The organism is Chitinimonas lacunae, from assembly GCF_042650885.1.
Lineage (GTDB): Bacteria > Pseudomonadota > Gammaproteobacteria > Burkholderiales > Chitinimonadaceae > Chitinimonas_A > Chitinimonas_A lacunae.
On the sequence record NZ_JBHSBU010000001.1, the window covers coordinates 797,425 to 852,846 of the forward strand.

57 protein-coding genes (2 of these 57 cut by a window edge) are annotated in these 55,422 nt (G+C 58.5%); 15 read left to right on the forward strand and 42 right to left on the reverse strand.

Annotated elements, in window-relative coordinates:
- The 4 genes from ACFOW7_RS03560 to ACFOW7_RS03575 form a co-directional block, all read right to left on the reverse strand.
- A protein-coding gene (locus ACFOW7_RS03560) for a YnfA family protein (RefSeq protein WP_449252212.1) crosses the window boundary here: on the reverse strand, positions 1-82 show its 5' end (the start). 287 nt of this gene lie to the left of the window's left edge; the window shows 82 of its 369 coding nt (coding positions 1-82); it begins with the start codon at positions 80-82; its stop codon lies beyond the left edge, outside the window.
- 272 nt (positions 83-354) lie between these two features.
- Positions 355-732 (reverse strand): hypothetical protein, encoded by a 378-nt coding sequence (locus ACFOW7_RS03565; protein WP_378161097.1) that lies wholly within the window; start codon positions 730-732, stop codon positions 355-357.
- Between the two features lie 9 nt (positions 733-741).
- On the reverse strand, positions 742-1,032 hold the full coding sequence (locus tag ACFOW7_RS03570; protein WP_378161099.1) for a hypothetical protein: 291 nt from the start codon (positions 1,030-1,032) through the stop codon (positions 742-744).
- A gap of 90 nt (positions 1,033-1,122) precedes the next feature.
- A complete protein-coding gene (locus ACFOW7_RS03575; protein WP_378161101.1) occupies positions 1,123-3,228 on the reverse strand; it encodes a bacterial transcriptional activator domain-containing protein in 2,106 nt (701 codons plus the stop codon).
- A 295-nt stretch (positions 3,229-3,523) separates the two neighbouring features.
- Between ACFOW7_RS03575 and chrA the strand changes: the two genes are divergently transcribed.
- Positions 3,524-4,729 (forward strand): chromate efflux transporter, encoded by a 1,206-nt coding sequence (chrA, locus tag ACFOW7_RS03580; RefSeq protein ID WP_378161103.1) that lies wholly within the window; start codon positions 3,524-3,526, stop codon positions 4,727-4,729.
- A gap of 274 nt (positions 4,730-5,003) precedes the next feature.
- Here chrA and ACFOW7_RS03585 read toward each other — a convergent pair whose 3' ends face one another.
- From ACFOW7_RS03585 to ACFOW7_RS03595, 3 genes are all read right to left on the reverse strand, one after another.
- Entirely contained in the window at positions 5,004-6,629 is a 1,626-nt protein-coding gene (locus tag ACFOW7_RS03585; protein WP_378161105.1) for a hypothetical protein, read from the reverse strand.
- Between the two features lie 398 nt (positions 6,630-7,027).
- The gene (locus ACFOW7_RS03590; protein WP_378161107.1) at positions 7,028-8,827 is read right to left on the reverse strand and encodes a vWA domain-containing protein; all 1,800 of its coding nucleotides are present in this window, start codon (positions 8,825-8,827) and stop codon (positions 7,028-7,030) included.
- Positions 8,824-9,894 carry an AAA family ATPase gene (locus ACFOW7_RS03595; protein WP_378161109.1) on the reverse strand — a complete coding sequence of 357 codons (1,071 nt, stop codon included), beginning with the start codon at positions 9,892-9,894 and terminating at the stop codon, positions 8,824-8,826. The genes ACFOW7_RS03590 and ACFOW7_RS03595 overlap by 4 nt, the downstream gene beginning before the upstream one ends.
- A 179-nt stretch (positions 9,895-10,073) precedes the next feature.
- On the opposite strand from ACFOW7_RS03595, the gene ACFOW7_RS03600 reads away from it, so the two are divergent.
- Positions 10,074-10,805, forward strand: a complete 732-nt coding sequence (locus ACFOW7_RS03600) for a substrate-binding periplasmic protein (RefSeq protein ID WP_378161112.1) — start codon at positions 10,074-10,076, stop codon at positions 10,803-10,805.
- 347 nt (positions 10,806-11,152) lie between these two features.
- Here the strand turns inward: ACFOW7_RS03600 and ACFOW7_RS03605 are convergent, their stop codons facing one another.
- From ACFOW7_RS03605 to ACFOW7_RS03615, 3 genes are all read right to left on the reverse strand, one after another.
- Entirely contained in the window at positions 11,153-13,345 is a 2,193-nt protein-coding gene (locus ACFOW7_RS03605) for an ATP-binding protein (RefSeq protein ID WP_378161114.1), read from the reverse strand.
- Positions 13,342-13,902, reverse strand: a complete 561-nt coding sequence (locus tag ACFOW7_RS03610) for a biliverdin-producing heme oxygenase (RefSeq protein WP_378161115.1) — start codon at positions 13,900-13,902, stop codon at positions 13,342-13,344. The genes ACFOW7_RS03605 and ACFOW7_RS03610 overlap by 4 nt, the downstream gene beginning before the upstream one ends.
- Before the next feature lie 240 nt (positions 13,903-14,142).
- Positions 14,143-15,249 (reverse strand): anhydro-N-acetylmuramic acid kinase, encoded by a 1,107-nt coding sequence (locus tag ACFOW7_RS03615; RefSeq protein WP_378161117.1) that lies wholly within the window; start codon positions 15,247-15,249, stop codon positions 14,143-14,145.
- Positions 15,250-15,428: 179 nt separating this feature from the next.
- Here ACFOW7_RS03615 and tyrS point away from each other — a divergent pair, with 179 nt between their 5' ends.
- The 3 genes from tyrS to ACFOW7_RS03630 all read left to right on the forward strand — a co-directional run bounded on the left by tyrS (position 15,429) and on the right by ACFOW7_RS03630 (position 17,567).
- Positions 15,429-16,655: a tyrosine--tRNA ligase gene (tyrS, locus tag ACFOW7_RS03620; protein WP_378161119.1), complete on the forward strand. Its 1,227-nt coding sequence runs from the start codon at positions 15,429-15,431 to the stop codon at positions 16,653-16,655.
- 103 nt (positions 16,656-16,758) lie between these two features.
- Positions 16,759-17,106, forward strand: coding sequence for a hypothetical protein (locus ACFOW7_RS03625; RefSeq protein ID WP_378161121.1), 348 nt, complete (start codon positions 16,759-16,761; stop codon positions 17,104-17,106).
- A gap of 107 nt (positions 17,107-17,213) precedes the next feature.
- Complete coding sequence (locus ACFOW7_RS03630; protein WP_378161122.1) at positions 17,214-17,567, forward strand: helix-turn-helix domain-containing protein; 354 nt, start codon at positions 17,214-17,216, stop codon at positions 17,565-17,567.
- A 2-nt stretch (positions 17,568-17,569) separates the two neighbouring features.
- On the opposite strand, the gene ACFOW7_RS03635 is transcribed toward ACFOW7_RS03630, so the two are convergent.
- From ACFOW7_RS03635 to ACFOW7_RS03665, 7 genes are all read right to left on the reverse strand, one after another.
- Positions 17,570-17,815 (reverse strand): hypothetical protein, encoded by a 246-nt coding sequence (locus ACFOW7_RS03635; protein ID WP_378161124.1) that lies wholly within the window; start codon positions 17,813-17,815, stop codon positions 17,570-17,572.
- 191 nt (positions 17,816-18,006) lie between these two features.
- Complete coding sequence (locus ACFOW7_RS03640; RefSeq protein WP_378161126.1) at positions 18,007-19,113, reverse strand: zonular occludens toxin domain-containing protein; 1,107 nt, start codon at positions 19,111-19,113, stop codon at positions 18,007-18,009.
- A complete protein-coding gene (locus ACFOW7_RS03645; protein ID WP_378161128.1) occupies positions 19,110-19,421 on the reverse strand; it encodes a DUF2523 domain-containing protein in 312 nt (103 codons plus the stop codon). Before ACFOW7_RS03645 ends, ACFOW7_RS03640 begins: the two co-directional genes overlap by 4 nt.
- The gene (locus ACFOW7_RS03650; RefSeq protein WP_378161130.1) at positions 19,421-20,728 is read right to left on the reverse strand and encodes a virulence factor TspB C-terminal domain-related protein; all 1,308 of its coding nucleotides are present in this window, start codon (positions 20,726-20,728) and stop codon (positions 19,421-19,423) included. The genes ACFOW7_RS03645 and ACFOW7_RS03650 overlap by 1 nt, the downstream gene beginning before the upstream one ends.
- 93 nt (positions 20,729-20,821) lie before the next feature.
- The gene (locus ACFOW7_RS03655) at positions 20,822-21,022 is read right to left on the reverse strand and encodes a major capsid protein (protein ID WP_378161133.1); all 201 of its coding nucleotides are present in this window, start codon (positions 21,020-21,022) and stop codon (positions 20,822-20,824) included.
- Between the two features lie 334 nt (positions 21,023-21,356).
- On the reverse strand, positions 21,357-22,400 hold the full coding sequence (locus tag ACFOW7_RS03660) for a phage/plasmid replication protein, II/X family (protein ID WP_378161136.1): 1,044 nt from the start codon (positions 22,398-22,400) through the stop codon (positions 21,357-21,359).
- Between the two features lie 197 nt (positions 22,401-22,597).
- Positions 22,598-22,993: a hypothetical protein gene (locus ACFOW7_RS03665; protein WP_378161138.1), complete on the reverse strand. Its 396-nt coding sequence runs from the start codon at positions 22,991-22,993 to the stop codon at positions 22,598-22,600.
- A 168-nt stretch (positions 22,994-23,161) separates the two neighbouring features.
- On the opposite strand from ACFOW7_RS03665, the gene ACFOW7_RS03670 reads away from it, so the two are divergent.
- Together ACFOW7_RS03670 and ACFOW7_RS03675 are read left to right on the forward strand one after the other, a co-directional pair.
- The gene (locus ACFOW7_RS03670) at positions 23,162-23,617 is read left to right on the forward strand and encodes a hypothetical protein (protein ID WP_378161140.1); all 456 of its coding nucleotides are present in this window, start codon (positions 23,162-23,164) and stop codon (positions 23,615-23,617) included.
- Positions 23,618-23,724: 107 nt separating this feature from the next.
- Positions 23,725-24,000, forward strand: coding sequence for a helix-turn-helix domain-containing protein (locus ACFOW7_RS03675; RefSeq protein WP_378161142.1), 276 nt, complete (start codon positions 23,725-23,727; stop codon positions 23,998-24,000).
- On the opposite strand, the gene ACFOW7_RS03680 is transcribed toward ACFOW7_RS03675, so the two are convergent.
- The 8 genes from ACFOW7_RS03680 to ACFOW7_RS03715 form a co-directional block, all read right to left on the reverse strand.
- Complete coding sequence (locus tag ACFOW7_RS03680) at positions 23,903-24,241, reverse strand: hypothetical protein (protein ID WP_378161144.1); 339 nt, start codon at positions 24,239-24,241, stop codon at positions 23,903-23,905. The two genes, ACFOW7_RS03675 and ACFOW7_RS03680, sit on opposite strands and share 98 nt — an antisense overlap.
- A 412-nt stretch (positions 24,242-24,653) precedes the next feature.
- Positions 24,654-25,745, reverse strand: coding sequence for a zonular occludens toxin domain-containing protein (locus ACFOW7_RS03685; protein ID WP_378161146.1), 1,092 nt, complete (start codon positions 25,743-25,745; stop codon positions 24,654-24,656).
- Entirely contained in the window at positions 25,742-26,053 is a 312-nt protein-coding gene (locus tag ACFOW7_RS03690) for a DUF2523 domain-containing protein (protein WP_378161148.1), read from the reverse strand. Before ACFOW7_RS03690 ends, ACFOW7_RS03685 begins: the two co-directional genes overlap by 4 nt.
- Entirely contained in the window at positions 26,053-27,342 is a 1,290-nt protein-coding gene (locus ACFOW7_RS03695; protein ID WP_378161150.1) for a virulence factor TspB C-terminal domain-related protein, read from the reverse strand. Before ACFOW7_RS03695 ends, ACFOW7_RS03690 begins: the two co-directional genes overlap by 1 nt.
- A 95-nt stretch (positions 27,343-27,437) precedes the next feature.
- Positions 27,438-27,641: a major capsid protein gene (locus ACFOW7_RS03700; RefSeq protein WP_378161152.1), complete on the reverse strand. Its 204-nt coding sequence runs from the start codon at positions 27,639-27,641 to the stop codon at positions 27,438-27,440.
- A gap of 293 nt (positions 27,642-27,934) precedes the next feature.
- Complete coding sequence (locus ACFOW7_RS03705; RefSeq protein WP_378161154.1) at positions 27,935-29,074, reverse strand: phage/plasmid replication domain-containing protein; 1,140 nt, start codon at positions 29,072-29,074, stop codon at positions 27,935-27,937.
- Positions 29,075-29,339: 265 nt separating this feature from the next.
- Positions 29,340-29,741 (reverse strand): hypothetical protein, encoded by a 402-nt coding sequence (locus ACFOW7_RS03710; protein WP_378161156.1) that lies wholly within the window; start codon positions 29,739-29,741, stop codon positions 29,340-29,342.
- Positions 29,742-29,743: 2 nt separating this feature from the next.
- Positions 29,744-30,016 carry a hypothetical protein gene (locus ACFOW7_RS03715; protein ID WP_378161158.1) on the reverse strand — a complete coding sequence of 91 codons (273 nt, stop codon included), beginning with the start codon at positions 30,014-30,016 and terminating at the stop codon, positions 29,744-29,746.
- 336 nt (positions 30,017-30,352) lie between these two features.
- On the opposite strand from ACFOW7_RS03715, the gene ACFOW7_RS03720 reads away from it, so the two are divergent.
- Entirely contained in the window at positions 30,353-30,781 is a 429-nt protein-coding gene (locus ACFOW7_RS03720) for a helix-turn-helix domain-containing protein (protein WP_378161161.1), read from the forward strand.
- 517 nt (positions 30,782-31,298) lie between these two features.
- A complete protein-coding gene (locus ACFOW7_RS03725) occupies positions 31,299-32,390 on the forward strand; it encodes a hypothetical protein (protein ID WP_378161163.1) in 1,092 nt (363 codons plus the stop codon).
- A 103-nt stretch (positions 32,391-32,493) separates the two neighbouring features.
- On the opposite strand, the gene ACFOW7_RS03730 is transcribed toward ACFOW7_RS03725, so the two are convergent.
- The 7 genes from ACFOW7_RS03730 to ACFOW7_RS03760 form a co-directional block, all read right to left on the reverse strand.
- On the reverse strand, positions 32,494-33,699 hold the full coding sequence (locus ACFOW7_RS03730) for a peptidoglycan DD-metalloendopeptidase family protein (protein ID WP_378161165.1): 1,206 nt from the start codon (positions 33,697-33,699) through the stop codon (positions 32,494-32,496).
- A 434-nt stretch (positions 33,700-34,133) separates the two neighbouring features.
- On the reverse strand, positions 34,134-34,625 hold the full coding sequence (locus tag ACFOW7_RS03735) for an RES family NAD+ phosphorylase (protein ID WP_378161167.1): 492 nt from the start codon (positions 34,623-34,625) through the stop codon (positions 34,134-34,136).
- Positions 34,625-35,089, reverse strand: coding sequence for a type II RES/Xre toxin-antitoxin system antitoxin (gene parS, locus ACFOW7_RS03740; protein WP_378161170.1), 465 nt, complete (start codon positions 35,087-35,089; stop codon positions 34,625-34,627). The genes ACFOW7_RS03735 and parS overlap by 1 nt, the downstream gene beginning before the upstream one ends.
- 184 nt (positions 35,090-35,273) lie before the next feature.
- Positions 35,274-35,669 carry a response regulator gene (locus tag ACFOW7_RS03745; protein WP_378161173.1) on the reverse strand — a complete coding sequence of 132 codons (396 nt, stop codon included), beginning with the start codon at positions 35,667-35,669 and terminating at the stop codon, positions 35,274-35,276.
- A 232-nt stretch (positions 35,670-35,901) separates the two neighbouring features.
- Entirely contained in the window at positions 35,902-36,990 is a 1,089-nt protein-coding gene (locus ACFOW7_RS03750; protein WP_378161175.1) for a sigma-54 interaction domain-containing protein, read from the reverse strand.
- Positions 36,991-37,354: 364 nt separating this feature from the next.
- On the reverse strand, positions 37,355-38,386 hold the full coding sequence (gene tdh / locus ACFOW7_RS03755) for an L-threonine 3-dehydrogenase (protein ID WP_378161177.1): 1,032 nt from the start codon (positions 38,384-38,386) through the stop codon (positions 37,355-37,357).
- 96 nt (positions 38,387-38,482) lie between these two features.
- Complete coding sequence (locus ACFOW7_RS03760) at positions 38,483-39,679, reverse strand: glycine C-acetyltransferase (RefSeq protein WP_378161179.1); 1,197 nt, start codon at positions 39,677-39,679, stop codon at positions 38,483-38,485.
- A gap of 179 nt (positions 39,680-39,858) precedes the next feature.
- Here ACFOW7_RS03760 and ACFOW7_RS03765 point away from each other — a divergent pair, with 179 nt between their 5' ends.
- The 4 genes from ACFOW7_RS03765 to ACFOW7_RS03780 are packed head-to-tail and all read left to right on the forward strand — an operon-like array spanning position 39,859 to position 44,691.
- On the forward strand, positions 39,859-40,281 hold the full coding sequence (locus tag ACFOW7_RS03765; RefSeq protein WP_378161181.1) for a hypothetical protein: 423 nt from the start codon (positions 39,859-39,861) through the stop codon (positions 40,279-40,281).
- Positions 40,278-41,045, forward strand: coding sequence for a DUF2145 domain-containing protein (locus ACFOW7_RS03770; RefSeq protein ID WP_378161183.1), 768 nt, complete (start codon positions 40,278-40,280; stop codon positions 41,043-41,045). The genes ACFOW7_RS03765 and ACFOW7_RS03770 overlap by 4 nt, the downstream gene beginning before the upstream one ends.
- A gap of 24 nt (positions 41,046-41,069) precedes the next feature.
- Positions 41,070-42,953 (forward strand): MFS transporter, encoded by a 1,884-nt coding sequence (locus ACFOW7_RS03775; RefSeq protein ID WP_378161185.1) that lies wholly within the window; start codon positions 41,070-41,072, stop codon positions 42,951-42,953.
- A gap of 1 nt (position 42,954) precedes the next feature.
- Positions 42,955-44,691 (forward strand): ABC transporter transmembrane domain-containing protein, encoded by a 1,737-nt coding sequence (locus tag ACFOW7_RS03780; protein ID WP_378161187.1) that lies wholly within the window; start codon positions 42,955-42,957, stop codon positions 44,689-44,691.
- 1 nt (position 44,692) lies between these two features.
- Here ACFOW7_RS03780 and ACFOW7_RS03785 read toward each other — a convergent pair whose 3' ends face one another.
- Positions 44,693-45,202 carry a DUF4240 domain-containing protein gene (locus ACFOW7_RS03785; RefSeq protein ID WP_378161190.1) on the reverse strand — a complete coding sequence of 170 codons (510 nt, stop codon included), beginning with the start codon at positions 45,200-45,202 and terminating at the stop codon, positions 44,693-44,695.
- Between the two features lie 188 nt (positions 45,203-45,390).
- Between ACFOW7_RS03785 and ACFOW7_RS03790 the strand changes: the two genes are divergently transcribed.
- Entirely contained in the window at positions 45,391-45,951 is a 561-nt protein-coding gene (locus tag ACFOW7_RS03790) for an isochorismatase family protein (RefSeq protein ID WP_378161192.1), read from the forward strand.
- A gap of 207 nt (positions 45,952-46,158) precedes the next feature.
- Positions 46,159-47,103, forward strand: a complete 945-nt coding sequence (locus ACFOW7_RS03795; protein ID WP_378161194.1) for a GlxA family transcriptional regulator — start codon at positions 46,159-46,161, stop codon at positions 47,101-47,103.
- Between the two features lie 340 nt (positions 47,104-47,443).
- Here ACFOW7_RS03795 and ACFOW7_RS03800 read toward each other — a convergent pair whose 3' ends face one another.
- The 9 genes from ACFOW7_RS03800 to lpdA form a co-directional block, all read right to left on the reverse strand.
- A complete protein-coding gene (locus tag ACFOW7_RS03800) occupies positions 47,444-49,252 on the reverse strand; it encodes a GGDEF domain-containing protein (RefSeq protein ID WP_378161197.1) in 1,809 nt (602 codons plus the stop codon).
- 191 nt (positions 49,253-49,443) lie between these two features.
- The gene (gene rplI / locus ACFOW7_RS03805; RefSeq protein ID WP_378161199.1) at positions 49,444-49,893 is read right to left on the reverse strand and encodes a 50S ribosomal protein L9; all 450 of its coding nucleotides are present in this window, start codon (positions 49,891-49,893) and stop codon (positions 49,444-49,446) included.
- A 20-nt stretch (positions 49,894-49,913) separates the two neighbouring features.
- Entirely contained in the window at positions 49,914-50,141 is a 228-nt protein-coding gene (rpsR, locus tag ACFOW7_RS03810) for a 30S ribosomal protein S18 (RefSeq protein ID WP_378161201.1), read from the reverse strand.
- A 31-nt stretch (positions 50,142-50,172) separates the two neighbouring features.
- Positions 50,173-50,475 carry a primosomal replication protein N gene (gene priB / locus ACFOW7_RS03815; protein WP_378161203.1) on the reverse strand — a complete coding sequence of 101 codons (303 nt, stop codon included), beginning with the start codon at positions 50,473-50,475 and terminating at the stop codon, positions 50,173-50,175.
- Between the two features lie 17 nt (positions 50,476-50,492).
- Positions 50,493-50,870, reverse strand: a complete 378-nt coding sequence (gene rpsF / locus ACFOW7_RS03820; RefSeq protein WP_378161205.1) for a 30S ribosomal protein S6 — start codon at positions 50,868-50,870, stop codon at positions 50,493-50,495.
- A gap of 150 nt (positions 50,871-51,020) precedes the next feature.
- Positions 51,021-51,503 carry a thioredoxin family protein gene (locus ACFOW7_RS03825; protein ID WP_378161207.1) on the reverse strand — a complete coding sequence of 161 codons (483 nt, stop codon included), beginning with the start codon at positions 51,501-51,503 and terminating at the stop codon, positions 51,021-51,023.
- 573 nt (positions 51,504-52,076) lie between these two features.
- Positions 52,077-52,964 carry a succinate--CoA ligase subunit alpha gene (sucD, locus tag ACFOW7_RS03830; RefSeq protein WP_378161209.1) on the reverse strand — a complete coding sequence of 296 codons (888 nt, stop codon included), beginning with the start codon at positions 52,962-52,964 and terminating at the stop codon, positions 52,077-52,079.
- Between the two features lie 30 nt (positions 52,965-52,994).
- Positions 52,995-54,164, reverse strand: a complete 1,170-nt coding sequence (sucC, locus tag ACFOW7_RS03835) for an ADP-forming succinate--CoA ligase subunit beta (protein WP_378161211.1) — start codon at positions 54,162-54,164, stop codon at positions 52,995-52,997.
- Between the two features lie 314 nt (positions 54,165-54,478).
- On the reverse strand, positions 54,479-55,422 hold the 3' portion of the coding sequence (gene lpdA / locus ACFOW7_RS03840; protein ID WP_378161213.1) for a dihydrolipoyl dehydrogenase. The gene runs 493 nt beyond the window's last position; only the last 944 of its 1,437 coding nucleotides appear in the window; the start codon falls outside the window, past its right edge; it ends in the stop codon at positions 54,479-54,481.

A 55,422-nucleotide genomic window follows, 5' to 3' on the forward strand; every position in this document is an offset into this window, starting at 1 on the left:
CGGCCAGGGCGGTGGCGCAGAACAGGCCGGTGGTCTTGCCGAGCGTCAGCCAGGTTTCGGGAGAGGCGGGAAGTTTGAGCACGATCAAGACCAGTCAGGAAAAGAAATGCCGCCCGTCGTATCCGATCAGGCGGCGTCTTGCCTGGCGCATTGCCAGGCAATCCGGAGTCGGCGTGTCCGGGCCGCAAGGCCCAGGCTCGCGGCACTCAACGAGTGGCTAAGGCATTGCCATTTAAATCCAAGTCGCCGCTAAGCCTGGTGGAGCGCTGTGCGCTGGTGCTTTGAGGTCTGGACACGCTGACTCCACGTGGGCTGGATATGCTCCAGTAGCGACTCCGCTTCGAACGGAACGCGTCAACCCTTGGGTTTGGCCGAAATGGGCAGCGGGGCCTTGAATTCTGCCTTGCACGATTCCCCGCCCTTGGGCAGCGGCGTCCGGTAGCCGGTCTCGCTGCGCAGCGATTGCAGAACCGCGGCGGTCAGATGCTTCTCGACCTCATAGACGCTGCCATTCAGCATCACCTTGAGCAGCAGCAGATTGGTGGTCTGGCCGTTGGTATACGGTGCCGTCACCTGGGCCATGACCCCGCCTGCGTCGCTTGGCAGGATTTTGCAGTCGAGCTGCATATAGCGGACTTCGCCATCGGCAGGATTGCGGCCGGCCAGTGCCGGGGTGGTCAGCAGGGTGGCGCTCAGCAGGGCCAGCAGGGCGGGACGGACAGCATGCTTCATTACGTTCTCCTAGGTATGGATGCAAAGGGACCCGACCGGATCGTCATCGAGCAGCACATAGACCGTTGTCGGTTGGGCCAGCAGCGTCAGCAGGGGCAGCAGGCTGGTCTGCGGCAGGAAACCGACGCCATGGTCCAGGGCGGCTGATACCTGGGCGGCCGGCAGACGGCGGTCGGGGTCGAGAAAGCCGAGTTCGGCCACTTCCCGCTCACCGTCGCTCCACAGCTTGAGCCGCACCATGCCGCCACCGGCTTCGAACCAGACGCTATGACGGCGTATCGGGTAATGTCGAGAGGCCATGACGGAATCACTTTTCGGGCAAGGACACAGTCCGCGCCGGCCGGTCGGTCGTCTGCGCTGCGTCTGATCGGCAGAATAAGCGCCGTGGTCCTACTGATTTCCTACCGCAGCCGAAATTTCCCGCGCCAGCCGTTCCGTCTCGGCAGACGGGCGGATCCCCAGCAGGATCGACAACATATCGCGACAACGCCGATAGGTCCGCAACGCCTCGGCCTGCCGCCCGAGCCGCAGATAGACGCCCATCAGCCGCCGATACAGCGATTCGGCCAGCGGATCGGCATCGGTCGCCCGCTCATACAGCCGCACCGTTTCCTCGGCCAGACCCAACACTTCCAACCGTGCGCCCAGCCGGTCCACCGTGCCGACAAAGCGTTTGCGCAGCCGCTCACGGGCTTCGAGCGCCCAGGGGGCTTCCTCGTGTTCCAGAAACGGCGCCCGGTAAAGCGCAAGCAGGCGGGTGGCCTGGGTGTTGAGCCTTGGGGCGTCGGCCTCTTCGGAGCGGTCGATGGTTTCTGCCAGCGACAGGAAAGCATGGACGTCGCTCCATACCGAGTCGTCCTGCAAGCCCAGCTTGCCGCCATCGAGATTGACCACCGGAGCGTCATCGAGCAGGCGACGCAACCGCAGCAATGCCGCATCGAACGATTTACGCCGCGCCTCGCCTTCGGCTTCGGGCCACAGGCATTCCATCACCCGGGCCACGCCCAGCGGTCGGCCGCCGTTGGCCAGCAGCAGCTTCAGCAGTTCCAGCGGTTTGTTCTGTGCTTTGGCGCCAAAGGTCAGCGGCTCGCCGCGCAGCTGCAGCGAAAAGCTGCCGAAGGCGTGCAGATGGGCCTGACAGGGCCATTGCTCCAGCGTCGGGTCAGGGTTACGCAACTGCCGATAGCGGATCAGCCGCCGCACATAAGTGGGCTCCAGATCGAGCGCCAAGGCCCGCGCACAGCGCTCGGCCACCACATTGGGCAGCCACCAGGCCGAAGTGGTCAGATATTGCTCGTGGGCACCAAGCTTCAGTGCCGTGGCGAGCCGCGCATCGGCTTCGTCTTCGTATCCCATCCGCGCCAGACAGGCACTGCCGAGCAAGGCACAGGAAAAGCGCAGCAAACCCGCATCGATTCGCTCACCGATGGCCCCGGCGGCCTCGAACTGTTGCAGCGCCGGTTCAGCCTCGCCGCGTGCCAGCAGCACCAGGGCCAGACTGACGTGATGGACGGCCGTTCGGTAAGCACCGCCGATCTCGCCCGAGTTGATCAGGGTGGTGCGGGCGTATTCGAGCGCAGTCTTGAGTTCGCCGCGCAACAGGGTCAAACCGGTGCGCAGATTCCAATAATGGGTCTGATCCCCCGGCGTTGCCGTTTCGACAAACGGACGCATCGCTTCGAGATAGTGTTCGGCCCGGTCGGCATCGTGGGCGGACAGGGCAATCGAGACACCCTTGGAATTGAGGGCATAGGCCTGATGCGGCGCCGCCGCTTCCCGGCATAGCGGCAAGCCGGCTTCGACCGCCGCCAGGCCGCGTTCATGGTCGGCCACGAAGCGGCAATAGGTGGCGACGCTTTGATACCAGTGAATCGCCTCGATCGGCTTCAAACCGCCGTCGGCGACACTGCTGTTGACCGCATCGATAATCGCCCCGCTTTTGCCGAAATTGCCGCGCCAGATGTAATGCTGGAGCAGAAAATTGGCCAGACGCAGCCGCTGCAAACCGCGCGGCAGCTTACGCAGCAGGATTTCCCCGCGCTCGGCCCAGCGGGTCAGCAGCGGATGCGACTGATCGCGCAGCAGCACGGCAATGCCGCAGGCCATGACCTGGACCTCGACTTCAGGCGACAACCACCCTTCATCGGTCGGTAGGCACTTCAGCAAGGTGGCAATCCAGTCGTCCAGCGGCGCCAGGCTTTCTTCGTCGTCGTGGAAGGTCTCGATGACGGCTGCACAGCCCAGCAGCTTGCCAAGCGGGTCGCCCTGCGCGCAGAAGGTCTGATAGGCCGCTTCCAACAGTCGGCGCGCCTCGTCGGGCGGCTGCTGGACGGCCAGCAGCGACTGCCAATAAGTTGACCAGGGCAACAGGCGGGCACGTTCGGTGTCCGTCACCGACGGCACGGCCAGCGTGCGCCAGCGTTCGGGTTGCGCCAGTAGGGCGGGAGTCTGGTCGCGGAGCCGGCGCTCCTCGCAAAGATCGTCGGGTGGGTTCATGGGGCGCCAGTCTGGAAGAGCGATGTTCCCTACGTCAACGGCAGGAAGCCAGCCTTATATCGCTTTCCATATGATTTTCCGTTCGATAGACGGCGCTGGCGTGTGTTTGGGAATAAAAAGTGAGACAGACAGGGCTAGGCTCACACCACGGAAGAGATCATTGCTTGAGCCATAAGCTCGATTCCAGAACCGGCCGACCATTGGCCGGCAGTTTCCCGTAGCATCGCGCAGTCCACTTTGCCCCGCGTATTTCGATTATCTTGGCTCAATACAGCACCACATCAAGATACCGACCATGACTGAGACCACTCAGCCTGACCGCAGCCCTTGGGCTGTCTTTTTGATCTTTCTCCGACTCGGTCTGACTTCCTTCGGTGGCCCGGTTGCCCATCTGGGCTACTTCCGTGCTGAATTCGTCACGCGGCGGCAGTGGTTGACCGAGCGCAGCTATGCCGATCTGGTCGCCTTGTGCCAATTTCTGCCAGGGCCTGCCAGCAGCCAGGTCGGGATCGCGCTCGGGCTGTCCCGCTCCGGCTATCTCGGGGCGGTGGCCGCCTGGGCGGGCTTCACGCTGCCGTCCGCGCTTCTGTTGATCCTGTTTGCACTGGGCATCGCCAACTACGGACAAGCGATGCCGTCTGGCATGCTGCACGGCTTGAAGATCGTGGCCGTAGCGGTGGTGGCACAAGCGGTATGGGGAATGGCGCGCCAGCTCTGTCCCGATGCCCCACGTATCACCATCATGGTGGCGGCGGCCTGCCTGGTACTTCTGGTGCCCTCGATTTGGGGGCAGGTAGGGGTCATCGTCATGGCTGCGGTGATTGGCCTGTTGAGATTCAAGCCGCCGCCCGAGGCCAGGCACGACCCCTTGCCGATCGCCATCGGCCGTCGGGTTGGCCTGGTCTGGCTGCTGCTGTTCCTTGCACTGCTGATGGGCTTGCCGTTGTTGACGGTCTGGTTCCCGCATCAGGCGCTGTCGATGGTGGATGCCTTCTACCGGGCCGGGTCACTGGTCTTTGGGGGCGGTCATGTCGTGTTGCCGCTATTGCAGGCCGAAGTCGTGCCTTCGGGTTGGGTCGGCAATGACACCTTTCTCGCAGGCTACGGCGCTGCACAGGCCGTCCCTGGTCCTCTATTCACCTTTGCAGCCTTTCTTGGCGCCTCGATGAACCAGACACCCTCCGGCTGGCTGGGTGGCTCGATCTGTCTGCTGGCGATCTTTGTTCCATCGTTTCTGCTGGTGATGGGAGCCTTGCCGTTCTGGGAGCACTTGCGTCGCCACACCCACACACAGGCGGCGTTGTCGGGCATCAATGCGGCTGTGGTGGGCCTGTTGCTGGCTGCACTGTATCAACCGGTCTGGATCAGTGCGATCCATGCACCGCGGGACTTTGGCTTGGCCCTCGTGGCACTGGTGGCCCTGATGTTCTGGAAACTGCCGCCATGGCTGGTGGTGGTGTGCAGTGGTGTCGTGGGCTGGTTGTCAGCCACGGTTTTCTGAGATTTCCACTAAAGCTTTTTACGGCAGGTCGATCCGCTTGCATGCCTCGTGCTGTTGGATCGGTCCGTGGCCGGAATGAACAATAGGGCTTCCCATAACGGAAGCCCTATCTCTCTAAATATCCTGCTTTTGTATCGATAGATTTTTAGTGGAAATCACGGAGAAGCACGTATTTGCTTTTACATCTGGACACTACTGCTTGCATTTGGCCTCCTATGTCTCCTGAACCACTGATTCTGTCCATTGATAGTTCCAGAGGATAGTTAGTCCTGCCTTATTTCCTCCAGTAAGCCGCGTAGCGCCGTTCGCCGTTGGAGACATAGCCCGTGACCGCTTCGGTCAGATAGCCGTCGCCGGTGTTGTCCGACCATTCGGTCTGATACTCGGCGCTGGTCATGCCGTGGCGGGCCGGACCATCGCCCTGGACGCCGCTGCGCCAGATGGCCACAAAGCGCGCTTGGCCGTTGTCGTCATAGGTGTTGAGGTAGACCAGCTTGCGACCTGCCTGTTGATGGGTGGTATACGCCTGTTGGTAGCCCGCTGCCGTCAGATTGGTTTCCGTCACCACGGTGGCAGCGGTCTTTTCGTACAGACCCGCGTAGTAGCGCTGGCCATTGAGCGAAACCACCGAGATCACCGTGGGTTTCCAACCCTGTTGGGTCAGTTCGAGATGACGCTGCGCCTGGGCGGCAGCCGACAGACCGTGGTAGGCGGCGACAGCGGGGCCGCCGTCCTTGACGAAGATCGCGGCATAGCGAATCTCGTTGCCCTCGACATGGGTCTCGACCTGGATGGGTCGATAGCCCTTGTCCTTCCAGGCGTTGTATTCGGCCTGGTATTGGGCACCGTCGAGACCATGGCGGGCGGCCCAGGGCGTACCGTCGGCGGGACGGAAGATCACGTCGTAATAGGTCTGGCCCTGAAAGCGGTAGGCATCGACCCAATGCATTCGGTAGCCGGAGCCGGCGATCAACTGGGCGTTCTGCTGATACATCGAAGCCGACAGACCATGGCGGGCGACTTCGGCCGAGCCCGACGCAATGCCGGGCAGTATCAGCGAATTGCCGACGCTGTCGGTGATCGCGCTGCCGTTGAGCTTTTCCCAGGCGCCGGGATTGGCTGGCGCATTGCTGGCCAGATCCTGCCGCCAGGCGTTGTAGAACGGCATGGCCACGGCTGGGCAGGTGTTGTTGCCGCTCAGCGGTACCGCATGGATATGGATATGCGGTCCGGTCGAATTGCCCGAGTTGCCGGCGCGGCCGATGAATTGCCCTTTCTTCACCTTGGGCCGTTGGCCTTCGGGAATATAGGAATCCTGCGGGAAGCCGGTGCTCGGCTTGCCGGTATCGGGGCAGACACTGGGCAGGCGGACCGTGACATCGGTCGCATAGACCGAATGCTTGGGGCACAGCGCCGCCGGCACGGTGCCTTGCTGCATATGGGCCACCAGGAAGGCCCGGCCGCCCGGCGTCTTGATGATCATATGGTTGCCCGAAGTGAAGATGGTCTTCGGCACATTGACGCCCGAGCCGTTGACCGCGTCGAGCTTTTCGCCCGGTTTCGGGTTGTCGGGATTATTGCGCCAGCAACTGATGACTTCGCCTTCGATCGGGGCATACAGCGGCATGCCGAAAGTCAGATGTTTGTCGTTGCTTGGGGCAGCCTGATATTCGGCGGCCGTGATGCCGTCCTTGCGGCTGGTCCAGGCCTGGGTGGTGGCATCCCAGCGGCGGATTTTCAGATCAAGGATATACGGCCCTTCGCTGAACTCGTCGACGACCCAGTAATGACCGGCTCCCAGATCGGTCCCGCGGGCGGGAAACAGATACTTTTCGTCGGCCAGTGCGGTAAAGGTGGTCAACAGTCCGCAGGACATTGCGATGCAGCTAGCTACTCTCATGTTGCGCTCCCAGGTGGGTTGATGGCGGCACGTCGCGGGATGCGGCGTGCGGTGTGGCCACTGTAGGGAGGGCGGTCCTACCGATTTCCTACCGTTCGGAAAAGTCGTGAATTGTTGGCTGCGGAAGTGCCGGCCAAAGCAAAGCGGATGCTCTGTCTGACGCGGCTGCGAAGAGCCTGTCCACGCCACACGATCAGAGCATCCACTTAAAATTCATCGTTAAAAATGGCGTCCAAAAAAAACAAAAGGTCGCAGGGGGCGTTAGCTGCAAAGCAACGTAACGCACCATTGCTCATTTGCCAGATATATCTTGCATAGGAGGCGATGATGGGAGAGGTTTCTCAATCTGATCCATCCCATTGTGCCGATTCTAGTGGGCGCCAAATTGAAATCGACCACTATGCAATTTCAAACACCTTTCCACGCGGCGCAAACGGCAATCGATTGCCCTGCGGCAGCAAATAGGCATGTTCGCCCGGTACTGTCAGCCGGTCCTCGCAATAGCCATCGGTAATGATCAATAGTGGCCCGGCCGGCGGGAAATCGCCGCTGGCCATGGCGTACTTGAAATGATCGAGACCTGGTTGCAGCACCGTGCCGCCACGGCCATGGACCGACAGCCGATCGAGCAGGCGCTCCGGTGCGATCCAGCCTTCGTCATGCGCTGCCGCATCGCAACACACCAGGCGCACCGCAAACACATCGCGCGCCAAGGCATAGCTGGCGATGGCGCCCAGGGCCATGCCCAGCAGCTTGGGCGCCATCGAGCCCGAGGTATCGAGCAGCACGCCGAACACCCGGGCATGGCGGATATCGTCGGGGGGCGGAATCTGTCCTGGTCGCGGAATGGTCGGGGTACTGGTCTGCCGCCGCGACGGCCGGGCATAGCTGCGCCGCACTTCAAGCGGCGGGAAATGCTGGTCGAACCACTCGGCCAGTTGCACATCCCAGGGGATCGGCGGTTGGGACAGACTGCGGATTTCCTCGACCAGTCCTGCCGGCAACCAGCCACGCTGCTCGTTGAAACAGCGCTCCATCCCTTGCAGCAGGGCACGGCGGCAGTAGGCCTCGGCGTCGGTGAATAGCTCGCTGCTGCTTTCACCGACCATATCGGCAAGGCCGGTGCCACGCAGCGTGGCGAGCTTGCGGGCGCGCCGGATATCGGTGGCCAGATGATCGTAGATCTCTTCGGCCGACCAGCGCTTGAACTGCGGGTCGAGCAGTCCGCCCACCGGTGGCGGCGTGCCGACGCCCATTTCCACCAGCCAGGCGTTGATGGCGAAATCGCAGGCGGCATTCCATAACAGCGGATCGCGTCCGCGTCGCCGCGAGCTGTGGTTAAGCCCGGCGTGCAGCAGTTCATGGGCGAAGACGAACAGCGCCTCGCTTTCACTGAGGCCAGCGCTGGGGTTCATCCAGATCCGCCGTGCCCCGACATCGATGGCGGCTACCTGGATGTCGTACTGCTGGCAGATCCGAATGTCCTCTTCGAGATCGAAACTCGCAGCCAGTGCACCCAGCAGGGGATAGGTATTGATCAACTGCCGTCTGGCCTTGCTGGCGATGCTGAGCGGCTTGGCCAGGGCGTTGTCATCGACCACTTCGCCACCGGCAATCCGGATCGCCCGGCCGGCACCGTAGGCGATGCCCTCGGCCAGCAGGGCTTTCCAGGCAGGTCGGTTGGGCGACGGTGGATGATCGAGGTGATTGAACAGGGGCCGGCCACCGCCGAACAGATCGCGCCATTCGATCAGGCCAGCCGAGGGCGGATCGCGTTGCAGCAGGGCAAACAGTGCTTGCTCACCGCCGGGGGGCAGTGCAAACAGCGGCGCATCGTGGTTGTCTGGCAGACGGCCAATTTTGGCGTCGCGGCAGAAATCGTGGACGCTCAATAGTGCCGTCAATTCCCACAAGGGCTGTGGGTCGCGCGGGCGGACCAGTTCAAAGCCGAGCATCAGGGCGGCCATGGCGCCGATGCGCAGCCAATGTTCGGGCTCGGCCCGGCGCTTGCCGTTGAGCCAGATTTCGCCGCTGGCATCGAGACTGAACCAGCCTTTGCCGGCCACCTTGCGCTGATCCTGGCACGACAAGAAGCGGATATGCCCGGCCAGATGGCCCAGCACCGGATGGCAGTACAACAACTGCAACCCGGCCTGGCGCGCCTGCGCAGCCGGGTCTTTGACTTCACGGCGCTTCATGAGCGGACCTTGTCGCGATTGGCAAGACGCGGCAGATCGCGCGCCACTTCGACCAGAAACCATGGCGGCAGTCGGCGGCCCTGTTCGTCTTCGGACAGCACCGATTGGGCAATCTCGACGCTGATGCGCGCCAGTTCACGCAGCCGGTCCTTGGCCCGCAGCGTCAATTGATGATGTTCCGCGCGCAGCGCCGATTCGTCCTGCGGCAACTCCTTGCGCAGATGGGCGCGGAATGATTGCGCCAGGAAGAACAGCACATCACGATCAGCGGGCTGATCGGGCCAGCGGGTGTCGCCTTTGATGATCGACGTCAGGGTGTGCTTCTGGCGGATCTGCTTGATAAAGCCTTTGAAATTGCCGGCATGGGCCGGCGACAGCAGACCATAGGCCAGCGCTTCGATCATCTCGTCGCTGATGTTCTCGCCAAACGACTGCAAGGCGTCGGACAACATATGCCAGCTGCGCGGCGTGGAAAAACTCTCTTCATGCTTGGGCGGCTCGTGCCACAGATGGTCGGGGCGCAGCTGGATATATTCGATCACCCAGGGGTGCAGCGCGCCGTCGTTGAGCGCCCAATCGAGCCATTGACGGTGATCGGCCCGCAGATGGATATGGGCCATCCGATTGATCAGGGCCGACGGCATCGGTTTGACAATGGCGGCATCCTTGCCGCGATTGCCGGCGCCAACCACGATGGTGCCGGCCGGCAATTGATATTCGCCGACCCGCTGCTCCAGGATCAGCGAATAGAACGCCTTCTGGATTTCATGCGAGGAGGCGTTGAGTTCGTCGAGAAACAGCACAAAAGGCTGTTCGCGCACGATATTGGACGGAGGGAAGAAACGGGAACAGCGCCCGTCGATCTGCGGTACCCCCAGCAAATCTTCAGGAGCCAGCTGACTGCCCAGCAGCGAAATGCACTCAAGGCCGACCGCGTCGGCAAAACGGCGCACCAGCGCGCTTTTGCCGATACCTGGCGCACCCCAGATAAAGACGGGCCGCACCACGGCCACATTCAACAAGAAATCAAAGGCTTGCGCCGGAGATAACAGAATATGGGAATTCATAAAATAAAAAATCAGGTAGTTAAAGAGCGAGAACCGGGCCGCCACGATAATCGGTTCAAACGATCATGCCAATGGTCTTGTTTACCGTCGAGCTGCCACCTCGTCGCCCGTCGATTCACTTCCTGTGCCGCCCAACTATGCTGGAACAGCACATCGTTCAGGAAGTAAGGAGCACAGCAATGAATCCAAGCAAGGTCATGGCGCTAGCTTGTCTGGTCGGCATGCTAGGCACGGCCCAGGCGGCCGAGGAAGTTTCCCTGACCAATGGCGAATGGCCGCCTTACCAGTCGGAACACGAGCCGCACTACGGCATTGCCAGTCATATCGTCACCGAAGCATTTGCCCAGGAAGGCATCAAGGTCCGCTATTCGTTCATGCCGTGGAAACGCGCCTATATCGAAGCCGAGGAAGGCCGCCACGATGGCTCGCTGGTCTGGACCTACGAGCCTGAACGCGGCGAGAAATTCCTGTTCAGCGATGCGGTGTTCGAAGGCAAGTCGGTGTTCTTCCATCTGAAGAAATTCCCGTTTGAATGGAAGACCTTCGATGACCTGACCAAGGTCCGGGTCGGCGGTACCTTGGGCTACAAGTACGAGTTCGAGAAAAACCCTGCGATCCAGGTCGACCGTGCCAATAGCGATGTCGATAGCTTCCGCAAGATGCTCAAGGATCGCTTCGACATCTTCCCTTCAGACCTCAAAGTCGGCTATGCCACGCTGCGCGCCAACTTCACCCCGGCCGAGGTCAACCAGATCACCCACCATCCACGTGCCTACAATGTGGTGACCTACCATCTGATCCTGAACAAGAAAAACCCACGCAGCGCCAAGCTGATGGCCGCCTTTAACCGTGGCTTGAAGAAGTTGCGCGACAGTGGACGCTATGCCGAGTACTACGGGCCGGCGGATTGAGCCGTCCGGGAGCGTTGGAAGAGAAAAGGAAAAAATCAGGAAAAACGCTTGCTAGATACAGAGATGAATTTAAACATAAAAGAATGTTTTATGTTTTTTGATACCCAAAGCGCTGGATGATCGACCCCAGCGCTTTTCCATCTCCCTCACAGTGTCCAGCAGCAGCGCTCCACCCCAACACGCTCTGCTTAAACGTGGCGTCCAATCTGGCTGACATCGCAGCGTGGACAGGACGTGGAGTACGGCTCCAGCTCCAATCCAGTCTTCACAGGGAAGGAAGTCATGAGGCACGACGCCGTTTGGTGGCAGCGGGACTCTCGGTTCTTTTAACATCCGTCCAAGTCCGGTTACGCCGGTTTTGCCTCGCCATGCAAGGGCAGGCGAATGGTAAACATCACCTGATCGCTGATATAGCGGTAACTCAGGCTGCCGCTGTGCTCGGTGGCGATGGCGTAGGCGATATAGAGGCCCAGTCCCAGTCCCGAAGGATTACGTGGATTGGCCGCCGATTGGCGTTTGAGCGGATTGAACAGAATCGGCACCAGCTCGGCCGGAATCGGTTCGCCGCTATTGCTGACTTCGATCACGGCATAGCCGTCTTCGGCGGCGAGCCGGACGAATACCGGCAGTCCTGGCTGGCCGTGGTGACGCGCGTTGCTGAGCAGATTGGACACCATCTGCATCACCCGGTCCGGATCGGCCGGAGCGATCAGATCGTTTTCCAGTGCATAGGCCAGCACCATGCCCGGGTTGGCCAGTTCGGTTTCATCGAGCAGACGGCGCATCAGCACGCTCAGATCGGTGGGCGCGATCGAAAGGCCAAGTCCCATGCCGTTCTGGATCCGGGTCATATCGAGCACCTGACCGATCAGCCGTTCCATCCGTCCGGTGCTGGCGTGGATCTGGCGGGCCATTCGGCTGTTTTCCTGCCGGTATTCCATCAGTTGCGCCGCCATGCTGATCGCCTGCAAGGGGCTGCGCAGATCGTGCCCCAGCACGGCCAATAGCTGTGCCCGCGCCCGTTCCAGCTCGACGGTGCGGCTGATGCAGGCGCGGTTGAGGTCGTCGAGCAACTGGCTGATGATCGAGCGATCAAGCTCGTCCCAAGGGCAACTGGTGCCGTGGACCGTCTCACGCCATTCCTCGAACGAGCCGCGCGGCGTCAGGCGCGGACCGAGCGGGCCGACGGTGAGGTGTTTCTCCGGCTTGCCGCCCCAGCGTACCGTCTTGATCTGCTCATGGCGCAGCCAGACCAGCCAGCCGCCGTGGATGGCGTCGTAACGGATCGCCGCCAACCCGCAGAACGGCGACAGCGAGGCGGCCAGCGGCGGTGGGAGTTCATCGAATCGATCGGTGAAATAGATGTCCTGTTCCAGGGTATCGAGCCAGGTCAGCAGCTCGCGGGTGGTGTCGCGCGCCAGTTCGCCTTCGACGGCCTGCTTGGTCAGAAAACCCACCACACAGGCATTGGCCCGCAATAAGCGGCTCAGTTCGGGCAGCAAGGGAGTGAAACCGCTGACCAGCTCGTCTTGATGGGTAATCACCGCCGCAAGCCTCGAACGCAGCTCGGCCGCCGCTTCGAGTCGTCCCGCCACCGCCTGGGCCTGGGCGCTCTGAACGCCTACTGCCAGCAACTGGCTCAGTACGTCGCACGACATCCGGATCGCATAAGGCACCCGATGCGGCGACAGATGATGGCAGGCGATCAATCCCCATAGGCGGCCGTTGAGCACGATGGACAGACTCATCGAGGCCCGCACGCCCATATTGCTCAGATATTCGACATGGATCGGTGACACGCTGCGCAGCACCGAAAAGGTCTGGTCAAGCGGCGAGCCGTCGGATGACAGCAGCGGCACCGGCGCGAGCCCCACATCGGCGATCAGGCGCAAGGTATTGATGGTGTAGAGCTGACGCGCCTGGGCCGGGATGTCACTGGCGGGATAACGCAGCCCCAGATAGGGATCGAGTCCGGCCTGACGCGCTTCCGCCACGACCTCGCCGCTGCCGTCGCTATGGAAACGGTAGGCCATCACCCGATCAAAGCCGGTCAGGGCGCGCATGGCGATGACCGCTTCGGCCAGCAAGGCGTGCAGATCGCGCTGGAACTGGAGCTTGAGCTTGCTCATATGGCGGTAGGCCATCAGGGCGAACTGGTTGAGTTCGGCCTCGCTGATGCTGCGCAGCTCGAATTCGGCGATCAGCCGGTGCTGGTGGACATGGAGCAGCAGATCGAAAGTCTGGCCGTTGAGCACCAGCTCATGGTGAACCGGCCCGCTTTCCCGGCCGATCAGCGCCTCGGCCAGCAGGGTCTCGAACGGTCCATGGAAGTCGGGGTGGCCCGCCAGATCGGTCGGCGCAAGCTGCTGACCCAGCGCCGGGAGCGTTGGCAATAGCGCCGAAGCATTGGCGCTCAGATGGGTCAGCCGACGCGAAAAATCGAACGCCAGCAGGGCGCCGTGCGGCTGGATCTGGCCAAGCAGATGGATCGGTTCCTGATCACAGTTGGCCAGCGAAACGGGTTCATGGGGGCTACTCATGATGGGCTGTCCAGCGCTAGTCCATGGGCCGCTCCGGCCTGGGCAAATGCCCATAAGGCCCCGGCGCGGGCTTCCTTACGCGCTGGATCAGCGGCACGCAGTGCAGCAATGAATCGTGGCCAGTCGTTGCCGGCACAGAGAAAACGTAAGGGATGTGGAGCCAGTTGGGCAGCCAGCCGCCGATGCAGCACCAGACCACCGAGCCGTGAACCTTCGGCGACATAGGCGACACCCCATAGGAAGGCTTCGTTATTGGCTGGGGCGGGAGGGCAGGGTGCGGCCGGGAGTGGCGTTTCTCCGGCTTCGCCCAGATCGGCATCGATCAGCGCCAGCCGGTCGGCGATTGCTGCCGGCATCGGTTGCCAGGCTGGTGAGTCGGCCTGTTCCCAGACCAGACTCAACTGATCGAGCCAACGCCGCATTGCCCGTAGATGGGCCAGATAGTCGCTCAGACCGGCATCCTCGCGGGCGATGGGAAGCGCGCTATCAAAGCGCTGATGGAGAGTCGCGGTCGTTTCACGTAGGTAGTGCAGGGGATCGCTGGCCGTGGAAATCACATTGAGAATCCGATGCTGGCCGTTAGTGCGCTAACGGCGGTGGCAGAAAGCCTGGTGTGCTCATTGAGCACAGAATCCGATCCAGGGCACGCCGGGCCATCATAAGCCAGCATAGGGAATTTGACGAACCCGGCTGTGCAGCAAATGGGAAAAGTGGATGGCCAATTATTTTCTAAATTCATTAGAATAGGCTATTTGTCTTGTAGAGTATTTTCTTGATTCTTTTATTTAAATTCCCGATCAGGCGATATGGACAGCGCCCAGGATACGGGCGCCCGCCGCGCCGGTCACTTCAGCCAGATTGCCCGGTTGCTTGAGCAGTCGCTGCCGGGCCAGCCAGGCAAAAGCAACGGCCTCGACCCAGTCGGGATCAAGATCGAGCATCGCGGTGGTAGAAACCCGCCGACTGGGCAATTGGTAGGCGAGGGCGGCAATCAGGGCCGTGTTATGGGCGCCACCGCCACAGACATAGACTTCACGGGCGTTCGGGGTGATCCGTTCGATGGCATGGGCAATGGTGAGGCTGGTCAGGGCCAGCAGCGTGGCCTGGACATCGACCGGCGGCAAGGGCGGCAACTGGGCCAGATGGCGGTCGAGCCAGTCGAGCTGGAACAGATCGCGGCCCGTGCTTTTGGGCGGCGGCTCGGCAAAGAAGGGTTCAGACAGCAGCCGGTCGAGCAGGGCCGGGTTAAGCCGCCCCGAAGCTGCCCAGGCGCCGTGGGCGTCGTAGTCGCGGCCGAGGTGACGTTGGATCCAGCCATCCATCAGCACATTGCCAGGTCCGGTGTCGAAGCCCGTGACGACGCCACCTGAGCCTGGCAGATCGGTCAGATTGGCAATACCGCCGACATTGACGATCACCCGATGCCGGTCTTCACGGCTGAATACCGCCTGATGGAAAGCCGGCACGAGTGGCGCACCCTGGCCACCCGCTGCGACATCGCGGCTGCGGAAGTCGGATACCACGCTGATGCCGGTGAGTTCGGCCAGCAGTGCGGCATTGCCGATTTGCAGGGTATAGCCATGTTCGGGCCGATGACGGATGGTCTGGCCATGCATGCCGATGGCGGCCACGGCAAGCGGGGGAATCTGGGCCTCGGTCAGCAGGTCGAGCGTAGCGCGGGCATAGGCTTCGGCCAGGGTATTGGCCGCAAGGGCGGCCCGGTGCAGCTCTTCGATACCGGGGCGTTGCAGGGCCAGCAGCTCGATGCGGAATTCGCTGGTAAACGGGCGACAGTCGGCGGCGATCACTCTGGGCCGGCCGTCGGCGAAATCGACCAGTGCGCAGTCGATACCGTCCAGACTGGTGCCGGACATCAGGCCCACAAAAAGAGAACGATTAGGCATGGCGGGGTTTGGCAGTTTTTGGGGTAAAATCGGCGCGATTTGCGCAAGGCGGGGCTATTTACTGCAACGCCGCGCCCGATGCAAGCCGTGTCCGGTCCGCATCGCCTTACAGATTACGAGCCTAGCAAAGCGACCAGTCAAACCCAAGGCAAGCCTTGACTGGCGTAACAGGATGCATTATGAGCGAAACCATTTCCGCCGCGACGCGATCTGCCCTGGAGCAGATCAAGCGCGGCGCCGACGAGCTGCTGGTTGAGTCCGAACTGGCCCAGAAGCTGGAAAAAAGTCAGGCAAGCGGCGTGCCGCTCAAGGTCAAGGCCGGCTTCGACCCGACTGCCCCCGATCTGCACCTGGGCCATACGGTGCTGCTCAACAAGATGCGGCAACTCCAGGACCTGGGTCATCACGCCCAGTTTCTGATCGGCGATTTCACCGGCCTGATCGGTGACCCCACTGGCAAGAATGCCACCCGTCCGCCGCTGACTCCGGAGCAGGTCGCGGCCAATGCCGAAACCTACGCTGCCCAAGTTTTCAAGATCCTTGACCCGGCCCGCACCGAGGTCATGTTCAATTCGAAATGGCTCGAAGCGCTGGGCGCCGCCGGCATGCTGCGCCTGGCTGCCACTCATACCGTGGCCCGGATGCTGGAGCGCGACGATTTCCATAAGCGCTTTCATGGCAATCAGCCGATCGCGATCCATGAGTTTCTCTACCCACTGATGCAAGGCTACGATTCGGTGGCCATGGGCTGCGATATCGAGCTGGGCGGCACCGATCAGAAATTCAATCTGCTGATGGGGCGGGAGCTGCAGAAGCACTACGGCCAGTCGCCGCAGTGCGTGTTGATGATGCCGCTGCTCGAAGGGCTCGACGGCGTCAATAAGATGTCCAAGTCACTGGGCAACTATATCGGTGTCGATGACCCGGCCAACGAGATGTTTGCCAAGGTGATGTCGATTTCCGACGATCTGATGTGGCGTTGGTACGATCTGCTGTCGTTCCGGCCGCTGAGCGAGATTCGGGGTTTCCGGGGTGAAGTCGAGGCGGGGCGTAATCCGCGCGACCTCAAAGTGATGCTGGGCCAGGAAATCGTCGCCCGGTTCCATTCGCAGCAGGCGGCTGAAGCGGCGCTACAGGATTTCCAGCGTCGTGCCGAGGGCGGTATTCCCGACGATGTGCCCGAGATCACCATTGCAATTACCGAGGGCGATTCGATGCAATTGGCTCAGGTGCTCAAGCAGGCGCAACTGGTGGCCAGTACCACCGAGGCGCGGCAGAAGATCGAGCAAGGCGGGGTGCGGATCGATTCGCAGAAGGTCGAAGACAAGGCGATGATGCTGACCCGGGGGACCGTCGCGGTGCTCCAGGTGGGCAAGCGGAAATACGCCAAGGTCATCCTGACCTGAAGCGGCGGCTGCCGAACCAGAGCGAGCCCGCCACTTCGGCGGGCTTTGCCGTTTACGAGCGGACTATGCGATGTAGAACTGTTACGGTGACAAGAGGTAAGTCATGGCGATAGATCAACGCGACGACAAGACCCAAGCCTTGCCAGGCATGGAAATCAAAAAAGCCGGCCGCCCACGCAAATACGTCGGCGACGCCCGCGAACGCGCCCGCGCCGCCTTGCGCGCCTACCGCAAGAACCAGTCGAAACTGTCGCAAGAGACCCAGAAGGCCGCCGCCAACGGCACAGCCATCCCGATCGGACGCGAACCGTTTTCCACCACCTTGCGCTCGGATCTGAAGAAACAGCTGAAGAAGCTGGCCAAACAGAGAAATTGCTGTGTCAATGAAGTGCTGGAACAGGTGTTGGACGATTATCTGAACCGCAATGGCTCAGGGAAGACTGCTCAGTAATATATAGGGGAAATTTGTAAATAACCCCTTTTATGTAGCCATTATTTTGATAATATTCCTGAGCCTGAGTATTTCTATCAGGTTTTTGTGCGGAATATTTTCATTATATGGCAAAGAAAATCAAACACTTAGAGGCCTGGAGGCTAGCCCGGTGGCGTAAGAGATCATACGCAACACCCGAGGAAATAAGAGTGGCCCGCGAGAAAGCGGGCCTTTCAATTTCTGACGCAGCGGCACTGTTGGCTGTATCAGAATCCACTATCAGAAACTGGGAACACGACAGAACGCGATGTCCTGTCGTTTACTGGGAATTCTTAATGATTGTGACATACGGAACAAGGTTTGACGCTCGCCTCCGTGATCTGAAAGTTGACCTTGTCAGGGAGGGCTATTGGGGGGTTGACAGGGAGTTCAAATTCCGATCAAGGGTAGCGCTGAATCAAGCGAAAGTATCACCGTGATACTAAGTGCGGGTGTTACTAAGCACCCGCACTAGGGAGCGCTGCTGAACCAATTGTGCACAATCCAAAAAATAGTTTTTGACCAAGCCCGGCGATGCCGGGCTTTTTGTCTTTCCGACCAGGTCGAAGCCGACCAGGTCGAAGCCGACCAGGTCGAAGCCGACCAGGTCGAAGCCGACCAGGTCGAAGCCGACCAGGTCGAAGCCGACCAGGTCGAAGCCGCGGCGCTCTACATCGAGCGCCGACACGAGATGTCATCTCGTGCATGTCTGCGACGCTCAGTTGTCGCGCACAGATCGCACACGAACACCGAGTTCACTTATCAGTGAACGCGGTGCACGCGTGCTATGCGATTCAGAAGCCGGGTTTCTGTCTTTAGGCACGGGGCCGACAGCGATGAACGGATCGAGCAGCGCCCGCGAATGAGCGGCACAGTTGATCACCACCAGAGAGCCGGATTATGGGACGGCGTAGCAGTAGAGGTCGAAGCAGCAGTCATCGGCGGCTGCGCGATAGAGGGCGGCGCCGGGATCAGGGGCAGGCCCGGCTCAGACCGAACCGGCAGCGACGGAGCTGTCGCAGGCATTGGATCACGCTGGGTATCGTCGAAATACCCATTGTGGGCGATCTGAACACATACGCCGATCGGCATGTCGGGCATCAGAGTGCCCTGCTGCGTGTAACACGAACAACGGGTTTTCGTAGCCATGCACGCAGCGGGGCGAGGAGCCGATACCGGGGTTGTGATCTTATCGTAAGCCGGCGCAGTCGCCGGGAAGCCAACAATCCGCGGCTCACGACTTGCAAGATATTGTTCTCGTGTCATCAATTGAGCAGGAGCGGACGATGACATAGAAGAAGCCAAAATATTATTATCAGAAATCACACTTCCTTTTTTATTTTCAGGGTTTTCGGATTCGGCACCGCCGAATTTTGACAAGATGGAATCAGCCTTATAGGTTAAAAAAATCACCCCCAAAACAGCGGCCGGCAATATATAGAATTTTTTGGGAATATTGATTTTATACGTATGCAATTCGCTGGATTTGTACCAATTAAATACTTCTTTCGGATATGCCCAACGATGCTCCTGCGCCGCAGTTAATTCTGACGGTTTTGCCGGATCTCCAATTCTCGGCCATTCGTAAGCTTTTGCACGATTAAATCCACCAAAAAATCGGGTTATATGAAAATGCTGCCCGATTAAGGGCTTTAAATGCGCATCGATTAAATGAATGCCTTGTGTTGTTAAATAAATATCATATCCGCGATGTCGATGTGTTTCGAATTCCGAAATAAAATCCGGAACATTTGCCCCGGCTTTGCGGCGTCCGAAAATACGCTGACACTCATCAATGACAATGATCGATCCGACAGGCAATTTAAACCACTCTTTCGGGTCATCAAGCATTTCCCAGTCAAGTGCACATTCATTCACACCATCATAATAAACAGGACGATTCTCTGCATCAGCACGACGTTTAGCATGATGCAGCATGAACAACGTCTTGCCAGCGCCAGGAATGCCAGTAAACAACGTGATCATTTTGTTGCCCCATAGTGCGATCTGACCCAAGTACCGCCAGACTTAATACCCATCAACGTAAATCGAGCGGCATAAGCTGAAAAAACGATAGTCAGAGCTGTGCCCAAGCCCATCATCGAAGCAATTACCAAAATCTCAGAAGGCATGCCAGATAAATTAGCCTTTATCAGAGACTTTGCCTTCTCTAACAGAGTATCAATCCCAGCGTAAGCAACAAAACCAATTCCTAAAGCAGTAATTGCTCGGGCAATAATATTTTCAACCAATGAAACCAAAAGACCGCCGAGCATTGCAAGAAGTAAAGGCATTAACTCATCCCTCCTAAAATAATCTTCAACGCAGCGAGTGCAGCAACAAGCAGTAAAACAGGCTTCATGTAACCGGCAAGTGTACATGCCGGCGTCCACTCAATAGCAATCTGCTCAACTCGACCCATCAGTGCAATCGACACAACACGCGGCGGCGGACAGCTCGCCGAGCCTCCAAGAAACTCATCATCGCCGGTAAATAGTTTCTCTGAAATATTAACAGGATCACCCATCGAATTTTTGGGCAACGACTTCAATATTTCGGCATCACCAGCAACAGCCTTTTTGCCTTTCTCTGAATATTCATTAGGGGTTTCAAACATTTCACAATTTCTTTTATGCTGCTCTTTAGCCATCGCGCACAAAATCGCATCACCTTTACAAGAAAAAGAACCGCAAGAACCCCCGAATTCCGATTTTTTGCAAGCTATTGATTCCGGGTTTTTCTTGCAGAAATCAGAACCCTGCCCATCACCGTTTCCGTTTCCGTTTCCGTTTCCATTACCATCACCGTTGCCATCCCCATTGCCATTTCCATCACCACTACCGTCATCATTGCCATCACCATTACCGTCGCCGGAATCCGGAAATATATCAGTCAAGTTTTGACACTTGCCCTCGAATTTAATCTGCCCTTCTTTACATTCTGAATCATCCCGATTCTTAGGGTTTTCAGGCTCACCATTCTTAATACACTTCTTCTTATTACCCATCTGAATAGAACCATAGCCGTCAGGGCAGGGGTCTTTTGCCCCTACATCACACATTTTCTTGCCATTACAAGGATGACCCTGTTCAGGCGGCTTAGTCGGATCAGAAGGACCACATTTGGTCCCCGTAAATACACTACCCCATTCACGACTTTTACCACCTCTCCAGACTTCATATTCACCGGTATGACAACCGTTATAACAACCAAGGTATATATTGGCGATTTTTTCTCCTTTTCGAGCCGAGCAGTCTTCTACGCATTTTTTCTGCTGAGGGTCCCAAATGGTACCTTTCGGACACTGTTCTTTTATTACATAAACAATTGCCCAAATTAAATAGTTTGGATTATCGCTATTAAATTTACCATCATAACAAGTTGCAGGCTTATCATAGTAATTGCAAGCTCGAGCATTCCTAAAGTACGGTTCATCGGGCTTTGCGGTTGGAAAAAACTTCTTTTGATAATCAGACAATGAACCCGAGATGCAACGCTGATCAGTATCACAGACTTTCTGATTCTGCGGCTGATCAGTGTCCGCCGAATAAACCACAGCAGAAAAAATCAACAAAAAAATCAATCGGAAAAGAGAATCCACATCGCCCCCAGCAGTGCAATTATTATGATGTAGCCAGCCACAGTATTTTCTCCAAAAAAAACCCCCTTGCGGGGGTTTCTCTCTGAATCAATATCAGAGTGCGCCGCGCACCCACTTCCAAACCTTAATGCCGACATAGACGAGCAGCACCGCGGCGCCAACAGTCGCAACAGCAGTACCAGCCTCTTTAACAGCACCGGTAACAGCACTCATATCCATATCGGCGGCCATTGCGCCAGCAGACATAGCAGAAACAGAAATAACGGCAACAGCCTTCTTCTTGAAATTACGCACGATTTAGTCCTCACAATGTTCGTCTGATCATCTTAAAACCCCATGCAATTGCCCAGACGAAAGCAACGGCCGAGGATATTTGAAAACCTTCTTTGATCGTCAACGGTGGAAAGTTGTTTATCTCTGCCGGCTCCAGCAAAACAAATTGGGTGCACTGAGACGGTTTGACGTCCTGAGCAGTAACGATAATCGCGCCGCCCTGTAAATCAACACAAGCGGCCATAACTCCGCGTGGATCTGCCGCCCCGGCGCCGGCCGCTAGCGCGACCTGTCGCCGTGGTCGTCAGATCCACGCGGCTCCTATTCGATATCGTGATTAAGCAGGGCGGCGCCATCATGCAACGCTCCGCAACTCGTCCCACGAACGCACCGGAGCTCCAAGAACAATCGCTTTGCGACGGAACGGCAATACCTGACCGGCGTGCAGATCTGACCAACTCAGACCGGCCTCCATCATGATTTTTTTCGAGCGAAACCACGTGCTACGCGGGGTCGTATCTTCAGCTTGACGAAGTCCAACAGCTTTAATCAGCGCCCAAATCATATAAGCGCGATCCGCCGAAGCCTCACTAAAAGTCTTTGCGGTTGCGGGAGGGCTGGATTCACGAAGACGCACAGCAGCGTCCCTAAATGCCTGTCTGAGGTCTTGCATCTCTGCAATCTCCACTGAGCCGATAACTTGGCCGAAATATTCATTATGCAGCGCGTCTAAATCCGACTCGGTATATTCGAACCAAGGCTTTTGCGATCTCTCACGCCAAAATTGCCCCATCAAAGAAAGTTCGAGTCTTAACAATCGCTGCGACATTTCTATTTCATCGAAATTTGCATGAGCTTCATTACGCTTAAATTGACGCAGTAAATGCGGCCCTTTCGCATAAGCTTTCATGCGTCGGATCGATGATCCGCTCCCCCAATAAATCGTCTCTGCATTTGTACGAACTTGAAATCTTCCGCCTTCAGATTGCCTTAATACTGACAGCGCTTGCGCGACTTCTTGGGCAGATGCAAGCGCGTAATTGTGAGTCACGTCCACACGACTTACGCGCCACTGCGACAAATCCATCGGCAAAATCACACCGAGGGTTTTCGCTGCGAATCGAATCATGCGCTGCGCGCAATCAACAATATCGCCTGATCCAAAAACATTATTATCTCCCCCCACTCGAGCAGGCGATCCATGCATCACAAAATGCGTGGTGCATTCGATCACCATTTGATGACTGTCCGACCGAATCGATTCGCGAGCGACTCGACGCCACTTAATTTCCCCATCCGGCATCAAGTGCATGATCGTTCCGGCACGCTCGTGGCATTTCTCGATGACTTCACGAGGAACGCGATGCACATCAATTTTTAGCGTGAGCCAATCGATCATTTTATCTCAATGAATTTATTTTTCTGAGCTATTGCGAGCAGAAAGCACAAGCTCGACTCGCTGCTCCCAAAAAAGAAACGCGTTATAAAGCAGATTTAAATCATCTGTTTCAGACTGATCAATAGAATCAAGCAACAATTGCTCGTCCAAAAGCTTAATCAGCCTCACAACGCATTCCAGGGTTTTAGCTGGCATAGTCACGCAGCTACTTTCGGAGCAGCAGACGGGGAGGGCGACGCGGTGGGTGTCGCCTGCGTAGCGATCAACGCTATGGGGGTCGTGGCGGCAACACCCACGAGTTTCCGGCGCGGTTCTGCGCGGCCCTTGAAATTCACCAGTTCCTCGACGTACTGGACGTCAATGTGAGCTGGGTAGGGGATGTTGACGAACTGATGCCAACGACTCGAATCAACCTCGAGCTCGGACGCCTGAAAGCCAGCCGCGGTGCGCTCCATCGATTGCGTGCGAGCACTGGTCTGCGGCAGCAAAATCTGCAAACGGCACATGTCGTACTGATTGCCGGATGCCTTCGCGGTACCAGCCATACGGCTGAATCCGATAGCAATTACTCTCATGGTGTGCAAGTTGTCCATACATGCTGTCCTAGGCTGGGCGCCGCTTCCGAGCGGCTACTGTTAAAATCTGACGGTCAAGAATCGCCTGCTCTCATCCGAGAGCTTTGCAAAGCAAATCATGGATGCTCTCTGGTGAGAGCGTCAACCTGATATGTCCAACAGGCACAGAAACCGGGCTAAAACGCGATGAAAACAACAGCAGAGTATCTACAAGCGGCGAAAGAGAAGATCGGTGCAGAGAGCGATAGCGCGCTTGGCAAAGCCATCGGTCTTGGCAGGAACTCGGTGGGGCAGTACATGAGAGGCGAGCGAATCATGGACGACTACACATGCGCACAAGTCGCCCAGATATTAGGACTCAGCCTGGTAGAGGTAATCGCGGCAGCCAATGCGGAGCGCGAGAGAACTACAGAAAGACGGGACTACTGGCGAAATTTGTGGGAAGCGACGACGCAGAAAGCCCAGAAGGCGGCGTCGCTGGCAGTCCTGGCTCTGGGCATCCTGATTGGAGCGGCCGGAACGACCGAAAGTAGCGGCTTGGCAAGCTATGACGGACGGATTGCTCGTGGTGAGCTTAATTGCAATTTATGTCCTATTACTGTTATTGTTCATACAGAACAAGAGGAGGCAGATAATGATTAAGTCATATTTTTTAATATTTGCTCTATGTCGAAATGTCAAAAATCAAGAGTTTAGAAGCATGGAAGCTGGCCAGATGGCGTAGACGGGAACACGCAACACCTGCAGAGATGAAACGGGCCCGCCAGCTAGCGGGCCTTCGCATTTCTGACGCTGCGGAGCTACTCGGAGTCTCAGAGTCAACATTGCGGAATTGGGAGCACGGACGAACGAGGTGCCCAGTTGTCTACTGGGAGTTCTTGCTAATCGTGACGTGCGGATCACGGTTTGATCAGCAACTCAGATGGGTCAAGGCAGAGCTAACGGCAGCAAGACACTGGGGTGTTGAGAGAGTCGACGAAGGTTGTTCTCAGAGGGTAAAAAGAGGGACGCGAGTATCACGGTGATACTAAGTGCGATGATCAAGCCCGGCGATGCCGGGCTTTTTGCTTTTCCGACCAGGTCGAAGCCGACCAGGTCGAAGCCGACCAGGTCGAAGCCGACCAGGTCGAAGCCGACCAGGTCGAAGCCGACCAGGTCGAAGCCGACCAGGTCGAAGCCGACCAGGTCGAAGCCGACCAGGTCGAAGCCGACCAGGTCGAAGCCGACCAGGTCGAAGCCGCGGCGCTCTACATCGAGCGCCGACACGAGATGTCATCTCGTGCATGTCTGCGACGCTCAGTTGTCGCGCACAGATCGCGCACGAACACCGCGATCACTCAAGAGTGAACGCGGTGCACGCGCGCTATGCGAAACAGAGGCGGTGCCAGTCTCTAGGCACGGGGCCGGCGTCGGCGACGCGGATCGAGCAGTGCCCGCGAAATAACGTATCCCTACCACTTAGTAAAAAAACAGGTAGTACACGTAAAATGCGAGACGGGTGGAAATATCCCAACAAGCAATTCTTAACAAGGACAAAACGAGAACACCCCATTCGGTCAATGAAAAAAACTGACAAGAAAGAAAAGGGACACGCCACATAAAGGTGACGACCCTATAGAAAAGAACGGCTGGAGGCAGACAAAGCAGGATGGTCCACAAAACCTGATCAAACGACATATCACCACCACACCGCCGGATTACGAACGGGGGCAGTGATTGCCCCCGGGGCGGTGGCAACCGCCACAGGTGGAACAGGTGCAACTGGTGAAGTCGGCGGGGCCGCCGCCGGCGAGGCCACAGAAGCAACGACAGGGACAGAATCGCGCAGGGTGTCATCGAAGTAACCGTTGCGGGCAATCTGAACGCAGATATCAACAGGCATGTCAGGCATCAACGTGCCTTGCTGCGTGTAGCAAGCACAGCGGGTTTTCGTCGTGAGGCACGCAGCGGGGCGAGGCGCAGCAACCGGGGTCGTGATTCGATCATATGCCGGCGCAGTAGCCGGAAACCCGAGCAGGCGCGGCTGCCGTTCCTGCATGTACTGTTCACGGGTCAACGGACCGGCGACAGACGAAGACGAGGCCGCAAGCGGGGCAGGAACAGAACCAATCGCCGGCGCTGAATCAACAACAGAATCTGTCGCGGGCTTCTCAACGAAACGCGACATGACATGAGTCGTTGCGTAGACAAGGGCCGGAACACAGACCGCAACAAGCAACAGCAGCCACAGTTTCTTCGGAATGTTGCGCTTGTGCGTGTGCAGCTCGCTCGACTTGTACCAACTGAATACTTCCGTGGGATACGACCAGCGATGCGGCTGTGCCTCGGCAAGATCCGACTTCTTTGTGACATCAGCGGCACGCGGCCATTCATAGATCTTCGCGCGTTGTAGCCCAAATTGGCGAACGACGTGGAAATGCTGCCCGACGAGGGCGCGCAAATGCGGATCAATCAAGCTCGGGTGCTGCGTGATGATGTAGACATCAAAGCCGTGATGACGGTGGGTCTCGAACTGACTGACGTGCTCCGGCACCGGAGCGCCGAGCTTACGACGCGGGAAGATCCGTTGCGCTTCGTCAATCACGACGATCGAGCCGGCCGGTAAGGTATGCCAGTCCTTGGCTTCATCCAGTTGCACCCAGTCGAGCGTCAGCTCAGGGATACCGTTGTAATAGACCTGGCGATCCTCTTTGTCTGAGCGCTTCTTCACATGATGCAAAGCGAAGAGCGATTTACCGTTACCGGGCAATCCAGTAATCAGCGTAATCATTTTGCAGCTCCGTAGTGACTACGAACCCAAGAGCCACCGGATTTAATCCCCATCAGCGCCATCCGAGTCGCATAAGCTGAAAACACAATCGTCAGCGCAGTACCAACCCCCATCATCGAGCCGATTGCAACGACCTCGACCGGCAGACCGGCAAGGTTTGATCGTACAAGCCCCTTTGCTTGCTCAAGCACCAAATCTGCACCGGTATAGGCAACAAATCCGATCCCGAGCGCCGTAATTGCCCTGGCAACAATATTCTCAACGAGCGACACGAGTAAGCCGCCCAGCATCGCCATAAACAACGGCATTAGCTCATCCCTCCGAAAATAACCGCCATGGCAACAAGCGATGCCACCAACAGCAGGACAGGCCGGATATACCCAGCCAACGTACAAACAGGCGTCCATTCGATTGCGATCTGCTCTGTTCGGCCCATCAACGTGATCGATATAACGCGCGGCGGCGGGCAGCTGGCAGACCCAGAGAGAAATTCATCATTTCCCGTAAAAACTTTCTCTGAAATATTAACAGGGTCCCCAACGGCATTCTTCGGCAGCGACTTCAATATTTCAGCATCACCAGCAATCGCCTTTTTACCCTTTTCCGAGAACTCATTTGGCGTTTCAAACATTTCGCAATTACGCTTGTGTTGTTCTTTTGCCATGGCGCACATAATTGCGTCACCTTTACATGAGAAAGAACCGCAGGAACCACCGAACTCGGATTTCTTGCAAGCTATCGATTCAGGATTTTTCTTGCAGAAATCACTGCCTTTACCGTCTCCGGATCCGTCACCATTACCGTCCCCGTTTCCATTGCCGTTCCCATTGCCGTTTCCATCACCGTTTTCGTCACCGTTTTCGTCACCGTTTTCGTCACCAGAGTCCGGGAATATATCGGTCAGATTTTGACACTTGCCCTCGAATTTAATCTGCCCTTCTTTACATTCTGAATCATCCCGATTCTTAGGGTTTTCAGGCTCACCATTCTTAATACACTTCTTCTTATTACCCATCTGAATAGAACCATAGCCGTCAGGGCAGGGGTCTTTTGCCCCTACATCACACATTTTCTTGCCATTACAGGGATGACCCTGTTCAGGCGGCTTAGTCGGATCAGAAGGACCACATTTGGTCCCCGTAAATACACTACCCCATTCACGACTTTTACCACCTCTCCAGACTTCATATTCACCAGTATGACAACCGTTATAACAACCAAGGTATATATTGGCGATTTTTTCGCCTTTTCGAGCCGAGCAGTCTTCTACGCATTTTTTCTGCTGCTCATCCCAAACAGTACCTTTTGGACACTGTTCCTTTATTACATAAATTACCCTGGTAATCATATAGTTAGGGCTGTCGGAATCAAATCTCCCATCATAGCAAGTTGCTGGCTTATCAGAATAATTACAGGCTCTTTGATTAATGAATTCTGCTCGCGCGGTCGGATAATATTTTTTATGATAATCGCCGAGTGAACCAGCGCACCGATTATCAGAATCACAAGCTTTCTGATTCTGCGGCTGATCAGTGTCCGCCGAATAAACCGCAGAGGAAAATATCAACAGAAAAATCAATCGGAAAAGAGAATCCATATCGCCCCCAATACCGCAATTATTATGATGTAGCCGACCATTTGATTTCCTTAAAATAAAACCCCCTTGCGGGGGCTTTATTCGGCGTTAATAAATCAGAGCGCGCCGCGAACCCACTTCCATACCTTCATACCCACCATGACGAGCAAGACCGCGGCGCCGACGGTGCCGACTGCAACGCCGGCCGCTTTCACTTGGTCCGTGATCGCGGTCATATCCATCGCGTCAGCTGCCATCGCAGCGGCGGGCAGGGCGGTAGTGGAGACGATAGCGACGACTTTGGCAAATTGCTTTTTCATAAATCGAGTTCCTCATAATGTGCGTCTGACTGTTTTAAATGCCCAGGCAATCGCCCAGACGCCGGCAATTGCAAGAGATACTTGGAAGCCTTGGGCCGCAGTCAGCGGCGGTAAAAACGCCGGAGTTTCTGCTGCGGTCATCAATACATATTGCGAGCACTGCGACGGCGGTACGTCCTTCGCCGTAACAGTGAGCATTGCGCCTTGCAGCTCAACACAAGCCGCCATATATCCGCGTAGTAGATCGGCACGGCCTACGGCGCTCACGCGCCTTAGCGGCCGCTGCCGATCTACTACGCGGCCTCCGCAATAGCTTGTTGTCCGCCCTGTATCAGGCGCAATTGACGCTGATGCGGCCAATACCATTCGGGGGCTTGCTCAACGAGCTGAATCTGTACGACCTCGATTCGGAATTGCGGACTGTTTTCTCGGTCCGAGTCAGCCGTAATGTCTAGCCCATATTCCCGAAGAATTTTCGCGTGCCGATAGAATGTAGGCTTACTGAGATACGAGCGAGGTCTACCACCGCGCAAATAACTATCTGCCGTAGAACGAACAGCAGCGGGCAGGGTGGACAAATCGATAGATGATGCATCGACTTTTACCCGATCAAGAATATCCATTTCCATTTCGTAAAGCCTCACTAGTTTCGGCATCGTGACATCGCCGAGATAGCGCAGCCCGGCGTCGCGGAGTAATAGGCGTTTGGCTTTTAGTTCAGCACGCAACAAGCCGTTCTGTTCGCAGTATTGATAAACCGGATCGGCTTTGATTTCAGCTCGCTTCCGACCGTGCGGATGTGACAGCATCTCCGGCGCCTTTAGATAGAAAGTCATCTTCTTACGGCTGGTACCGTTACCGCCAAAAGCCACCGTAGTAGAACCGCCCCGGCCTTTCTTGATGTGAGAAACCGATTGTGTATTGAGCCAACCAATTACCGATTCAGCAGCGGCATAGCTGCCACAGAGATAGTTTCGCGTCAGGTGGATTTCAGAAATCGTTGCTCCAGTCCAGACCTCGAATAACCCATGCTCAATGTCATAGTCGCTCGGGTTCGGATTAAGAATCCTTTCCCCAGCAGTAAAAGGCGGCAAGTCGTGCTGGGCTAGGAAACGGTTACACGCGGCAATCGTCTTCTCAAAATCCAAGTTGAAAACGTTATCAGGGCGATTAAATCGACCCACGTTACCTTCAAGAGACACCTTAAAACCATCACAGTGGAGAAGGATCAGGCTGTCAAAACTCCCTTCAAGCTGACGACGACTGGTGACTTCCCACTCAACCTGTAGCTCACCGGTTGGGCCGGGCGAAAACTTGGCGACGATGCCGCTATCGACGGTCGGCAGGGTCGGGAGCAGCTCACCGGTTTCCGGGTCGAGCCGGCCCGGATGGCGCTGACTGATCCGGATGAAATCGACAAAGACGCCCCTCATTGCCGCCCCCTCAAAACGCGGGTCATTGACCCGAAAAAGAGGGTGTATGGGCGGTCATGCGCTGCCATTTTGGCAAAAAAGACGGGGGGTCTGACCCCTCCCAAAAACCTCCCAAAACGAGTCCGGTTCACCTTGAGGCAGAAATGTATGGGTGACCATACAGTCTCATTTTGAGAAAAAAGACGGGTATTACCAGTCACCCGTCCCCCTAAAGCCCTCTCTGGAGCACGTTTGTTCACCTTGGCTTCCCCCTCCAAGGCCATGGTCAAGAAGCGGTCGAAGCCTTCGGTTCGGACGCCGGGGAGGGCACCGAACTGGAGGACTTTTCCGGGGCGGTGAAACGGATCGGAAGAACCCCGACGATCCGGAAGCCGATGCACTTCGTGAACTCTTCTGCACCGTTACGACCGGCACGCAGCTCTGTGCGCTTCTCCAGTTCGAGCATGTAGAGGCGGTCGGTAAAGTCGAGCGACAGGAAGCGATGCGCGGCCGTGGGATCGACGGGGTATTCGGTGCCGACTTGGCCGGTACCCAATTTCATGCAAGCCGCCGTTTGGATTTCGTTATTCGGCAAAAGAATATGCAATTGCGCCATATCGTAAGCGCGACCCGATTCCTTAGCGGTACCTGCCATCTTGGTAAAGCCAGTTGCAATTACGGTAGTCATCTTTAATTTCCTTCATTGGAGTTGCGATTAATTCGATCCATTTCCTGACGAAAATCCAATTCAACCCAAGCTAACTCGCTTAAGAAAAAAAGCTTGGAATGCAGCTTGCCGAGTTGCCACATTTCAATTGCGCGGAAATCGTCGGAAGTAATTTCGGAAAGAAGCGCTAGAAGCTGGTTAATACGAACAGAGGCCGGCGACTGTGAATCGACGGCGGTTTCTTGATGCAGATCGGCGCCGGCCAACTGGACGGGTTCGAGGGGGACTTGGGACATAGCGATTTCCTCCACAGTTGGGCCGCTCACCGCTGCGCGGTGAGCGAGCCGGCGCCGCGCTTCCTGCCTCCGGCTCGCCTTTGGCTTCGCCGTTGGCTGGCAAGTGCGCCGACGCCGCTTTGCGGCTCGGCGCGCTTGTCTATACGTGCTGCGCTAGGCTTGGCGCCGGTTTCGCGGGCGGACTGTTAAAATTTGACGGTCACGTGTGCGGATACGCACATCGTTAAAGGGGTTTGTCGTTCACAGTTGTTAACCCCTGAGACCAATCATAAGGGTTAACGGCGGTTAACAGCAAGGGCATGCCCATTGCTGGCGCAGAAATAGGGCTAGAACGCGATGAAAACAACAGTTGAGTACCTGACGGCGGCAAAGGCTGCCAGTGGCTTAGAAAGCGATTCTGGGCTAAGCAAGCACATCGGCATTAGCCGAGCGGCAATGAGCCAGTACTTAAGTGGCGTCCGTGTGATGGACGACTACACGGCGCTACGCGTGGCGCAGATCCTGGGCGTTGATCCGCTGGAGGTGATCGCCGCAGCGAACCACGAGCGCGAGCGAACCGCGGAGCGGCGCGAGGCCTGGGAAAATTTGTGGAACGCGACGACGCGGATAGGGCGCGCGGCGTCGCTGGCAGTCCTGGCCCTGGGTTTCCTGATCTCGGCAGAAACGATCGGAAGTGATGTCAGGAATGAGCAGGCATTAAGTGATGCTGTGACGCATCAAGTTGCTGATTCTGATGGGGTTGTGCCGTTGGGAGGCATAATATAAATTATGTAAAGTAAATGCCATGCAGAAATGCGGCTCACCTCTTCCAAGCCGCATTTTTTCTATTTCTGTTCAATTGCCCACAAAATAAGGCGGACTGTTGACATAAAACAGAATTATGCATAATTATGGCGTGAGGCTAGAAAAGCCGTCCAACCCGGCTTGCCAGACTCCCGGCACTGACCACTTTCATACCTCATCGCACCCAGCCCTAAGACACAGTTCGGTAAACGGCGTCCCCACTCCAGCCAGGAGCACGCCAATGCCGAGCCGGGGTCATCAATGTCAGCTTGATGTCCTTCGAACGGACGAACACCAGGCTATTTTGTCATCCCAGTCTTTAGTGCTGACGATGCGGCGATCCTCAATGCGAGGATTGGAGCGCCCTGACCTTGACGCTTTTAGGCAGGTTCCTTGGAATAGGTTGCGGTCAGGCAGTCAAGAAAAGGATAATGCACCTCTTGTGCTTGGCAAGAGGTCCTACGCCTTGTTCTATCTTTTGAAGTAGAAATTTTTTCAATTGCTGTTCTATAGAAATGGCTTTGTTGAAATACTGCTGAATCGAGGGTTTTTGGTGAAAATTCGAGTGAAATATTGGGCTGCCGCTCTGGGTGCCTCCCTGCTTGTCTCCACAGCTTCTTACGGTAAAGAATTCGAAACGCGCCGCGCCTTATCAAAGGAGGCGAGCAATTTATTTTTCAAGGAAGAATTCGAGAAACTGGATGCTCTCCTCAATAACCATCTAGCTAGTGGTGAGCGGAGTCCCAGTGGGATATGGAAAGCCAGCCCTCTCTATGGCAACGCTGACAATAGCCTCTATTTTCGCGGAGAAGATCCTGATGAAAGGGAATGGTATTGGGACAATGCTAGAGAAAAAATAGGCCGATGGACGAAGAAATATCCCACCTCGCCTAATGCTCATGTCTACTATGCCAAGACTTTTGTATCCCAGGCTTGGAATATCCGAGGCCACAATACTGCGGATAAGGTTAAAGAAGAGGATTGGAAACCATTCTTTGAGAACCTGGAAAAAGCTAGGGTCTATCTTCTGAAACACAAGAGCATTTCAGACAAAAATCCCGACTGGTTCGTCACCATGCTGAATGTCGCAAATTTCCAGCAGTGGCCGGACAAAGAATATGCAAAACTGCTCAAAGAAGCTCTGGATCGTCATCCGCTCTACCACGAAATCTATTTCGCAGCTGTGAGGCATTTATATCCCAAGTGGGGTGGTAACCCTGCAGCGATAGAAGTGTTCGCGCAAGATGCCGTGCGACGGACTAAAGACGTGGAAGGCTATGGCATGTATGCGCGCATCTATTGGGTGGTCTGGGATGAGCAATATGGTTATAAAGTCTTCAAGGAATCTTATGTGGATTGGCCAACCTGGCAACATGGGATTGATGATGTCTTGAAGAAATATCCTGACCAATGGAATCTGGTCAATTTCTTCAAATTCTCCTGCTTCTCGGGAGACAAGCAGAAAACTCAAGAGCTTCGGGCGAAGATTCACAATCCGGAGCAGTATTATGGAAGCGCAATCAGCAAAGACATATTTGCCGAATGCAGTCAGGGAAAAATCCCTGATATGAGCAAATACAAGAAGAAGTGAAAAATCTAATTTCAAACAGCAAATAGCCGTGCCTTACTTGCACGGCTATTTTTTCATCCAGGAAGGTCAGCCGACCTGTCTCAATACACCCTCCTCTGCCTGACTATTCACACAGTGACACAACTGGTTCATTGCTGCCCGTATCGACGAATCCGTCACTGATCCATTCACCCGAAACCAGCTTGTTCCACAGATTGGTCCGCTTCCACACGCCGTCCACCCAATCTCCATACGCATGGCAGCGCAATTCGACTTGAGCACCGTCTTTTACCGTGCCGACGACTTCAGCGCTAAGGCTGGGGCGGCTGCGTAGATTGATAGTGGCTTGCGGATCGGGCGAACGGACGGTTCCGGTCTGATTTCCAGGAGGTGGTGTTTGGCCAGCGCCATAGTTGAATAGCGCGCCGCCGACATTGACCCGCTTGCCATCGCGGGTGGCATAGCCCTGATAGGCGCGGCTGCCTTCGGTGAAGCGCCAGCCGCCGATGACTTTGCCGTCCACCGGAACAGCCTGGCCGTTGTAGCTCAGGGTGAAATGGACGTGCGGTCCGCTAGCCGAGCCGCCACAGGGCAATTTGACGTCGATCCGGCCGAGGTAAGTGCCTTTGCTCACCAGCGTTCCATCGGGAATCGTGGTCAATTCGCGCATATGGTAGTAGCTGGTCGAATAGCCATTGTCGTGCACCAGCTTGATCAGTGCGCTACCGTTGCGGATGCAGCTTTTGTAGATCCGCCCATCCCGTGGTGCCAATACCCGGCCGTCGCCGCCGTTGAAGTCGATCGAATCGAATGGCCGACTGCTGCCGCTATTGCCATGCGGGCCGCCGCCCATATACCACGACACCCCTTCTCGCCATGGCAGCGCCAGGCCGGTTTGGGTATCCATCTGGCCCTGCTGGCCGCGGCCGAGCGTGGTGAAGGTCGCCTTTTCTCCCGCGGTGACGACGTCTTCGGGGGCGGCATTGAGCAGAATATGGAATAACGCTTCCCCTTCCACCCCGACTTCCCACCCCTGCCCGGCCCGGTAAGCCACGAAAAGTCTGGCTGTCGGGACTTCATCGCGCCCCTGCGCCACCGGTCGGGTGATCGAGCCAAATACCCAGCGGCCATCCGAGCTGATCTTGCTGAATTCCACCAGATTTTCCAGCGCCGAGCTGCTGCGTAGCTGTTTACCATCAAAAGCGGCGCTGGCTGAGTGGCGTAGAGCCGCTTCCTCCTCAACAAAATTGGCCGCCTGTACCGCTGCACAGGCAGACAGCCCGGCCAACAAGAGGACTTGCAGTGGTAAGGAGCGAGAAAACACGGACATACCTGACCTCCAATGGGTAGTTTTAGGCTGACTGCACACACTGGTCGCTTAGTGGACACCAATAGGTATCGAAGTCAACCTAGATTCCAATACCACTTCAAGCAAGGAATTTGTCGTTTTTCTTGGCATTAACGTGCAGAACAGCCTGCCTTCCCTTCCATGGATGAATCAGCGGATATCTCGGCTGGTATGGAGAAGCTTCTGCTATTGCTTAAAATATATCTCCGTAAACAATAAAATAAATAAACAAACAGTTGCGATCTAAACAGTAATCGGCATTATGGCGTTTTTTTTGGTTGGGCTATGGCTACCTCTACCCTGTCCCTATCAACGAGACCTCACCTGTGCTTGGTGGAGTCGGCGCGGCAATAAAAAAGGATGCCCAAAAAACTGGGGCATCCTTTTCACAAAGCCAAATCAGAACAAGGGCTTATCTATCCTTCCCCACCAAGCCTGGGGTCATAGACGAACTGACGCACCACCCGTGCCGTGATGGAAGCAGCATCGGGATGCTGCGGGTTGATCAGCACATTGCACTCTTCATGGATCAGTACCGAAGGCACCAGCAGCAGAGCGGTCTCCCCTGCCGCAGCCCAATTGCTTCCGATCTCCATCGAATAGCGGCCGGGCGGCTCGGCAAGCCAGGTTGGGGCCAGGCTATCGAGTTCGATGATGCGCCGGCGTTGCCAGACCGCTTCAGGGATGGTGATCTCGATCAGGAAACGGTTTCTGGCCGCAATATCGTGACCGAGATGAGCGAGGGTTTCGAGGCAGGCCAGGGCAATGGTCGGGCTTGCGTATACCACGGCGGTACCCTTCTGATTCCAGCGGCCCCCGACTGCCGCTGCGCCGCCGCCAGAAAGGTCGTTGGCCTGATAGTCCCGCGTTTCCTTGGCAATGCGCCAAACCCGGACGACTGCGGTCATCAGGCCACCACGCCGTGCTCGATCCGCCCCAGGATATCCATCACCAGCTCATAACCCGCTTCGGTATCGAGCAGTGACAAAGGGCTGTTGCCGCCAAGCGAGCGGTTTGGGCGTTTGATCCATTGCGAGGCCGAGGAGGCGTCTTCGAGCACTTCGATGGCGCGCAGCAGCACCTTGGCTACCCGGACCATCCGTTCGCTCTCGCTCAGCGACAGCGGTTTACCCGAGGTCTGACGGGCTTTGATGGTGCTGCGTGGCAGACCGATGGTCAGGACGAATTGTTCTTTGCTCATCCCCAGCTTGTCGGCCAGGGTTTTGACCGCGCCCGGCGCGATGCCGTGGCGGATATGTTGGATAACGGATAAAGGCCCTTCCGAAACAAAGGCCAGAGGGGTATTGGTCAGTTCCCGCGCCGGGGCGAATGCCTGGCTGGAGACGGGCTTTCTTTGCGCGGCTGCACTCATGATGCCTACCTCAAACTGTTCTAGCCGATTACCCGGCCAATTGTAGCCAAGGCGTACCAACAGGCCAACCGGACTAAAACCGCTTTCCGCAGCAATCACCTGAATCGTCTACCGTAAAGCTATGCGTAGACAGCATAGGGATATAGAAGCTTCTCTAATACCCCAGGACCATACAAACGATTAGCTATGCATGGCGGGAATAACTCTGTGTCTGGAATTGCCGGGTATGCAAGGCAGCAGTGATCGCCTCTCCCAGTGTCTCGACATCGAAAGGTTTGTGCAGTACTACCAGCTCATCGAGCTCATCCAGCGCAGCCTGATCGGCAAAACCGGTGATCATGATCACCGGCAGACCCGGATGCAGCTGCTGTACCCGCCAAGCCAGCTCCGCCCCATTCATCCGCGGCATGGCGAAATCGACCACCAGCGCATCGGGCGACACCCGCTCCAGTGCCTGAAGCCCGTCAACGCCGTCATAAGCGGTTTCGACGGCAAAGCCCAGATCGCGTAAGCCTTCGGACAACACTTCCCTCACCTGTAGATTGTCGTCCACCAACAAAACCTTCTTTTTGCCCAACATAGTCGGTTCTCCCCTGGTGTTATGAAGCTCACCGTGCGTTGCAGTCAGGACAACGCCACGACCATTGTGCATTCGACTCCCCAACAGTCGTTGCACCCCAATCCCAATCACGCGCAGGGACAGATTCAGCCATGGCGGCCACCGTCACCTGTGCTGCATATCGATTCCAACCGCCGTCTTGCACAAGCAGCTATGCCGGGCCTGTCCACGCAAGCCCGGCAATCGTAGGGTGTTACGCCGCCAGCAGATCGGCATCGATCAAACCACGGCCCGCATATTCATTAAGACGGTTGTAAAGCGTTTTCAGACTGACCCCGAGCACTTGAGCGGCTCGCCGCTTATTGCCCTGGTAACGGTCGAGCGTAGCGAAAATGATCTTACGCTCGGCCTCCTCGATCGAAATGCCGACCTCGAAAGCCAGGGTTTGCTTGCTGACGGCCCGCTTGAGCGGGCGCAGCGCATCGAGGGTGTCAATTTCGACCACGTCTTCGGCCATGATGTAGGCGCGCTGGATGCAATTCTTCAGTTCCCGCACGTTGCCCGGCCAGTCATGCTCACGCAGCCGGGCTTCCACATCGTCGGCGAATTGCTTCGATGTGCCGTACTGGGCGTTGAGATTGGCCAGAAAGCGCCGCGCCAACAGTCCGATATCGTCATCGCGATCGCGCAGCGGCGGCAGTTCGATTGGAAATACCGCCAGCCGGTACAGCACATCCTCACGAAGATGACCATCCTGTACGGCTTGCAAAGGTTCGCGGTTGGTGGCCGCCACGACCCGCACATCACAGGTGATCTCACGATCGCCCCCTACCCGGGTGAAACGCCCGGTCTCGAGTACCCGCAAGAGACGTACCTGCATCTCCAGCGGCATTTCGGTAATTTCATCGAGGAAGAGCGTGCCGCCCTCGGCCCGTTCGAAAAAGCCCTGATGGGTTTTATGCGCCCCGGTGAACGCGCCTTTTTCGTAGCCGAACAGCTCGGCTTCGATCAGATTGGCCGGTAAGGCGCCGCAGTTGAGCGCCACAAAAGGCCGATTGGCCCGCAGACTCTTCTCATGGATGGTCTGCGCTACCAATTCCTTGCCACAGCCGCTTTCACCCACCACCAGTACCGAAGCATCGCTCGGTGCCACCCGCTCGATCAGCCGGAATACCGCCTGCATGACTGGCGAAGCCCCATACAGGCTGCCGAATTTATTGGCTTCCTCGACCGGGCTGGCCGGTGCGGCCGCCTGGCGAGGCGCAGTGCCCGTTTTGCGGGCAAAGGAAAACAGGACAGGCATGGCCGGATCGGTGGATTTATGCTGGTAAGTCTCGAACATGATCTTGCCCCTAGCCGCCAACCGTCCGCCGGGAAGCCGGATGGTTGCGTGTGTTTGCGATAGGGTCATTGTCGATCTCTGTACCTGCCCTGCCTATTTGGCAAAGCCCGATTCTCGCGTCAGCCAGTTGCGCGATCGTGTGTAGGGTAATTCCTACACAGTGAGCGTCATTCCTACAGTGCGGCGGCGCCAAGCGTGACCGCGCCTCACTGTCCACTCCGCATCCGGTATGCAAAGTGCGCATGGGTAATCGCCTGAGTGCTTCTTCAAGTCTAGAAAACCAAATAAAAAGGCATGCGCTTTACGCATGCCTTGTAAATCAGGGGAAGTCTAGGTGGATCTTCCCGTTCGTCCTGCTGGCCGATTACTCGCCGCTCCAGTCAAGCACCACCTTGCCCGACTGGCCCGACAGCATGGTTTCAAAGCCCAGTTGGAACTGGTCGACCGGCAGGCGGTGGGTGATCATCGGGCTCAGATCGAGACCCGATTGCAGCATGGCCACCATCTTGTACCAGGTCTCGAACATCTCGCGGCCGTAGATGCCCTTGATGATCAATCCCTTGAAGATCACCTGATTCCAGTCGATCGAGGTTTCAGCGGGCGGAATGCCGAGCAGCGCCACCTTGCCGCCGTGGTTCATCGCGCTCAGCAGGTCACGGAACGCGCGCGGATTGCCCGACATTTCCAGGCCGACGTCGAAGCCTTCGGTCATGCCGAGTTCCTTCATCACATCGTCGAGTTTCTGGCGGCCGACATTGACGGCCCGGGTGGCGCCCATCTTGAGTGCCAGGTCGAGCCGGTAGTCGTTGATATCGGTGATCACCACATGGCGAGCGCCGACATGGCGGCAGATGGCGGCGGCCATGATGCCGATCGGGCCGGCGCCGGTGATCAGCACATCCTCGCCGACCAGGTCAAAGCTCAGTGCCGTATGGGTGGCATTGCCAAACGGATCGAGAATGGCGGCGATATCGTCGGAGATATCGTCGGGAATCTTGAAGGCGTTGAAAGCCGGAATCGCCAGATATTCGGCAAACGCCCCTTCGCGGTTCACCCCTACCCCGACCGTATTGCGGCACAGATGGCGGCGTCCGGCGCGGCAGTTGCGGCAATGGCCGCAGGTGATATGGCCTTCGCCCGAGACGCGGTCGCCGATCTGGAAGCCGCGCACTTCCGAGCCCATCCCGACCACTTCGCCGACATATTCGTGGCCGACATGCATCGGCACGGGGATGGTCTTGCTGGCCCAGTCGTCCCAGTTCCAGATATGGATATCGGTGCCGCAGATGGCGGTTTTGCGGATTTTGATCAGCAGGTCGTTATGGCCGACTTCGGGTTTCTTGACACGCTGCAAGGTCAGGCCAGGGCCCGCTTCGGCTTTGACTAAGGCTTTCATCACTCTATCTGTCCCAATGAGGCATGGCGGACGGCCCGCCATGCATCGTTATAGTGCGGGCGGCTCCGCTTGGCGGGCGCCCGGTCGCGGCGTGGTTCAGACCACGCCCAGCTCGCGGCCGACTGCGGTAAAGGCGGCCACGGCGCGTTCGATATGCGCCGGCTCGTGGGCGGCGCTCATCTGGGTGCGGATACGGGCTTTGCCCTTGGGCACCACGGGATAGGAGAAACCAGTGACATAGACGCCGTGGCTCAGCAGCCGCGACGCCATTTCGGCGGCGATGCGGGCGTCGCCCAGCATCACCGGGATAATCGGATGCTGGCCCGGCACCAGGGTAAAGCCCGCTTCGCCCATGGCGCGGCGGAAATACTCGGCATTGGCCTGCAACTTGGCGCGCAGCGCCGGGCCTTCATCGCGTAGCAGTTCCAGCACGGCGATGCTGGCGGCCGTAATGGCCGGCGCCAGCGAATTGGAGAACAGATAGGGACGCGAACGCTGGCGCAGCCAGTCGATGATGGCGCGCCGGCCAGCAACATAGCCGCCCGAAGCGCCGCCCAGTGCCTTGCCCAGCGTACCGGTATAGATATCGACCCGGTCGGCCACGCCGCAGAATTCCGGGGTGCCGCGGCCATTGGCGCCGATAAAGCCGACGGCGTGCGAATCGTCGACCATCACCAGTGCCTGGTAGCGTTCGGCCAGATCGCAGACCGATTTGAGGTCGGCGATAATGCCGTCCATCGAGAAAACGCCATCGGTCACGATCAGCTTGAAGCGGGCGCCGGCAGCATCGGCCGCCTGCAACTGGGCTTCCAAATCGGCCATATCGTTGTTCTTGTAACGATAACGTTTGGCCTTGCACAGGCGGATGCCGTCGATGATCGAGGCGTGGTTCAGCTCATCCGAAATCACCGCGTCCGCTTCGCCGAGCAGGGTTTCGAATACGCCGCCGTTGGCGTCGAAGCAGCTCGAATAGAGGATGGTGTCGTCCGTGCCGAGAAAATCCGAGATGGCCGCTTCAAGGTCTTTGTGGACGCGCTGGGTGCCGCAGATGAAGCGCACCGACGCCACGCCATAGCCATAGTCGTCGAGGCCGCGCTTGGCGGCGGCGATCAGGCGCGGATCGTCGGCCAGACCCAGATAGTTGTTGGCGCAGAAATTCAGAACTTCGGCGCCGTCGGCGAGTTGGATATCGGCGCGTTGGTGGCTGGCGATTACCCGCTCGGGCTTGAAGAAACCCGCCTCGCGAACTGCGGCCAGTTCGCCTTCGAGATGGGTAAGGAATGCCTGGTTCATCGTGTCTCCTCTACAGTCTGATGGACCGTGGTTATGCACCGCGCCCGGCTTGGGGCCGACGCGCGCCGATTCTACCACCGCGCCCCGGCCATACCGTCCGGCGCCGGATACTTTTCACGCTAGTACCGGAACACGGCAGGTGATAAAACCACGCCATCACCACAAAACAAGGACTTGCCATGTTCAGCCTCGTCCCTGCCTTGTTCGCCGCCAAACTGGCCGTCATGGCCGTACCGGCGTATTCGCGCGATAGTGCCGAATCGATGGTGCTCTCGGCCTTTATCAGCGTCACCCCGAGCGTGCTGGTGTCCGATGGCAAGCCCTTCGAGCTGTTCCTGGTCAGCGGCGGCCTGGTGATCGGTTCGGTCGAGCTGGTCGGCAATTCGACCAGGGTGGTGATCCAGCGCAGCAGCGATGGTGTCAGTGCCGTGATCGAACTCAGCGCCGAGGCCATGGCGCGGCTGTCGGCGCTGCTCGGCCGTCCCGTCAAGGTCGTGGCCGAACCGACCGGCCATGCGCTGATCAGCGACGACAAGCTGGTCGCCTATATCCCCAACGCCACCGGCCGGCCGCTGCTGCATCAGCATAAGGTCGGCCAATGAAGGCAGTCGGCGCGCTGGTGGTACTGCTGGCGCTGACACCTGCCCTGGCCGGGCAGAACTGCGAAGCGCGTGCGCCCAGTTTTGCGATGGTGAGCAAGTCGTTCCAGCTTGGGCTGGCGATCCGCCACAAGCTCGACGCCAGCGACGCCAAGCTGGCACTGCTGGCAAGAGTAGGCCGCGATATGTCGCGCTACCAGTTACGGTATTCCCATATGGGCTTTGTGGTGCGCGACCATCCACGCGGGCCGTGGACGGTGGTCCATCTGCTCAATCACTGCGCCAGCGACCGGTCCGAACTGTTCGAGGAGGGACTGGCCAATTTCTTTCTCGACGATATGTTTGCCTATGAGGCGCTGCTGCTGATTCCCACGCCGGCGCAGCAGGAGCGGCTGGTCAAGGTGCTGGCCCAGCCCAGGCGCCTGTTCGAGGCTCGCTATAACCTGGTGGCCTACCCGTTTTCCACCCGCTATCAGAATTCCAATCAATGGCTGCTGGAAACCCTGGCCGATAGCCAGGGCGACCGGCATGCGGCCCAGCAGTGGTTGCAGGAGCAAGGTTATCGGCCCAGCACCTTGCGAATTCCGACGCTGACCCGGCTGGGCGGGCGGATGTTCAGCGCCAATATCGCCTTCGACGACCATCCGTTCGACCGCCGCATGGCCGGCAGGATCGATGTGGTGACGGTCGAATCATTGGTGGAATTTCTACAAAGGCAGAATTGGCTGTCGGCACAGGAAGTGGTTACTCTACCGCCATCGCCCTGAGGGCCTGTTCCGTCGAGGACGTTCGTGAGCCATAACAGTCAATTCGATCTGTTTCGTAGTCGTCGTTTTCTTCCGCTGTTCCTGACCCAATTCCTGGGTGCCTTCAACGACAATCTGTTCAAGAACGCGATGCTGGTGCTGATCGCGTTCTTTGGTCTGGGCTTTGCCGGGCTCGATGCGCCGACGCTGGTCAATGCCGCAGCCGGTATCTTTATTCTGCCGTTCTTCCTGTTCTCGGCCACTGCCGGGCAACTGGCCGAGAAATACGACAAGGCCCGACTGGCCCGTTTCATCAAGCTGCTCGAAATCGTCATCATGGCGCTCGCCGCTGTCGGTTTCTACCAGCGCAGCGCCGCCGTGCTGATGGGCTGCCTGTTCTTGATGGGCATCCACTCGGCGCTGTTCGGACCGCTCAAATATTCGATCCTGCCGCAGTACCTGGATGAACGTGAACTGCTCGGCGGCAATGGCCTGATCGAGATGGGCACCTTTATCGCCATTCTGCTGGGCCAGATCGGCGGCACCCTGATCGTGCAGCGCAGCCCCGATAGTGCCACCATGATTGCCGGTGCCTGCCTGGGCGTGGCGGTGCTGGGCTATCTGACCAGCCGCTCGATGCCGCCGGCGCCACCGCTGGCCAGCCACTTGCCGATCAACTGGAATATCTTCAGCGAAACCTGGCACATCATCGGCTACGCCGCGCGCAACCGCACGGTATTCAATTCGCTGATGGGGATTTCCTGGTTCTGGTTCTTCGGGGCGGTCTATCTGACCCAATTGCCGACCTATAGCCACGATATCCTGCACGGCAATGCCGAGGTCTATACCCTGATGGTGGCCCTGTTCTCGATTGGGGTAGGCGCGGGCTCGGTGCTGTGTGAAAAGCTCTCGGGCCGCAAGATCGAAATCGGCCTGGTGCCGTTTGGCTCGATCGGCCTGAGTCTGTTTGGCATCGACCTCTATTTCGCCGCTCCCACTCCGGTCGGCGGCTCGCTGGTCGACGCCGTGACCTTTGCCTCCCAGGCGAGCAACTGGCGCGTGATGGTCGATATTCTGCTGATGGGCGTTTTCGGCGGTTTCTTTATCGTGCCGCTCTATGCCCTGATCCAGCTTCGCACCGAACCCCAATACCGCTCGCGCGTCATTGCCGCCAATAACATCCTCAATTCGTGCTTTATGGTGGTGGCGGCTGCCATGAGCATTCTGATCCTCAAGCTCGGCGCCAGCATTCCGCAGCTGCTGCTGATCGTGGCACTGATGAATATCGCGGTGGCGATTTATATCTATGCGCTGGTGCCCGAGTTCCTGATGCGTTTCCTGGTCTGGGTGCTGACCCATACCATGTACCGGGTGCGCCATCACGGCCTGCACCATATTCCTGACGAAGGGCCGTGCGTGCTGGTCTGCAACCACGTCAGCTTCATGGATGCCATGGTGATCGCCGGGGCCGTGCGGCGGCCGGTGCGGTTTGTGATGGATCATCGGATCTTCAAGATTCCGCTGCTCAATTTCTTTTTCCGCACCGCCGGTGCCGTACCGATTGCGCCGGCCAAGGAAGACCCGGCAATGAAGCAGCGGGCCTTCGAGCGGGTGGCGCAGTATCTGGCCGAGGGCGAAGTGGTGTGTATCTTTCCCGAAGGCCGCATTACCTATACCGGCGATATCAACCCGTTCAAGCCGGGGATCGAAGAAATCATCAGCCGTACCCCGGTGCCGGTGGTGCCGATGGCGCTGCGTGGTCTGTGGGGCAGTTTCTTCAGCCGCAAGGATGGCACTGCCATGTTGAAGATGCCGCGCCGTTTCTGGTCGAAGATCGAACTGGTGGCCGAAGCGCCGGTGCCCGCAGCCGACGTCAGCGCCGCCGATCTGGAGCGCCGTGTCGGTGCCCTGCGCGGTGATTGGCGCTGAGATGGCCACCCATTCGCCCTGGCGGCTGTTGCGCGAGCTGCTGCGTCCCTATCACGGCCGTATCGCGCTGGCCGGTATTGCCCTGCTGGTGGCGGCTGGCTCGATGCTGCTGGTCGGCCAGGGTCTGCGGGCAGTGATCGACCGCGGTTTCGTCGCCAGCGACCCGGCCTTGCTCGACCGGGCGCTGCTGGGGCTGTTCGGTCTGATCGCCGTGATGGCCGTGGCGACCTATGGCCGCTTCTATATGGTGTCCTGGCTGGGCGAGCGCATCACCGCCGATCTGCGCCGCCGCGTCTATGACCATCTGCTGGCGCTGCCGCCGTCGTTTTTTGAAGAGGCAAGGACCGGCGAAGTGCTGTCTCGCCTGACCAACGACACGGCGCAGATCGAAACCGTGGTCGGATCGAGCGCCTCGATGGCGCTACGCAACGCACTGATGCTGGTCGGTGGACTGATCATGCTGCTGCTGACCAGTATCAAGCTGACCTTGCTGGTGCTGGTCTGTGTGCCGCTGGTGCTGACGCCCATCCTGTTGTTCGGCCGCCGGGTCCGCCGGCTGGCGCGGGCAAGCCAGGATCGGATCGCCGAGCTTGGCATCACCATCGACGAGACGATTCACGAGATCCGCACCGTGCAAGCCTATGTCCACGAGGACGCCGACCGTGCGCTGTTTGCCGGGCGGGTGGAGAACTCGTTCGATACGGCCCGTCAGCGCATCAGCACCCGGGCCACGCTGATCGTGGCGGTGATGGTGCTGGTATTCGGCGCCGTGGCGCTGATTCTGTGGGTCGGCGGCCATGATGTGCTGGCCGGCCGGCTCAGCGCCGGCCAGTTATCGGCCTTTGTGTTCTACGCAGTGGTGGTCGCTGGCGCCGTGGCGACGATTTCCGAGGTGATCGGCGATGTGCAGCGCGCCGGTGGCGCCCTGGAGCGCCTGATCGAGCTGCTGGCGACGCCGGCCGCGATCACCGCGCCGCCGCAGCCCCAGCCCTTGCCACAGCCTTCGCGTGGCGACATCCGTTTTGAGGCGGTCGATTTCCGCTATCCGAGCCGGCCGCAGCAGAAGGCGCTCGATGGCTTCAGCCTCGAAATCGGTCGCGGCGAAAAGGTGGCGCTGGTTGGGCCGTCGGGCGCGGGCAAGAGCACGGTATTTCAGCTCTTGCTGCGCTTTTACGATCCGGAGCGGGGAACGGTATGGGTCGATGGGGTGGACGCCCGCATGGCCGACCCGGCGGCCCTGCGGCGGCAGATGGCCCTGGTGTCGCAGGAAGCGGTGATCTTCGCCGCCAGTGTGCTCGACAATGTGCGCTACGGTCGGCCCGAGACCAGCGAAGCGGCCGTGCGGGCCGCCTGTGTGGCGGCCTATGCCGATGAATTCGTCAATCAGTTACCCGAAGGCTATCTCACCCATCTGGGCGAGCGTGGGGTGCGCTTATCGGGCGGTCAGCGCCAGCGGATCGCCATTGCCCGGGCCATTCTGGCCGACCGGCCGATTCTGCTGCTCGACGAGGCCACCAGCGCACTCGACACCCATAGCGAGCGCATGGTGCAGATGGCCTTGGAGCGGCTGATGGAGCATCGCACCACGCTGATCGTGGCCCACCGCCTATCGACTGTGCAGCATGCCGACCGAATTGCCGTGGTCGAGGCCGGCCGCATTGTCGGCCTGGGCAGCCACGAGACGCTGTTGCGTGACAGTCCGCTCTATCGCCAGCTCGCCACTGCCCAATTGCACTGAGCTATACCCAGCCGAGCTTGCCGGCCAGCCGGGGGAAGCGGCGCTCCAGCTCTTCTTCCTGCCACGGCTCGCCGAGCGGTTCGTCTTCGGTCTCGACCGGCCGCTCGGGGAATTCCCGTTCAGGCTGGCCGGTCTTTTCGCTCCAGGCCTGGACGATCACATAGGGCAGCTCTTCCAGTTCGCAGTAGTCTTCTTCCCTGACCTGATCGGCCAGGCTGTCGGGGTCGGCCAGCGCCGCCTCGAACTGGGCCTTGCCACGTGAAATCAGCCAGTTGCGAAAATAGTCGAAGCCATCGTCAGAGCAACCGCCACCGATCAGAAATGCCGCGCCCCATAGCGGCCACTGATAGGACTGGGCGAAATATTCGCCATAGATCCGGTCAAACTCCACGATTTCCTGCGGTGGCAGTGCCACCAGCGCCTCCTGCAACAGCGACATATGCATATCGCAATCGCCATCGGCTTCCTCGCGGGTCCGCTCGATCAGTTGCCAGAAAGTGGTCTTATCCATCTTCTTTCTCCTCTGTCTGTATGGAAATATTCTGTCGAGTCCATCATAGCGATGTCGCGCCAGGCTGCCAGTTGGCACACTCGGGACAAGCATGTCCCGATTTGTCCCATTCCTGTCTTGATCTGCCCTGAACACAAGGTAGGGAGCCACCTACAATCGCTTCACCATTCACGCAAGGGAGTCCCAAAATGTCCGCAGCTCTGTTGGTGATCGATGTGCAGGAGTCGTTCCGCCACCGCCCTACCTGGCAACCGGCCGAAATCCCGGCCTTCAGCGATGCTGTCAATCGGCTGGTCGCCGCAAGCCGGGCCAGCGGGGTACCGGTGGTGCGGGTGTTCCATCTTGAAGACGAAGGTCCGTTCGACCCGAGCACCGGCTTTGTCGTCCCGCTTGAAGGGATCGACGCCTACGCCGATCATCGGGTGAACAAGCGGGTCCATAGCGCACTGGTCGGCACCGACCTGCTGCCCTGGCTCAAGGCGCGTGGTATCGACCGGCTGATCATCTCGGGCATCCGTACCGAGCAATGCTGCGAAACCACTGCCCGGCATGCGTCCGATCTGGGTTTCAAGGTTGACTATGTGACGGAAGCCACCCTGACTTTCCCGATCCGGCACAGCAACGGCCGCGAATACAGCACGGCCGAGATCAAGGAAAGGACCGAGCTGGTGCTGACCGGCCGCTTTGCCACCATTCGCACCGTGGCCGAGATCGAGGCAGAGCTGCAAGGCCAGACGATGCAGGCCTGATCGGTTTCCGCATCGGCGACGCTTCGGCATCCGAGCCGGCTGCCAACCGGCTCGGACGCCATCGAAAGCCCGCTTTCCGGCTCGTCGCTTCCTGCGGCGAGCCGTATCGTCATTGCAGGGCAGCCAAGACCGGACGGCCAATCCACGTCATCGATCTGAACTGCCTTACAAAGTTATTGATTTAAAAGGCACAAAGGTACAAGTCGTATGTCGCCGATCCCGGTCTATCTATTGCTCCTGCCTGGCGTGCTGATGCTCGATTACGCCGGCTGTGCCGAAGCGCTGCGCCTGGCCAATAAACAGGGCTCGGCCTTTACGCTGCACCATATCGGGCCCGAACCCCATCCCGCGAGTTCGCTGGGTCTGCTGCTTGGCGGGGTGGAACCTATGCCGGACCATCTGCCCGACGGCGCCTGGATTGTGGTGCCGGGCCAGACCACGGTATCGATCGACAGCCAGCCAGCCGCCCGCCAGGCGGCGGTGCGCTGGTTGCGTGGAATCTGGCGCGAAGGGCTGCAACTGGTGACGATCTGCTCGGGTGCCTTGTTGGCGGCTCAATGCGGGCTGCTCGACGGTCGTCGCTGCACCACCCACCACAGTCTGATCGAGCGGCTGCGCCACAGCGCGCCCAACGCCAGGATCGAAGACGACCGGGTCTTCGTGATCGACGGCCCGTTCGCCACCTCGGCCGGTATCACCACCGGGATCGATCTGACACTTGAGCTGCTGTCGCGCCAACTTGGCCCCAAGCTGGCGCTCGATGTGGCGCGGGAAATGGTGGTCTGGCTACGCCGCGACGACAGCACGCCGCAACTGTCGCCCTGGCTGTCTCATCGCAGTCATCTGCATCCGGCCGTCCACCGCGTCCAGGACGCCATCGCAGCCGAACCGACCCGGCCGTGGCAGCGCGAGGAACTGGCCGCCATCGGCTGCGTCAGCGCGCGTCATCTGAGTCGGCTGTTTCGCCAATACGCAGGAATCAGCCTGCTCGACTATCAACACAGTCTGCAACTGGCCCTGGTCGAGCCGCTGTTGCGCGATAACGGCCAGTCGCTCGAGCGGATCGCCGAAAGCGCCGGTTTCGGCTCGGTGCGCGATCTGCGGCGGGTGTGGGGTAAGCAACGCGGGACGGCGCTGCGGCGAGTGGGGTGAGGAGGAAGTGGCTGGCTGGGAAAATGAAAATTATCAGCAGAATCACTGCAAGCCGTGAAGCCGCAAATAAAGAAAAATAATGGTTTTTGGCTCGAACCGATTCCACCGTGCCGACTGGGCGGGTAGATCGACGGGCGCTTTGATGGGGCTTTTACGCTCGATGTATGCTGTCCGGTCTTCTGTCAACTAGCGCATTTCCAGCCGATTCGGCGTCAGCGAGTCCAGACCTCGAAGCGCTGCGCCAGCGCATTTCCGGACGAGTGGGAGCCGGTGTGCCCGGCCTTGAAGGTGCGCGCTTCGTACTCCAGGAGTTTCCATTGCCGACTCCGCCGGAAACGGCCTATTCCTCCCACACCGTCACTTGGTTCTTACCGGCCTTCTTGGCTTCGTACATGGCCTGGTCGGCCCGTTCGATGGCCACTTCCTGGCCTTCGCCGTCGTGGTAGAGGGTGACGCCGGCGCTGAAGGTGATCAGCAGCCGTTCGTTGTTGTGGAGGAAGAAGCGTTTGGTGAGGTCGCGCTGCACGCGGCGCATGATGGCGGCGGCTTCGGACAGTGAGGTTTCGGGCAGCAGGATCACGAATTCCTCGCCGCCATAGCGGGCCACCACATCGGTCGGCCGCAGCGACTCGCGCACCACATTGACCAGATGGATCAGCGCATCGTCGCCGGCCTGATGGCCGAGCTGGTCGTTCAGTTTCTTGAAATTATCGATATCGAGCATGGCCAGACACATCGGCTTGCCGCTGCGTTCCTTGCGGGCCAGCTCGGTGGCGAATGCCTCATCGAAGCCGCGCCGGTTGAGGGCGCCGGTCAACTGGTCTTCGCGCACTTTCTCGCTGATGGAGCGCAGTTCGGCTTCGAGCTCGTCGATCCGCTGCTCGGCCGCTTCGGCCTTGGTGCGTGCCTCGATCAGCTCATCGCGCGACCGGGTGATATCGACCTGCATATGGCGGGTGTCCTGGATCAGTTCTTCCAGGATATGGTGCAGATCGCCCAGGCCGCTGGCGTCCTGGATCCGCTCGGCGTAGCCCTCGATCTTGTCGTGGTAGTCGCCGGTCGAGACGGCCATGCCGCCCAGGCGGTCGATAAACAGCGACAGCATGCTTTTGATCGAAGCCTGGGCTTCGCTCAGATTGTCGCGCAGCATGCCCTGGCGGTAGATGACTTCCTTGAAGCCGACTTCGGCATCGTAGATACGGCGCATATTGAGCGGCTGCGACAGAATATCGCGCACCACTTCAAATTGACCGCGTACCCAGCCGTCTTCCTCGCCGCTCAGTGCCACCAGATTGTCGGTCAGCAGAAACAGCAGATTGACCAGCCCGCGAGCCACCCGCTCTTCGCGTTCACTTTTGAGTTCAAGCTGGATCCAGAAGCGGCGCAGCCGGCCATAGAGAAAATCGAGCCCCTGCTCGCTCGATACCGCCTCGGCCGCCTGAGCGAGGCTGGCCGCTTCTTCGGCCAGTTCCGGATAGCCGGTGAGCCGCTCGGCCAGGCCGATCTGTAGCGTCTTGGCCAGCATCTCGCGCCAGCGCTCCCAGGCCGGAGTGGCCTGGCCGGATTCGGGGACGGGTTCAGTGGTGGGGGCGGGTTCGGGAGCAGCTTCTTCGACGGGGGGATTTTCTTCGTCGGCGGTTTCGATGCCGCTGACTTCGCCTTCGCTCCAACTGCGGACCAGGGCATCCAGCTTCTGGTTGAGCAGCGCGGGCGAGCTGCCGAAGTTGACCAGTACTCGGCCGAGGGATTCACTTTTACGGGCGGAATTGAAATGGGGACTGCGGCGTTCCCACTGGGTGATCAGGGCACGGATCAGATCGGCCCAGGGGCGGGTCAGCTCGGCCTGGCCGCCCTGCCCTTCGATACCGGCAATCAGCAGCGCCGGGATGGTATGCCATTCACGCGCCAGACCGGCTTTTTCGATCAGGCTGAGCTGGCGGACCAGCTCAGTGGTTTGACGCGGCATGGCGCGCAGTGCTTCGACCAGGGCGCGCACCAGGGGATGCAATGACGGGGCGTTGCGACCATCCTGACCGGCGATTTCCTGATAGATCTCTTCGTAGCGGTCAGGCGTAGGCGGAATGCGCCGTACGGCCAGTTGCCGCAAGGTTTCGCGGGCGATATCGGTCGGGTTGGTCAGTCTAGACATATGCCTGTGGCAACAGCGCCACTTGCGGGTGATCGATTGGGCAAAGTATAGAGGCTGGGCCGGATGACGGACAGTAGAGATTCCCGTCATGTCGACGGGAAAAAATGCTCACGCCGCCAGGGAAAAACACAAAGAAAAAGGGCCCGATCACTCGGGCCCTTTTGCCGGTCGAAACCGCGATGCCGGGACGATTACTCGCCCACCACCGTGATCTTGACATTGGCGGCCACGTCGGTATGCAGGGCGACGACGATGTCGTATTCGCCGATCTGCTTGAACGGACCTTCGGGCAGACGCACTTCACCCTTGACCACTTGCAGGCCGGTCGCTTGGCTCAGGGCGGTAGCGATGTCCTGGGTGGTGACGGAACCGAACAGACGACCATCAACGCCAGCCTTCTGGGCGATGGTGACGCTCAGACCTTCGAGCTTCTCGGCACGGGCCTGGGCAGCGGCCAGCGCTTCGGCGGCCAGCTTTTCCAGCTCGGCACGACGGGCTTCGAACTGCTTCAGGTTGGCTTCCGTAGCACGCTTGGCCTTGCCTTGCGGGATCAGGAAGTTGCGGGCGTAACCGTCTTTGACTTTGACGATATCGCCGAGCGAACCCAGGTTGGTGACTTTCTCGAGCAGAATAATTTGCATGGTGATGTCCCCTTAACCGATCAGTGCAGGTCGGTGTAAGGCATCAGGGCCAGGAAGCGAGCGCGCTTGATGGCGGTCGACAGTTGGCGCTGGTAGCGAGCCTTGGTACCGGTGATACGGGCCGGGATGATACGGCCGTTCTCGTTGATGAAGTCCTTCAGGAGATTGACGTCTTTGTAGTCGATTTCCTTGATGCCTTCGGCGGTGAAGCGGCAGAACTTCCTGCGCTTGAAAACTTGACGGGACATGATTTACCTCAGTTTGCTTGAATCTTGAAGATCAGGGCCGGGCGTGACGGGTGACATGGAGTACCAGACTGCTGAGCCAGCGTCGGCTACGGGCGGCAAAGAATCCCTTGACGACGATTTCCTCGTCCACAGCGTATTTCGCAATCGCCGTGGCAGGTTCGCCGAGGCAGACACAAGGAATCTCACACCTGACCTGTCGCTCGATACCAGCTTCGAGCTGCTGCGACTCGTGGGCGATCTTGAATTCAATCGCCGGGATGCCCGCCGGGGTATAGCGCACCGGCGCCACCTCGATCAGACGGCCGCTTACGACGACCTGGTTTCTCTCACTCAACCCGGTTTCGCCGGGCTTCAGGCCGCAGCGGCTTCCTTGGCGTCGCCAGCCGGAGTCGGGGTGAGCGACTTGGCTTTTTCTTCCTTCATCATCGGGGAAGCGTCAACCACGGCGCGTTCCATCTTGATGGTCAGGTGGCGCAGCACAGCGTCGTTGAACTTGAAGGCGTGTTCGAGTTCGTCGAGGATGGCTTGGCTGATTTCCACGTTCATCAGAACGTAGTGAGCCTTGTGGATCTTCTGGATCGGGTAGGCCAGTTGGCGGCGGCCCCAATCTTCAAGGCGGTGAATCTTGCCGCCGTCGTTGGCGATCATCGTCTTGTAGCGCTCGATCATCGCGGGCACTTGCTCGCTTTGATCGGGATGCACGATGAACACGATTTCGTAGTGTCGCATGTGATCTCCTTGCGGATTGAATCAGCCTTCCGCCATGCGAGCGGTAAGGCAAGGTGGAAAAGAGCGCGGATTCTAAACGATAGGCAGCGCCGGCACAATCGCGCGGCGCTGCGAAACGGCTGTTTTCGGTAAATTATTTCCGTAGACCGCCTACTTCTTGGCCTGAGCCTGTGCCGCCATATCGCGGAAGAAGCCGTAGACCCCCTCTTCGCTCATCTTGCGGGTGTTGGCCAGCTCACCTGCCTTGGTGGCGTACAGCACTTCATTGTCGGGCGACAGCACGACCACGGCCGGAATGCCCTTCTTGGTGGGTTCGCCATAGGCACGCGACAGGTCCATATTCTTGTCGTAGCGGCCGATGTCGACCTTCACCACGGCAAATTCCTTGGCGACCAGACTGGCGTTGCGTTCGCTCTTGAGTGTCTGGTCGAGCACGCGGCAATCGGGGCACCAGTTGGCGCCGAATACCAGCAGCACCTTGCGCTGGTCGGCACGCGCCGCCACCAGGGCTTTCTTCAGGTCTTCCTTGGCATTGGCACTCTCATCGTAAGCCACGGCCGGCACGGTGGCCGGGTCGGCCGCCTGGGCAAGCCCAGTGAGCGACAGCAGAGCGGCAAGTAACAGCGACTTCATCTTCATCCTCCCAAACGATGTAAAAAGAAAATAGTCAGCCAAGGCACTACAAGACGTGTAGCCATCAAAAAAGGAAATAGAAAAAACCTCTATTTCCTCTTTGGGGCCTTGCCTGCGCCAACCATCCTGTCCTCTCCGCGTCAACAAGGCTCAGCGACTCGCCCGATCACGGCGGAGGGCCATATGGCGACAATCAACGCAACATCGTCCGTTATATCGCCACCAGCACTGAAAGGATAGTTATCGCTAAGCATATTACTCGACTCGTTTGCCGCCCCACTCATCCTTCCCGTCCCCGCCTCGGCTCCGGATGCAGCACCCCCCTCTCCACTGCAACGCCGATCCACAGGGAAATGCATATCGACCCTGTCCTGGAAAAGCGCGATTTCCGGCTCGTCCACCACCATCGAATAAGGACCTTCTGCTTCACACCGAGGACGGAGAAACGGCTTTTCTTGCTGACCTGGCAACGGTTGGGCGATCTGGCACGTCGGAGTCGTCACATCCAGTGGTCGAGCCAAGAAAAAACGCCACCCCGAGGGATGGCGTTTGGGACGACGACGAAGCGACGTCTTACTTCACCATGCCCTTGCTCTTCAGTACTTCGAGCATGGTCTTGCCGATTTCGGCCGGGCTGCGGGTGTAGGCGATGCCGGCCTTCTCGAAGGCCTGGAACTTCTCTTCGGCCGTGCCCTTGCCGCCGGCGATGATGGCACCGGCGTGGCCCATCCGCTTGCCCTTGGGCGCGGTGACGCCGGCGATATAGCCGACGACGGGCTTGGTCACATAGGACTTGGCGAACTCGGCTGCTTCCTCTTCGGCCGAACCGCCGATTTCACCGATCATGATGATGGCGTCGGTGTCGGGATCGTCCTGGAACAACTTCAGGGCATCGATATGGCTGGTGCCAGGGATCGGATCGCCGCCGATACCGATACAGGTGGACTGGCCCAGACCCAGCGCGGTGGTTTGTGCCACGGCTTCGTAGGTCAGGGTGCCCGAGCGGCTGACGATGCCGATGCGGCCGGGGTTGTGGATATGCCAGGGCATGATGCCGATCTTGCACTCGCCCGGAGTGATCACGCCGGGGCAGTTCGGGCCGATCAGGCGGATGCCGGCTTCATCGACGGCGCGCTTGACGTACAGCATATCGATGGTCGGCACGCCTTCGGTGATGCACACCACCAGCTTCACGCCAGCGTCGATGGCCTCGAGGATCGAGTCCTTGGCAAACGGGGCCGGCACGTAGATCACCGAGGCATCGGCCTGGGTGTCGCGCACGGCATCGCGCATGGTGTTGAACACCGGCAGACCCAGATGGGTGGAACCACCCTTGCCCGGGGTCACGCCGCCGACCACCTTGGTGCCGGTCTTCAGCGCCTGCTCGGCGTGGAAGGTGCCGTTCTTGCCGGTGAAACCTTGCACCAGCACTTTCGTGTCTTTATTGACGAGTACGCTCATTGTTTCGACTCCTGTGTCTCGCGCGGGGGATTAGGCGGCCTGGACGGCAGCAACGATCTTCTCGGCAGCGTCGTTGAGACCCTGGGCCGAAGTGAGCTTCAGGCCCGATTCGTCGAGGATCTTGGCGCCGAGTTCGGCGTTATTGCCTTCGAGACGCACCACCACCGGCACAGTCACGTTCACTTCCTTGACGGCAGCGATAATGGCTTCGGCGATCATGTCGCAGCGGACGATGCCACCGAAGATATTGATCAGGACGCCCTTGACCGACTCATCGGCCAGGATCAGCTTGAAGGCTTCGATCACCCGCTCCTTGGTGGCACCGCCACCAACGTCGAGGAAGTTGGCCGGTTGGCCGCCCTTGAGCTTGATGATGTCCATGGTGGCCATGGCCAGACCGGCACCGTTCACCATGCAACCGATATTGCCTTCGAGTGCCACGTAGTTGAGGTCGAACTCGGAAGCCTTGAGTTCGCGCTCGTTTTCCTGGCTCTTGTCGCGCAGCGCCACGATGGATGGCAGGCGGAAAGCGGCGTTGCTGTCGATGCCGATCTTGGCGTCGACGCAGGCGAGCGAACCGTCGCCACGGATGGCCAGCGGGTTGATTTCAAACAGGGCGAAGTCGTTCTCGACGAAAGCTTTGTAAGCGCCCAGCATCAGTTCGGTGAACTGCTTGATCTGACCATCGACCAGACCCAGGGCGAAGGCGACTTCGCGCGCCTGGAACGGTTGCAGGCCAACCAGCGGATCGACCACGGTCTTGATGATCTTTTCCGGGGTGTTGTGCGCTACTTCCTCGATCTCGACACCGCCTTCGGTGGAGGACATGAAGACGATGCGCTGGGTGCTGCGATCGACCACGGCGCCCAGATACAGCTCGCGCTGCACCGGGTACATATCTTCGCAAACCAGCAGCGAGTTGACCGGCTGGCCCTTGGCGTCGGTCTGATAGGTCACCAGACGCTTGCCCAGCAGCGACTTTGCCACTTCAGAAGCCTCTTCGGCGTTCTTCACCACCTTGACGCCACCGGCCTTGCCGCGGCCACCGGCGTGGACCTGGGCCTTGACGACGGCGAACTTGCCGCCCATGGCGCGGAAAGCGTTCGCGGTTTCTTCGGGCGTGGTGGCCAGGATGCCTTTTTGCACCGGCAGGCCGTATTTGGCCAGCAGCTCTTTCGCTTGGTATTCGTGGAGATTCATTTTGATGATTCCCTGTTGAGAGGAAGTTACTTGTACCGGTGCCGGGAAAGGCGCGGGCGGCCCAGATGGCCGCCCTGCCCTGCCCTGCACCCAAGTCCGGTCCGGCCACTGCCAGCAGGGGCAATCGCCGGGCTTTTACGAATCTTAGTAATTATCCTATGCCGCCAGCTGCTGCGTCCGTTGTTTCTTCAAATAATCTGGTCAGCCCTTTGCAAGCCTTACAGAAGAGCGAACTCAAAACGGCAACTAATCTGCTATGTCAGTCATGTTCCGACACGAAGATCGGACATAGGATATTTAGTGCATTTTTCTTATCAGCTATGCAGCGTGCGGCCATCGCAACCCAGCGCCGCCTCGTGCATGGCTTCGCTCAGCGACGGATGGGCGTGGACGATGCGGGCCAGGTCTTCCGAGCTGGCCGAGAATTCCATCGCCACCACGGCTTCCGAGATCAGCTCGGACGCGAACGGACCGACGATATGTACGCCGAGGATACGGTCGGTCTGCTTGCAGGCCAGCATCTTGACAAAGCCCTTGGCTTCGCCGAGCGCCAGGGCGCGGCCGTTGGCCGAGAACAGGAATTGGCCTTTCTTGTATTCGATGCCTTCGGCCTTGAGCTGCTGCTCGGTCTTGCCGACCCAGGCGATTTCGGGGCTGGTGTAGATCACCCACGGAATCACGCCGAAATCGACATGCGGATGCTGACCGGCGATCCGTTCGGCCACGGCCACCCCTTCTTCCGAAGCCTTGTGCGCCAGCATCGGGCCGCGCACCACGTCGCCGATGGCCCAGACATTGGGCAGATTGGTACGGCAATCGTCATCGACCTCGACCTGGCCGCGTTCGTTGAGCTTGAGACCGACTTCGGCTGCACCCAGACCATCGGTGTTGGGCACGCGGCCGATGGCCACGATCAGGCGGTCGAACACGTTCTTCTGGGCAGCGCCCGAGGCGTCGGTCCAGTTGACCGTGATGTCCTTCTTGCCGGTCTTGATTTCGCCGAGCTTGACGCCGGTGTGGATCAGCAGGCCGGTTTCCTTGGTCAGGTATTTCTGCGCTTCGCGGGCCACTTGCTCGTCGGCGGCGCCCAGGAAGGTCGGCATCGCTTCGAGCACGGTGACTTCAGCGCCAAGGCGCTTCCAGACCGAACCCATTTCCAGACCGATCACACCGGCCCCGATCACGCCCAGGCGCTTCGGCACGGCCGGAATCGCCAGGGCGCCCTCGTTGTCGAGCACCAGTTGATTGTCGATGGTGA

What these genes read in the sequence shown, in the direction of transcription:
- ACFOW7_RS03565 (WP_378161097.1), bottom strand. Translation starts at nt 732, where the DNA reads ATGAAGCATGCTGTCCGTCCCGCCCTGCTGGCCCTGCTGAGCGCCACC.
- ACFOW7_RS03570 (WP_378161099.1), bottom strand. Translation starts at nt 1,032, where the DNA reads ATGGCCTCTCGACATTACCCGATACGCCGTCATAGCGTCTGGTTCGAA.
- ACFOW7_RS03575 (WP_378161101.1), bottom strand. Translation starts at nt 3,228, where the DNA reads ATGAACCCACCCGACGATCTTTGCGAGGAGCGCCGGCTCCGCGACCAG.
- chrA (WP_378161103.1), top strand. Translation starts at nt 3,524, where the DNA reads ATGACTGAGACCACTCAGCCTGACCGCAGCCCTTGGGCTGTCTTTTTG.
- ACFOW7_RS03585 (WP_378161105.1), bottom strand. Translation starts at nt 6,629, where the DNA reads ATGAGAGTAGCTAGCTGCATCGCAATGTCCTGCGGACTGTTGACCACC.
- ACFOW7_RS03590 (WP_378161107.1), bottom strand. Translation starts at nt 8,827, where the DNA reads ATGAAGCGCCGTGAAGTCAAAGACCCGGCTGCGCAGGCGCGCCAGGCC.
- ACFOW7_RS03595 (WP_378161109.1), bottom strand. Translation starts at nt 9,894, where the DNA reads ATGAATTCCCATATTCTGTTATCTCCGGCGCAAGCCTTTGATTTCTTG.
- ACFOW7_RS03600 (WP_378161112.1), top strand. Translation starts at nt 10,074, where the DNA reads ATGAATCCAAGCAAGGTCATGGCGCTAGCTTGTCTGGTCGGCATGCTA.
- ACFOW7_RS03605 (WP_378161114.1), bottom strand. Translation starts at nt 13,345, where the DNA reads ATGAGTAGCCCCCATGAACCCGTTTCGCTGGCCAACTGTGATCAGGAA.
- ACFOW7_RS03615 (WP_378161117.1), bottom strand. Translation starts at nt 15,249, where the DNA reads ATGCCTAATCGTTCTCTTTTTGTGGGCCTGATGTCCGGCACCAGTCTG.
- tyrS (WP_378161119.1), top strand. Translation starts at nt 15,429, where the DNA reads ATGAGCGAAACCATTTCCGCCGCGACGCGATCTGCCCTGGAGCAGATC.
- ACFOW7_RS03625 (WP_378161121.1), top strand. Translation starts at nt 16,759, where the DNA reads ATGGCGATAGATCAACGCGACGACAAGACCCAAGCCTTGCCAGGCATG.
- ACFOW7_RS03630 (WP_378161122.1), top strand. Translation starts at nt 17,214, where the DNA reads ATGGCAAAGAAAATCAAACACTTAGAGGCCTGGAGGCTAGCCCGGTGG.
- ACFOW7_RS03640 (WP_378161126.1), bottom strand. Translation starts at nt 19,113, where the DNA reads ATGATCACGTTGTTTACTGGCATTCCTGGCGCTGGCAAGACGTTGTTC.
- ACFOW7_RS03645 (WP_378161128.1), bottom strand. Translation starts at nt 19,421, where the DNA reads ATGCCTTTACTTCTTGCAATGCTCGGCGGTCTTTTGGTTTCATTGGTT.
- ACFOW7_RS03660 (WP_378161136.1), bottom strand. Translation starts at nt 22,400, where the DNA reads ATGATCGATTGGCTCACGCTAAAAATTGATGTGCATCGCGTTCCTCGT.
- ACFOW7_RS03665 (WP_378161138.1), bottom strand. Translation starts at nt 22,993, where the DNA reads ATGGACAACTTGCACACCATGAGAGTAATTGCTATCGGATTCAGCCGT.
- ACFOW7_RS03670 (WP_378161140.1), top strand. Translation starts at nt 23,162, where the DNA reads ATGAAAACAACAGCAGAGTATCTACAAGCGGCGAAAGAGAAGATCGGT.
- ACFOW7_RS03675 (WP_378161142.1), top strand. Translation starts at nt 23,725, where the DNA reads ATGAAACGGGCCCGCCAGCTAGCGGGCCTTCGCATTTCTGACGCTGCG.
- ACFOW7_RS03685 (WP_378161146.1), bottom strand. Translation starts at nt 25,745, where the DNA reads ATGATTACGCTGATTACTGGATTGCCCGGTAACGGTAAATCGCTCTTC.
- ACFOW7_RS03690 (WP_378161148.1), bottom strand. Translation starts at nt 26,053, where the DNA reads ATGCCGTTGTTTATGGCGATGCTGGGCGGCTTACTCGTGTCGCTCGTT.
- ACFOW7_RS03695 (WP_378161150.1), bottom strand. Translation starts at nt 27,342, where the DNA reads ATGGATTCTCTTTTCCGATTGATTTTTCTGTTGATATTTTCCTCTGCG.
- ACFOW7_RS03700 (WP_378161152.1), bottom strand. Translation starts at nt 27,641, where the DNA reads ATGAAAAAGCAATTTGCCAAAGTCGTCGCTATCGTCTCCACTACCGCC.
- ACFOW7_RS03705 (WP_378161154.1), bottom strand. Translation starts at nt 29,074, where the DNA reads ATGAGGGGCGTCTTTGTCGATTTCATCCGGATCAGTCAGCGCCATCCG.
- ACFOW7_RS03710 (WP_378161156.1), bottom strand. Translation starts at nt 29,741, where the DNA reads ATGACTACCGTAATTGCAACTGGCTTTACCAAGATGGCAGGTACCGCT.
- ACFOW7_RS03715 (WP_378161158.1), bottom strand. Translation starts at nt 30,016, where the DNA reads ATGTCCCAAGTCCCCCTCGAACCCGTCCAGTTGGCCGGCGCCGATCTG.
- ACFOW7_RS03720 (WP_378161161.1), top strand. Translation starts at nt 30,353, where the DNA reads ATGAAAACAACAGTTGAGTACCTGACGGCGGCAAAGGCTGCCAGTGGC.
- ACFOW7_RS03730 (WP_378161165.1), bottom strand. Translation starts at nt 33,699, where the DNA reads ATGTCCGTGTTTTCTCGCTCCTTACCACTGCAAGTCCTCTTGTTGGCC.
- ACFOW7_RS03735 (WP_378161167.1), bottom strand. Translation starts at nt 34,625, where the DNA reads ATGACCGCAGTCGTCCGGGTTTGGCGCATTGCCAAGGAAACGCGGGAC.
- parS (WP_378161170.1), bottom strand. Translation starts at nt 35,089, where the DNA reads ATGAGTGCAGCCGCGCAAAGAAAGCCCGTCTCCAGCCAGGCATTCGCC.
- ACFOW7_RS03745 (WP_378161173.1), bottom strand. Translation starts at nt 35,669, where the DNA reads ATGTTGGGCAAAAAGAAGGTTTTGTTGGTGGACGACAATCTACAGGTG.
- ACFOW7_RS03750 (WP_378161175.1), bottom strand. Translation starts at nt 36,990, where the DNA reads ATGTTCGAGACTTACCAGCATAAATCCACCGATCCGGCCATGCCTGTC.
- tdh (WP_378161177.1), bottom strand. Translation starts at nt 38,386, where the DNA reads ATGAAAGCCTTAGTCAAAGCCGAAGCGGGCCCTGGCCTGACCTTGCAG.
- ACFOW7_RS03760 (WP_378161179.1), bottom strand. Translation starts at nt 39,679, where the DNA reads ATGAACCAGGCATTCCTTACCCATCTCGAAGGCGAACTGGCCGCAGTT.
- ACFOW7_RS03765 (WP_378161181.1), top strand. Translation starts at nt 39,859, where the DNA reads ATGTTCAGCCTCGTCCCTGCCTTGTTCGCCGCCAAACTGGCCGTCATG.
- ACFOW7_RS03770 (WP_378161183.1), top strand. Translation starts at nt 40,278, where the DNA reads ATGAAGGCAGTCGGCGCGCTGGTGGTACTGCTGGCGCTGACACCTGCC.
- ACFOW7_RS03780 (WP_378161187.1), top strand. Translation starts at nt 42,955, where the DNA reads ATGGCCACCCATTCGCCCTGGCGGCTGTTGCGCGAGCTGCTGCGTCCC.
- ACFOW7_RS03785 (WP_378161190.1), bottom strand. Translation starts at nt 45,202, where the DNA reads ATGGATAAGACCACTTTCTGGCAACTGATCGAGCGGACCCGCGAGGAA.
- ACFOW7_RS03790 (WP_378161192.1), top strand. Translation starts at nt 45,391, where the DNA reads ATGTCCGCAGCTCTGTTGGTGATCGATGTGCAGGAGTCGTTCCGCCAC.
- ACFOW7_RS03795 (WP_378161194.1), top strand. Translation starts at nt 46,159, where the DNA reads ATGTCGCCGATCCCGGTCTATCTATTGCTCCTGCCTGGCGTGCTGATG.
- ACFOW7_RS03800 (WP_378161197.1), bottom strand. Translation starts at nt 49,252, where the DNA reads ATGTCTAGACTGACCAACCCGACCGATATCGCCCGCGAAACCTTGCGG.
- rplI (WP_378161199.1), bottom strand. Translation starts at nt 49,893, where the DNA reads ATGCAAATTATTCTGCTCGAGAAAGTCACCAACCTGGGTTCGCTCGGC.
- rpsR (WP_378161201.1), bottom strand. Translation starts at nt 50,141, where the DNA reads ATGTCCCGTCAAGTTTTCAAGCGCAGGAAGTTCTGCCGCTTCACCGCC.
- rpsF (WP_378161205.1), bottom strand. Translation starts at nt 50,870, where the DNA reads ATGCGACACTACGAAATCGTGTTCATCGTGCATCCCGATCAAAGCGAG.
- ACFOW7_RS03825 (WP_378161207.1), bottom strand. Translation starts at nt 51,503, where the DNA reads ATGAAGTCGCTGTTACTTGCCGCTCTGCTGTCGCTCACTGGGCTTGCC.
- sucD (WP_378161209.1), bottom strand. Translation starts at nt 52,964, where the DNA reads ATGAGCGTACTCGTCAATAAAGACACGAAAGTGCTGGTGCAAGGTTTC.
- sucC (WP_378161211.1), bottom strand. Translation starts at nt 54,164, where the DNA reads ATGAATCTCCACGAATACCAAGCGAAAGAGCTGCTGGCCAAATACGGC.